This window comes from Acinetobacter sp. YH1901141 (assembly GCF_013416935.1).
Lineage (GTDB): Bacteria > Pseudomonadota > Gammaproteobacteria > Pseudomonadales > Moraxellaceae > Acinetobacter > Acinetobacter towneri.
In genome coordinates this window covers 1-52180 of the sequence record NZ_VPEY01000018.1, presented here as the reverse complement: position 1 = coordinate 52180, position 52180 = coordinate 1, and the positions used below count along the sequence as shown (strand labels likewise).

Annotated in this window: 55 protein-coding genes, 1 rRNA gene and 1 pseudogene; 25 read left to right on the top strand and 32 right to left on the bottom strand. The window is 39.3% G+C overall.

The features are described 5' to 3' along the window. Positions 1–111: ribosomal RNA gene (rrf, locus tag FTV52_RS10555) — 5S ribosomal RNA — on the top strand; the annotation flags it as partial. 180 nt (positions 112–291) lie between these two features. On the opposite strand, the gene FTV52_RS10550 is transcribed toward rrf, so the two are convergent. After that, positions 292–843 carry a lytic transglycosylase domain-containing protein gene (locus tag FTV52_RS10550; protein WP_096902336.1) on the bottom strand — a complete coding sequence of 184 codons (552 nt, stop codon included), beginning with the start codon at positions 841–843 and terminating at the stop codon, positions 292–294. Between the two features lie 324 nt (positions 844–1167). Between FTV52_RS10550 and FTV52_RS10545 the strand changes: the two genes are divergently transcribed. The 7 genes from FTV52_RS10545 to FTV52_RS10515 all read left to right on the top strand — a co-directional run bounded on the left by FTV52_RS10545 (position 1168) and on the right by FTV52_RS10515 (position 6633). Continuing rightward, complete coding sequence (locus FTV52_RS10545) at positions 1168–2760, top strand: Na/Pi cotransporter family protein (protein WP_167845994.1); 1593 nt, start codon at positions 1168–1170, stop codon at positions 2758–2760. 117 nt (positions 2761–2877) lie between these two features. After that, the gene (gene ybaK, locus FTV52_RS10540; protein ID WP_179988965.1) at positions 2878–3345 is read left to right on the top strand and encodes a Cys-tRNA(Pro) deacylase; all 468 of its coding nucleotides are present in this window, start codon (positions 2878–2880) and stop codon (positions 3343–3345) included. A gap of 239 nt (positions 3346–3584) precedes the next feature. Then, positions 3585–3758, top strand: a complete 174-nt coding sequence (locus FTV52_RS10535; protein ID WP_004973856.1) for a hypothetical protein — start codon at positions 3585–3587, stop codon at positions 3756–3758. Positions 3759–4006: 248 nt separating this feature from the next. Then, positions 4007–4423 (top strand): YeeE/YedE family protein, encoded by a 417-nt coding sequence (locus tag FTV52_RS10530; RefSeq protein WP_004973854.1) that lies wholly within the window; start codon positions 4007–4009, stop codon positions 4421–4423. Further along, entirely contained in the window at positions 4424–4840 is a 417-nt protein-coding gene (locus FTV52_RS10525; protein ID WP_004973852.1) for a DUF6691 family protein, read from the top strand. A gap of 1 nt (position 4841) precedes the next feature. After that, on the top strand, positions 4842–5708 hold the full coding sequence (locus FTV52_RS10520; RefSeq protein ID WP_179990785.1) for an MBL fold metallo-hydrolase: 867 nt from the start codon (positions 4842–4844) through the stop codon (positions 5706–5708). Positions 5709–5871: 163 nt separating this feature from the next. Then, positions 5872–6633 carry an alpha/beta fold hydrolase gene (locus FTV52_RS10515; protein WP_179990784.1) on the top strand — a complete coding sequence of 254 codons (762 nt, stop codon included), beginning with the start codon at positions 5872–5874 and terminating at the stop codon, positions 6631–6633. Positions 6634–6839: 206 nt separating this feature from the next. Here the strand turns inward: FTV52_RS10515 and accC are convergent, their stop codons facing one another. From accC to FTV52_RS10490, 5 genes are all read right to left on the bottom strand, one after another. Then, positions 6840–8207 carry an acetyl-CoA carboxylase biotin carboxylase subunit gene (accC, locus tag FTV52_RS10510; RefSeq protein WP_004973841.1) on the bottom strand — a complete coding sequence of 456 codons (1368 nt, stop codon included), beginning with the start codon at positions 8205–8207 and terminating at the stop codon, positions 6840–6842. A 17-nt stretch (positions 8208–8224) separates the two neighbouring features. Next, on the bottom strand, positions 8225–8647 hold the full coding sequence (gene accB / locus FTV52_RS10505) for an acetyl-CoA carboxylase biotin carboxyl carrier protein (protein WP_004973838.1): 423 nt from the start codon (positions 8645–8647) through the stop codon (positions 8225–8227). A gap of 16 nt (positions 8648–8663) precedes the next feature. Next, a complete protein-coding gene (aroQ, locus tag FTV52_RS10500) occupies positions 8664–9119 on the bottom strand; it encodes a type II 3-dehydroquinate dehydratase (protein ID WP_096902340.1) in 456 nt (151 codons plus the stop codon). Between the two features lie 967 nt (positions 9120–10086). After that, on the bottom strand, positions 10087–11493 hold the full coding sequence (locus FTV52_RS10495) for an ATP-binding protein (protein ID WP_178319304.1): 1407 nt from the start codon (positions 11491–11493) through the stop codon (positions 10087–10089). Beyond that, positions 11490–12158: a response regulator transcription factor gene (locus tag FTV52_RS10490; protein ID WP_104851944.1), complete on the bottom strand. Its 669-nt coding sequence runs from the start codon at positions 12156–12158 to the stop codon at positions 11490–11492. The genes FTV52_RS10495 and FTV52_RS10490 overlap by 4 nt, the downstream gene beginning before the upstream one ends. A gap of 170 nt (positions 12159–12328) precedes the next feature. Between FTV52_RS10490 and dsbD the strand changes: the two genes are divergently transcribed. The 3 genes from dsbD to dsbG are packed head-to-tail and all read left to right on the top strand — an operon-like array spanning position 12329 to position 16038. After that, positions 12329–14392: a protein-disulfide reductase DsbD gene (gene dsbD / locus FTV52_RS10485; RefSeq protein WP_179990783.1), complete on the top strand. Its 2064-nt coding sequence runs from the start codon at positions 12329–12331 to the stop codon at positions 14390–14392. After that, on the top strand, positions 14389–15219 hold the full coding sequence (locus FTV52_RS10480) for a TlpA disulfide reductase family protein (protein WP_104851946.1): 831 nt from the start codon (positions 14389–14391) through the stop codon (positions 15217–15219). The genes dsbD and FTV52_RS10480 overlap by 4 nt, the downstream gene beginning before the upstream one ends. A gap of 60 nt (positions 15220–15279) precedes the next feature. Beyond that, complete coding sequence (dsbG, locus tag FTV52_RS10475) at positions 15280–16038, top strand: thiol:disulfide interchange protein DsbG (protein WP_179990782.1); 759 nt, start codon at positions 15280–15282, stop codon at positions 16036–16038. A gap of 109 nt (positions 16039–16147) precedes the next feature. Here the strand turns inward: dsbG and FTV52_RS10470 are convergent, their stop codons facing one another. Then, entirely contained in the window at positions 16148–16777 is a 630-nt protein-coding gene (locus tag FTV52_RS10470; RefSeq protein ID WP_178319301.1) for a class I SAM-dependent methyltransferase, read from the bottom strand. A 30-nt stretch (positions 16778–16807) separates the two neighbouring features. Continuing rightward, entirely contained in the window at positions 16808–17155 is a 348-nt protein-coding gene (locus FTV52_RS10465) for a carboxymuconolactone decarboxylase family protein (RefSeq protein ID WP_004973824.1), read from the bottom strand. Positions 17156–17448: 293 nt separating this feature from the next. Between FTV52_RS10465 and FTV52_RS10460 the strand changes: the two genes are divergently transcribed. Beyond that, positions 17449–19656, top strand: coding sequence for an OsmC domain/YcaO domain-containing protein (locus FTV52_RS10460; protein ID WP_179990781.1), 2208 nt, complete (start codon positions 17449–17451; stop codon positions 19654–19656). A gap of 180 nt (positions 19657–19836) precedes the next feature. Here FTV52_RS10460 and FTV52_RS10455 read toward each other — a convergent pair whose 3' ends face one another. The 4 genes from FTV52_RS10455 to umuD all read right to left on the bottom strand — a co-directional run bounded on the left by FTV52_RS10455 (position 19837) and on the right by umuD (position 22518). Beyond that, positions 19837–20151 (bottom strand): DNA-binding transcriptional regulator, encoded by a 315-nt coding sequence (locus FTV52_RS10455; RefSeq protein ID WP_004973819.1) that lies wholly within the window; start codon positions 20149–20151, stop codon positions 19837–19839. Beyond that, positions 20148–20456 carry a transcriptional regulator gene (locus FTV52_RS10450; protein ID WP_096902348.1) on the bottom strand — a complete coding sequence of 103 codons (309 nt, stop codon included), beginning with the start codon at positions 20454–20456 and terminating at the stop codon, positions 20148–20150. The genes FTV52_RS10455 and FTV52_RS10450 overlap by 4 nt, the downstream gene beginning before the upstream one ends. A gap of 111 nt (positions 20457–20567) precedes the next feature. After that, positions 20568–21863, bottom strand: a complete 1296-nt coding sequence (locus FTV52_RS10445) for a Y-family DNA polymerase (RefSeq protein ID WP_179990780.1) — start codon at positions 21861–21863, stop codon at positions 20568–20570. Between the two features lie 40 nt (positions 21864–21903). Beyond that, a complete protein-coding gene (umuD, locus tag FTV52_RS10440) occupies positions 21904–22518 on the bottom strand; it encodes a translesion error-prone DNA polymerase V autoproteolytic subunit (protein WP_179990779.1) in 615 nt (204 codons plus the stop codon). A 197-nt stretch (positions 22519–22715) separates the two neighbouring features. Between umuD and FTV52_RS10435 the strand changes: the two genes are divergently transcribed. From FTV52_RS10435 to FTV52_RS10425, 3 genes are all read left to right on the top strand, one after another. Continuing rightward, positions 22716–23297 carry a hypothetical protein gene (locus FTV52_RS10435; RefSeq protein ID WP_004973810.1) on the top strand — a complete coding sequence of 194 codons (582 nt, stop codon included), beginning with the start codon at positions 22716–22718 and terminating at the stop codon, positions 23295–23297. A 92-nt stretch (positions 23298–23389) separates the two neighbouring features. After that, complete coding sequence (locus FTV52_RS10430; RefSeq protein ID WP_179990778.1) at positions 23390–24577, top strand: phosphotransferase enzyme family protein; 1188 nt, start codon at positions 23390–23392, stop codon at positions 24575–24577. A 168-nt stretch (positions 24578–24745) separates the two neighbouring features. Continuing rightward, positions 24746–26005 carry an ISNCY family transposase gene (locus FTV52_RS10425; protein WP_179990777.1) on the top strand — a complete coding sequence of 420 codons (1260 nt, stop codon included), beginning with the start codon at positions 24746–24748 and terminating at the stop codon, positions 26003–26005. Between the two features lie 190 nt (positions 26006–26195). Here FTV52_RS10425 and FTV52_RS10420 read toward each other — a convergent pair whose 3' ends face one another. Further along, the gene (locus FTV52_RS10420) at positions 26196–26654 is read right to left on the bottom strand and encodes a DUF2147 domain-containing protein (protein WP_136143933.1); all 459 of its coding nucleotides are present in this window, start codon (positions 26652–26654) and stop codon (positions 26196–26198) included. A gap of 421 nt (positions 26655–27075) precedes the next feature. Between FTV52_RS10420 and FTV52_RS10415 the strand changes: the two genes are divergently transcribed. From FTV52_RS10415 to FTV52_RS10400, 4 genes are all read left to right on the top strand, one after another. Beyond that, positions 27076–28935 carry an ABC transporter ATP-binding protein gene (locus tag FTV52_RS10415; protein WP_179990776.1) on the top strand — a complete coding sequence of 620 codons (1860 nt, stop codon included), beginning with the start codon at positions 27076–27078 and terminating at the stop codon, positions 28933–28935. 227 nt (positions 28936–29162) lie between these two features. After that, complete coding sequence (locus FTV52_RS10410) at positions 29163–30191, top strand: AraC family transcriptional regulator (protein WP_004973729.1); 1029 nt, start codon at positions 29163–29165, stop codon at positions 30189–30191. 71 nt (positions 30192–30262) lie between these two features. Further along, entirely contained in the window at positions 30263–30637 is a 375-nt protein-coding gene (gene gcvH / locus FTV52_RS10405; RefSeq protein ID WP_104851960.1) for a glycine cleavage system protein GcvH, read from the top strand. A gap of 293 nt (positions 30638–30930) precedes the next feature. After that, complete coding sequence (locus FTV52_RS10400; RefSeq protein WP_179990775.1) at positions 30931–32121, top strand: MFS transporter; 1191 nt, start codon at positions 30931–30933, stop codon at positions 32119–32121. A gap of 123 nt (positions 32122–32244) precedes the next feature. On the opposite strand, the gene FTV52_RS10395 is transcribed toward FTV52_RS10400, so the two are convergent. Both FTV52_RS10395 and FTV52_RS10390 read right to left on the bottom strand, forming a co-directional pair. Further along, the gene (locus tag FTV52_RS10395; protein ID WP_104851962.1) at positions 32245–33303 is read right to left on the bottom strand and encodes a 3-deoxy-7-phosphoheptulonate synthase; all 1059 of its coding nucleotides are present in this window, start codon (positions 33301–33303) and stop codon (positions 32245–32247) included. A gap of 517 nt (positions 33304–33820) precedes the next feature. Then, complete coding sequence (locus FTV52_RS10390) at positions 33821–34936, bottom strand: S-(hydroxymethyl)glutathione dehydrogenase/class III alcohol dehydrogenase (protein ID WP_004973720.1); 1116 nt, start codon at positions 34934–34936, stop codon at positions 33821–33823. Positions 34937–35173: 237 nt separating this feature from the next. Between FTV52_RS10390 and FTV52_RS10385 the strand changes: the two genes are divergently transcribed. Next, positions 35174–36697: a phospholipase D family protein gene (locus FTV52_RS10385; protein WP_179990786.1), complete on the top strand. Its 1524-nt coding sequence runs from the start codon at positions 35174–35176 to the stop codon at positions 36695–36697. Positions 36698–36774: 77 nt separating this feature from the next. Here FTV52_RS10385 and FTV52_RS10380 read toward each other — a convergent pair whose 3' ends face one another. From FTV52_RS10380 to FTV52_RS10340, 9 genes are all read right to left on the bottom strand, one after another. Next, entirely contained in the window at positions 36775–37365 is a 591-nt protein-coding gene (locus tag FTV52_RS10380; protein ID WP_179990774.1) for a uracil-DNA glycosylase family protein, read from the bottom strand. 32 nt (positions 37366–37397) lie between these two features. After that, positions 37398–37850: an XRE family transcriptional regulator gene (locus tag FTV52_RS10375; protein ID WP_154320746.1), complete on the bottom strand. Its 453-nt coding sequence runs from the start codon at positions 37848–37850 to the stop codon at positions 37398–37400. Further along, positions 37847–37990: a hypothetical protein gene (locus tag FTV52_RS10370; RefSeq protein ID WP_004973580.1), complete on the bottom strand. Its 144-nt coding sequence runs from the start codon at positions 37988–37990 to the stop codon at positions 37847–37849. The genes FTV52_RS10375 and FTV52_RS10370 overlap by 4 nt, the downstream gene beginning before the upstream one ends. A gap of 105 nt (positions 37991–38095) precedes the next feature. After that, complete coding sequence (locus tag FTV52_RS10365; RefSeq protein WP_179990773.1) at positions 38096–38758, bottom strand: IS1595 family transposase; 663 nt, start codon at positions 38756–38758, stop codon at positions 38096–38098. A gap of 51 nt (positions 38759–38809) precedes the next feature. Continuing rightward, entirely contained in the window at positions 38810–39520 is a 711-nt protein-coding gene (locus FTV52_RS10360; protein ID WP_167846459.1) for an SGNH/GDSL hydrolase family protein, read from the bottom strand. Between the two features lie 162 nt (positions 39521–39682). Continuing rightward, complete coding sequence (locus FTV52_RS10355) at positions 39683–40426, bottom strand: SDR family oxidoreductase (RefSeq protein ID WP_179990772.1); 744 nt, start codon at positions 40424–40426, stop codon at positions 39683–39685. Between the two features lie 10 nt (positions 40427–40436). After that, the gene (locus tag FTV52_RS10350) at positions 40437–41135 is read right to left on the bottom strand and encodes a histidine phosphatase family protein (RefSeq protein WP_004973573.1); all 699 of its coding nucleotides are present in this window, start codon (positions 41133–41135) and stop codon (positions 40437–40439) included. Then, positions 41132–42253 carry a phosphotransferase family protein gene (locus tag FTV52_RS10345; RefSeq protein WP_179990771.1) on the bottom strand — a complete coding sequence of 374 codons (1122 nt, stop codon included), beginning with the start codon at positions 42251–42253 and terminating at the stop codon, positions 41132–41134. Before FTV52_RS10345 ends, FTV52_RS10350 begins: the two co-directional genes overlap by 4 nt. A gap of 130 nt (positions 42254–42383) precedes the next feature. Beyond that, entirely contained in the window at positions 42384–43625 is a 1242-nt protein-coding gene (locus tag FTV52_RS10340; RefSeq protein WP_179990770.1) for an acyl-CoA dehydrogenase family protein, read from the bottom strand. 93 nt (positions 43626–43718) lie between these two features. Between FTV52_RS10340 and FTV52_RS10335 the strand changes: the two genes are divergently transcribed. After that, positions 43719–44636: a LysR family transcriptional regulator gene (locus FTV52_RS10335; protein WP_179990769.1), complete on the top strand. Its 918-nt coding sequence runs from the start codon at positions 43719–43721 to the stop codon at positions 44634–44636. Positions 44637–44739: 103 nt separating this feature from the next. On the opposite strand, the gene FTV52_RS10330 is transcribed toward FTV52_RS10335, so the two are convergent. The 5 genes from FTV52_RS10330 to FTV52_RS10310 form a co-directional block, all read right to left on the bottom strand. Continuing rightward, entirely contained in the window at positions 44740–45231 is a 492-nt protein-coding gene (locus tag FTV52_RS10330; RefSeq protein ID WP_004973565.1) for a hypothetical protein, read from the bottom strand. Positions 45232–45606: 375 nt separating this feature from the next. Further along, complete coding sequence (locus FTV52_RS10325) at positions 45607–45990, bottom strand: type II toxin-antitoxin system HicB family antitoxin (protein WP_179990768.1); 384 nt, start codon at positions 45988–45990, stop codon at positions 45607–45609. Between the two features lie 2 nt (positions 45991–45992). Then, a complete protein-coding gene (locus tag FTV52_RS10320; RefSeq protein WP_004973562.1) occupies positions 45993–46181 on the bottom strand; it encodes a type II toxin-antitoxin system HicA family toxin in 189 nt (62 codons plus the stop codon). A gap of 132 nt (positions 46182–46313) precedes the next feature. Beyond that, entirely contained in the window at positions 46314–47708 is a 1395-nt protein-coding gene (gene fumC, locus FTV52_RS10315; RefSeq protein WP_104851973.1) for a class II fumarate hydratase, read from the bottom strand. 173 nt (positions 47709–47881) lie between these two features. Then, positions 47882–48886, bottom strand: a complete 1005-nt coding sequence (locus FTV52_RS10310) for an SDR family NAD(P)-dependent oxidoreductase (protein WP_179990619.1) — start codon at positions 48884–48886, stop codon at positions 47882–47884. A gap of 61 nt (positions 48887–48947) precedes the next feature. On the opposite strand from FTV52_RS10310, the gene tusD reads away from it, so the two are divergent. The 4 genes from tusD (at position 48948) to FTV52_RS10290 (ending at position 50430) form a co-directional block, all read left to right on the top strand. After that, positions 48948–49316: a sulfurtransferase complex subunit TusD gene (tusD, locus tag FTV52_RS10305; protein WP_096902816.1), complete on the top strand. Its 369-nt coding sequence runs from the start codon at positions 48948–48950 to the stop codon at positions 49314–49316. Positions 49317–49359: 43 nt separating this feature from the next. Further along, the gene (locus tag FTV52_RS10300; protein ID WP_004973555.1) at positions 49360–49710 is read left to right on the top strand and encodes a hypothetical protein; all 351 of its coding nucleotides are present in this window, start codon (positions 49360–49362) and stop codon (positions 49708–49710) included. A 65-nt stretch (positions 49711–49775) separates the two neighbouring features. Further along, a complete protein-coding gene (locus FTV52_RS10295; RefSeq protein WP_004973553.1) occupies positions 49776–50060 on the top strand; it encodes a DsrH/TusB family sulfur metabolism protein in 285 nt (94 codons plus the stop codon). A 58-nt stretch (positions 50061–50118) separates the two neighbouring features. Further along, positions 50119–50430, top strand: a complete 312-nt coding sequence (locus FTV52_RS10290; RefSeq protein ID WP_026438386.1) for a TusE/DsrC/DsvC family sulfur relay protein — start codon at positions 50119–50121, stop codon at positions 50428–50430. 31 nt (positions 50431–50461) lie between these two features. On the opposite strand, the pseudogene FTV52_RS10285 reads toward FTV52_RS10290, so the two are convergent. The 3 genes and pseudogenes from FTV52_RS10285 to FTV52_RS10275 all read right to left on the bottom strand — a co-directional run bounded on the left by FTV52_RS10285 (position 50462) and on the right by FTV52_RS10275 (position 51973). Continuing rightward, positions 50462–50950: pseudogene (locus FTV52_RS10285) on the bottom strand (winged helix-turn-helix transcriptional regulator). A 197-nt stretch (positions 50951–51147) separates the two neighbouring features. Further along, the gene (locus FTV52_RS10280; protein ID WP_225530225.1) at positions 51148–51606 is read right to left on the bottom strand and encodes a hypothetical protein; all 459 of its coding nucleotides are present in this window, start codon (positions 51604–51606) and stop codon (positions 51148–51150) included. Then, positions 51596–51973 carry a hypothetical protein gene (locus tag FTV52_RS10275; RefSeq protein WP_004973545.1) on the bottom strand — a complete coding sequence of 126 codons (378 nt, stop codon included), beginning with the start codon at positions 51971–51973 and terminating at the stop codon, positions 51596–51598. The genes FTV52_RS10280 and FTV52_RS10275 overlap by 11 nt, the downstream gene beginning before the upstream one ends. Positions 51974–52180: the final 207 nt, after the last annotated feature.

Below are 52180 nucleotides of genomic sequence, written 5' to 3'. Positions count from 1 at the left end.
GCGACCATAGCAAGAGTGAACCACCTGATCCCTTCCCGAACTCAGAAGTGAAACCTCTTCGCGCTGATGGTAGTGTGGGGTTACCCATGTGAGAGTAAGTCATCGCCAGCTCATTATTCTAAACACCATCAACTCACGTTGGGGGTGTTTTTTTATGCAAAAAGAAAATAAAGTTAGAAAAATAAAATTATAAAAAGAAAGGAAACATAAAAGTGAAGGCAAAATAAAACCATCTGAGGATGGCTTTAATTCAACGGGTATTGGCTACTTTATTAAGCTAGTAAGTCAAAATTAAAGTGCATCTTTTAAGTTTTTTTGGTGCTGTTTGACTTGTTTCGCGTAGCGTTTACCTTGCTTTTTCATTTTTCGATTACTATTGTAGCCAGTAGGTCCCACATTGTAATAGGCTAAAGCTTTAGGCCATTTACCCGACTGATTTTTATAATGATTTAAAATAAATGTACCACAGTTGATATTGGTATGTTCATGGAATAAATCGCCAGGACAAGTCTGCTGCCAATAACGTGGAATAATTTGTGTGAACCCAACTGCACCTGAAGGTGAAACAGCATAGGCACGATAATTCGATTCTTGTCTAATAACTGCAGCGACAAGCAGAGGATCAACATTATGTTGTTCTGCACTTTGTACAATGATTGGTGCTACACGATTTGCTGTATCAGGATGCACAGCATAAGCCTTTTGGATCCCTGTAGAAAGTTTAGCTGAGCGTTTTGCAAGAGAACCACCTCCTAGTGGAGAGCAAGCTGCTAGCGTTAAAACAGTACAACCAATACTGAATATTTTTATAGATGGATATTTTCTAAAAGTATTAAAAATCATATTAAAACTATATCTGTCATTTTGGCGTATGTGAGTATATATACTGATTTTGAGGTGAGCGATTGACCTAGTCAAGCCATTCACAGATTTGAATTGTATCGTGTCAGCATAATACAGAGGTTTCGTTTTGTTTTATCGAATGATTGGATAAACCAATGGAGTCCGATCTATCCTTAGGTTTAATAATATGTCAAATTGATGACAAGTTTTTTATTTAATATAAACTATTGGAATAGAACAAATAAACTGCAATTTTAAGATAAAAGTACGTACAATATCGGCTTTTTAGCACTTTGAAAATTGCTTATTGCACAGGGAGTAAGTGTGTTAGAAGTCTTTGTACAATTATGTGGTGGTATTGGTCTATTTTTGATTGGTATGACCATGATGACAGACAGCTTAAAAAATATGGCAGGGGAAACTTTGCGTATTTGGTTGTCTAAATTTACAGGCTCACCCATTAAAGCTGTGCTTTCAGGCATCGGTTTAACCTTAATTGTACAATCTTCTACAGCAACGACTTTAGCCACAATTGGTTTTGTCAGTGCGGGTATTCTTACTTTTGCTCAGGCAATTGGTGTCATTATTGGCGCGAATATTGGCACAACCAGTACGGGTTGGATGGTGGCATTTTTAGGTGTTAAATTTTCCATCACCAGTTTTGCATTACCTTTGCTGGGTTTGGGTGCAATGCTTAAATTATTTAGTCAGGGGCGAGTTGCATTATTTGGAATGACATTGGCAGGTTTTAGTCTGATTTTCCTTGGCATTGATATGTTGCAAGTTGCCATGTCAGGTTTTGCTGAACGTGTCGATTTATCAGTATTTTCAAGTAGATCTTTGATTGCGCAACTCAGTTTGGTTTTGGTCGGTATTATCATGACCATTCTGTTGCAATCTTCAAGTGCTGCAATTACCGCGACCTTAGCAGCATTGGCCAGTGGTGCGATTGATTTGCAACAGGCTTTAGGTTTGGTGATTGGACAGAATATTGGTACGGTGGCGACAGCCATTATTGCTGTAATTGGTTCAACTGCAAATGCCAAACGTACTGCAGCGGTTCATGTGATTTTTAACATCATTTCAGCCATTTTTGCTTTTATTATTTTAAAACCGTTATTTCTTGAGCTAACACAAAATCAACGTCTTATGGCAACATGGGACAATGTGGTGATTGTTGCTGCATTTCATACAGCATTCAGTATTTCTGGTACTTTGATTATTTTGCCTTTTATCCGTCAGTTCGAAAAACTGATTATGAAAATTATCCCAGATCAAACTCAATCGGTTTTATGTTATCTCGATCAAGCGAGTTTATCTGTGCCCGCCTTGGCTATTCATGCTGCATCAAAGGTGATTTACCATAGTTTGTATGACGTTTTGGTGATGCTAAAACTGGCTATCCAAGAGGGAAGATTACCTTCAAAAGTACGTTTATTACAGCTAGATGAAGTACTCATTCAAGTCCAACGCTATTTGGAAGAAATGTCGATTTCAGAAAATGAAGCCGATCAACAGCGTTTAATGGCGATGCTTCGTTTGATGGTGTATTTACGTGTTTTACGAAGTGATTTGGAAAATATTACTTTAGCAAAAGAAATACGCACCCAACCTGCAATTTATCAAGTTGGCTTAGATTTTGTACAAATTCTTGATGAACATCTAAAAGAAATGGATGATTTTGATGTGCATAAACATGTACTAAGTCTAAATACCGAATTATCTAATTTGAAAAAATGGACAGAAGATCAACGTGCCGAAAACCGTGAAAAAGTGCTGCAATATATTGCCGTGAATCAGCTCAATGCTGCGACAGGTCTAGAGTTGTTGGCGGCACAACGTTGGTTGGATCGCGTGATTGCGCATGCACAGCGCTTAGCTAACGTGTTGGTTGAAAATTCACGTAAACCAAGTTAATGATTTTAGGCTATTTTTTCGATAGTTACTTTTATATTTAAAAATGGCCTAAGCGAATTCACTTTTAATCTCAATCAAGCGTATAATTTGAGCATCGTTTTTTACAGTATTTTTTCAATGACTCCAGCAGCTAAACTTTTAAAAGCCAAGAAAATTCAATTTTCTATGCATGAATATGAACATGATCATAATACTAAAAGTTTTGGTTTAGAAGCTGCGGAGAAGTTAGGCTTAGATGTCACAGAAGTATTTAAAACTTTATTGGTCAGTGATGATAAGCATTATTTTGTGGCGATTTTACCTGTCCATTACCAATTAAATCTTAAAAAAGTTGCGGCTGCTTTTCAGTGTAAAAAAGTACACATGGCTGATCCTAAAGATGCTGAGCGTTTGACAGGTTATTTGGTTGGGGGCATTAGTCCAATTGGGCAGAAGAAACAACTGAAAACAGTGATTGATGCATCCGCTCAACAGCTTGCAACTATGTATGTGAGTGGAGGGAAGCGGGGATTAGATATTGGTTTAACACCAAGCGATTTGGCAAAAGTTTTAAATGCTAATTTTGTAGAGATTGTAGATGCATGATATGTTGAACTTTATATTGTTTTGAGTCCAAAGCACACAGATGCTTGTTCTTGTATGAATGTAGCAACTATTCCTATTCGTTTCATCTCAGTGATTCTTGTTCCAAGCGACCATTTAATAACAAAAAAAGTTATCTTTAAGCAATAAATAGGGTAATTAAAAACTCGTATTGATGATTTTTTAACAAACTAAATTTTATGTTATATTAGTGAAAGTTAAGAAATTCTGAGAGGTGCAGTATGGGTAAGCGTCTTAAAGACTACACAATCGAAGATCGAAAAGCTCGTCCAATGTGTCCAGCTAAACCTATTGACTTTGGTGATGATGAGACTACCAATCGCATTATGTTAGATGCTGCTAAACGTGTAATTCGTCGGCATAAAAAAGAACTTATTGCGCTTGCTCACAAATGAGTCTAATGCCCTCAACTTTTGTCGTTGCTGTCTATTTTGATATATCTTTATTACGTTATGAGGCAGTCATTTAGAATGACTAAATTTTCTGCCTTATGACTTAATATCAGCCAAAAACTTGCGAAATCTCTCTCACATCGCAAACATAGACGAATAGTCAGATGAAGTTTACAAAACTTACAAGAGAATAGTTGAATAATAATTACAATAATATATTATAAAAACATATATTGTTTTGGGTGTTCAAAATGCATGATTATCTGCTGGCATTAATCGGTGGTGGATTGCTTGGTCTTGCAGTCGTGGGCTATTTATATGTTCATGGTCGTATTGCAGGCATTAGTGGTTTACTGGCTCAAGTATTAAATCCGCAAACGCTGTTCAAAACGCCTGCATTGTGGTTTGTGTTAGGTATTTTCATTGTGCCTTTTTTCTATGGCATCGTGGCTCAACCTAAAGTTGAATTGAATGCAAGCCCATTGATGATGATTGTGGCGGGATTGTTGGTTGGTTTCGGTACTCGTTTGGGTTCGGGTTGTACCAGTGGACATGGTATTTGTGGCATGAGTCGTTTATCTAAGCGCTCCATTGCAGCAACAGCTACCTTTATGTTAGCTGGCTTTATTACCGTTTATGTTATCCGCCATATCACAGGAGCATTCTAAATGAAAAATTTCTTAGCCTTTGTTTTCGGTGGTATTTTTTCAGCTGGATTGATTCTTTCTGGTATGTCGAATCCTGAAAAAGTTTTAAACTTCCTCGATCTTTTCGGTACATGGGATGCAAGTCTGGCATTTGTTATGATGGGTGCAATTGCGGTTGCCTTTATTCCATTCCAAAGAATTATGCGCCAAGCTGAACCAAAAACCATTTTAAATGAACCAATTGATTTGCCTAAACAAACTCAAATTGACTCTAAACTGATCACAGGTAGTTTTATTTTTGGTATCGGTTGGGGCGTTGCAGGAATTTGTCCAGCGCCAAGTCTAACCTTGATTGGTTTAGGTTATTATCAAGCAATCTATTTCATTGTTGCAATGTTGGTGGGGATTCTCATTCATCGTAAGGTTGCAGGAGCATAAGATGCACGCAGATATTCAGCATTTTTTTGATGAAAATACTAATACATTCAGTTATGTGGTAAGTGATCCTGTAACGCGTCAATGTGCCATTATTGACAGCGTGTTGGATTATGACCCTGCATCTGCGACTACTTCAACAATTCATGCCGATGAAATCATTGCTTACATCCAAAAAAATGAATTAACGGTTGAATGGATTTTAGAAACGCATGTGCATGCCGATCACCTGACAGCTTCTCAATATTTAAAAGAGCAGTTGGGTGGTAAAATTGCCATGAGCCATAAAATTTCGATTGTGCAAGAAACATTTAGTGCTATCTATAACTTGGATATCAAGTATTTCAATTCACATCAATCATTTGATTATCTGTATGACGATCATGAAACTTTTACGATTGGTGAATTACAAGCCTATAACATCCCTACACCGGGGCATACGCCTGCTTGTTTAAGCTATGTGATCGGTGATGCTGTATTTGTAGGTGATACTTTGTTTATGCCTGATTATGGTACGGCACGTTGTGATTTCCCGAAAGGCAGTGCAGGGCAGTTGTACGATTCTGTGCAAACGCTATACGCATTGCCTGAAGAAACACGAGTGTTCTTATGCCATGATTATCTACCAGAATCACGTGAACAATATGAACATGAAACACTGCTCAAAACTCAAAAAGAGCAGAATATTCATATTCATACAGGGGTAAGCAAAGCTGAATTTATTGAGATGAGAACTCAGCGTGATGCTACTTTAACGATGCCTAAATTGATTCTGCCATCCATTCAAATCAATATGGACGCAGGTAAGTTCCCACAACCTGAGGCCAACGGCATTCGTTATTTGAAGTTGCCTTTGAATTATTTTAAATAAAATTTTAAGAAAAGTTCATCTTGTATGTTATTGCTTAGGCTCACACAAATAGCCTAAGTGATATTATAAGTTTCACCGTAAAAAGCACATATAAAATTTGATTTATAAACTCAAAACTCATTAAATAGATCAATCATTTGAATTCAAGTTTAGAGTCTATTTTATGTTGTTAAATTATCAAATCACGCAAAATCAGCCTGAATCTACATTGCCACCTTTGGTTTTTATTCATGGTTTATTTGGTAGTTTGAGTAATTTAGGCATGCTCGCACGTGCATTTCAAGAACAGCGCACCGTAATTCAATTAGATGTGCGCAATCATGGTAAGTCTGCGCATTGTGATGACATGAATTATGCAGCAATGGCACAAGATGTTTTAGAAACGTTGAACAGCTTGAATATCGAACAGTTTTCTGTGGTTGGGCATTCAATGGGCGGTAAAGTTGCAATGACTTTAGCTCCTCTGGCTGCTGGGCGTTTACAGCAATTGGTTTTATTGGATATTTGTCCTTTTGCTTATCCTGAAAATCGTCACGATCAAATTTTTACAGCCTTGTTTGCTGTGCAAGATGCACAAGTTGAAAGTCGCCAAGCGGCAATGGAAATTATGCGTGAGCATCTTCAAGAAGAAATGGTTGTGCAATTTTTGATGAAGTCATTTAGCAAAGGGCAATGGTTATTTAACTTAAATGCGCTACATGAACATTATGCCGAAATTTTGTCATGGCAGACGGTGCATAGTGATGTCAATACTTTGTTTATTCGTGGTGGTAATTCGCCTTACATTGAAGCGCCTGAGCATTATGCCGCTATTCAAGCACAGTTTCCTCACGCAAAAGTTGAAACAGTTGCTCATGCAGGGCATTGGTTGCATGCTGAAAAAACCGCAGAGGTATTGGCATTCATGACTGAGTTTTTAGATTAATCTTGTCTAGTATTTTGCATCATTCGATGATCTAAAATGATCTCAGTTTTTAAATCAATTTTTAAACCAATACTCCATTTGGAGTATTGGTTTTTTATTCATACTGATCTGCATAGATTAACGGTTTAGCTTTTATTCTCAACAATAAAAAAGAGCTGACGTTGAATCATCAGCTCTTTATTTTAAACTTAAGCAACCTTAATTACTTATGCTTTTTCTTCTTCATTGCCAGCAAGTTGCTTTAGCAAATGCTTTTCAAGATAGTGAATATCCATTGCTTGTTTGCAGAAGTTTTTATCTTGCAGAATCAAGTCTTTGTGCAAAGGAATGTTGGTTTTAATTCCTGTTAAGATAGTTTCATCCAAGGCTTGACGCATACGCGCAATACTGGTTTCACGATCTTTACCATGCACAATCAGTTTAGCAATCATTGAGTCGTAATACGGCGGAATGCTATAACCTTCGTAGATGTGTGAATCTACACGAACACCTGCACCACCTGGGGCATAGAAGTGTTCAATTTTACCCGGTGAAGGTACGAAGGTGGTTGGGTCTTCTGCGTTAATACGACATTCGATTGCGTGACCACGAATTTCAACCTGATCTTGCTCAATGTCTAAACCTAGACCTGCAGCAATACGCAATTGTTGTTCAATGATGTCAATGCCTGTCACCATTTCAGTTACAGGATGCTCAACCTGAACACGTGTATTCATTTCAATGAAGAAGTATTCATCATCTTCAAATAAGAATTCGAAAGTACCTGCACCACGGTATTGCATTAACTTACATGCATTAACACACGCTTCTAAAATATCGGCACGTGCTTGTTCTGGTAAGTTAGGTGCTGGCGCTTCTTCAAGAACTTTTTGGTGACGACGTTGTAAAGAACAGTCGCGGTCATAAAGGTGAATCGCGTGACCATTACCATCAGCCAATACTTGTACTTCTACGTGACGTGGCTTTTGTAAGAAACGTTCCATATAGACCGTGTCATCACCAAACCACATTTCTGCATCACGTTGAGCCGCTTGAACTGATTCAAGCAGGGTGTCTACGCGCTCTACAATACGCATACCACGACCACCACCACCAGCAGCCGCTTTTACAATGAGCGGGAAACCAATTTCTTTGGCTTCAGCTAAAGCATTGTGTGGTGTAACGGCGTGTGCTGAACCCGGTACAGTTGGTACGCCAGCTTTACGCATTGCAGTAATTGCAGAAACTTTGTTACCCATTAAGCGAATATGCTCAGGGCGTGGACCAATGAAAATGAAACCTGAACTTTCTACAATTTCAGCAAATTCGGCATTTTCGGCAAGGAAACCATAACCAGGGTGAATGGCATCTGCACCTGTAATTTCTGCTGCAGTAATAATTGCAGGAATATTCAGGTAACTTTCACTGCTCGCACCTGGACCAATACACACGGCTTCATCACAAAAGCGTAAGTGCATCAGGTCTTTATCGGCATCTGAATAGATACCCACGGTTTTGATCCCTAAAGTTTTGCAAGCTCGGGTGATGCGCAGGGCAATCTCACCACGGTTTGCAATTAAAACTTTTTGCAACATTGTGAATCCCCGAGGTCTTAAGCGCGGTAGCGGAAGAGTGGTTGACCAAATTGAATCACTTCGCCATTTTTAACTAGAATTTCTTCAATCACGCCACTTTGAGTTGCTTCAATTGGGTTCATGATTTTCATTGCTTCGATAATGCCAAGCGTTTCACCAGCAGAAACAGTTTGACCCACTTTAATAAATGGTGCTTCACCTGGGCTTGGTGCTGCATAGAACACGCCAACCATTGGAGAAGTTTCAACAGCACCACGTGGTGAAGATTTAGGTGCAGATGGTACTTCTGCAGAAGGTGCAGGCATTGCAGGAACTGCTGCCGCTACTACTGGACTGCGACGAGTTAATGCAATCGACTGATCGCCTTCTTTAACTTCAATCGCTTGTAAGTCAGATTCAATCATCAAGTCGATGAGTTTCTTGATTTTACGAATATCCATGGACAGTATTCCTAGTTTAAGATTGTGTAGTAGGTTGAATTTTTTCAAGAACAAAGTCGAGTGCTGCGGCATAGCCTTTTGCGCCTAAACCGCAAATCACACCAATGGCTTTGTCTGATAAATATGAATGATGTCTAAACGCCTCACGTGCATGCACATTCGACAAATGGACTTCAAGAAATGGAATAGCGACCCCTAACAAGGCATCACGTACCGCAACAGAGGTATGCGTTAATGCAGCAGGGTTAATAATGATATATTGTGTGCCATCTAACGCGGCTTGATGAATTCGGTCTACAATTGCGCCTTCCCAATTACTTTGGAAAGTATCTATAGAAATTGATGCTTTTTGCGCTTGTGAAATGAGCTGTTGATTTATATCCTCAAGAGTGAGGTAACCATAAACTTCGGGTTCACGCTTTCCTAGCAAATTTAGATTCGGTCCATGAATAACCAAAATGGTCGAACTCATTCCGCTTGCTCCAATAAATAATTGCAATAATACTTTGCAAGATGTCTGCAAAGTTTGCTAATTATGGCATAAAATTCCACATTTTTTTTGTAATTTGTTTAATTTGACGTAGAAAGCGTGTGCCAAAATGAGGCTCTATAATGAAAACTTTGCAGGGAATTCGCAATGTTAAAAAATTACATTTTTAGTTTTTTTTGCTGATTTTTATATTCTAAAACAACTGACCAAATCTATTCATTTGTTTTCTGTAACGACTGATCAAGCGAGTGACTTGAACTGGTTTGATTCGGAATGTCAAAGCCAGAAAACAACCAACATCAATATAGCCTTTCTTTATAGCATGATATTTCGTTGCTGTTTATAAAAAATGGCGATTCCATTTTTTCAGTTCATTCAAAGTAGATGACCACACAAACTGCAGTGGATCATCTAATACGTTTTGTGATCATCGTTCAAGTGGTTATGGATTCGATAGAAAGATCATTTCGATAATAAGATATTTTAAAAATTCAACTTTATTTAAATAAAACATGAGCTTAAATGGAATGCTTTGATTGATATATTTATCTATAGTTTAGTCTGGAATAGATGCTCCTACGCTGCGTATTATATTTTGAGTGGGGTGCTGTTGGTTTTATGTACACTTTAATTAAGTTGTAGATTGATCACAAGACCAAGCACATGCACGATCTGCACGGATATCTACCTCATTTAAAAATATGACGTGGTATCGAACAAAAAAACGGTGATGAAAGTTTCAGCAATTTTTTTCTAGCCAATGTTCTTCTACTCAATAGCCCGCAGCATCTACATCATAGATAAAATTTTAGAACGCATTGACCTTTTATTTCAAAAATCACCTTAAAAATGGCGTTATCGTAAAGTAGAGCAATATGTTCGGTATTGGCAAAAGTTAAGTGATCTTGTTCTGAATCTTGCTTTATTTGCTGTTAAAGCTCAGAAAAGCTTAATCCGTCTGTTGTTTCTCTGTTGCAGAAGGTGCTGCATCAAAACTGACAATCACTTTTAAACCTTGCGGTTGGTTAGCCTGAAATTGAAGTAGGTAGCCATATTGCTCTAATAATACTTTGACTAGAGTTAGACCTAAGCCATAGCCTTGTTTATGCGCAGATTTACGCCAAAAACGCTGAGTCAGAATGGTAAAATCATCTTCATTCAGGCTTTTGCCTTGGTCTGCAATGATCAATTGCAGGTCTTGCATATAAATTTGAATGTTTGGCGCATCCTCTGCATGCAAATAAGCATTTTGAATCAAGTTTTTCAGTACCATGTGCAACGCAGGCGCTGGAATATTAATGTGTTGTGCTACCAAACTCGCCCAATCAATCTGTAATTTCGCTGATAAATTGGGATATTCCACAGTCAGTTCCGACAAGACTGTTTCTAATACGCTACGCATATCTGCATGGCTATGTGCCGCTTGAATACCTGCTTCAGTTTGACTGAGCAATAACAGTTGTTCCAAAAGTTGTTGATAACGTTGGATGCTGCGTTCTGCGTGTTTTAAATTGTCGATGACTTTGGCTGTATCTTGGGCAGATGCGGTTTGATTCAACATCAATTGGCTCAGTTGCACATGCGTTTTAATAGCCGTTAACGGCGTGCGGAGTTCATGCGCAGCAAATGCACTAAAGTTTTTTTCGTGTTCCAGACTTTTATGTAGGCGTTCAATCAGCATCAATAAGTTATCGACAAAAGGCTGAATTTCTTTAGGAATTTTTTGTGATCTCAGTTCAATTAAATAACGAGAAGCTTCATCTAAAGATTGTTTTTTCTGAATTAAGTGGCGGGTGATGTGATCGAGCGGTAAAAACTCCAGACGGATAATCCACAAAATTAGCAAAATACAAATAATCAAAGTAAGCAGTAAAGGAATCAGTACCGACTGTAAAATTTGTTTAAGTAGGTTTTGCCGTAACTGAATTTTTTCAGCCACCACCACCTGAACTTCACCTTCACGCAGTACATAACTACGCCATTGCAGTCCATTTTCTGTCCATGTGCTGAAACCGACTTGTTGGTTTTTTAAATTTTTCGGTGCACCTTGAGTGCGTGCAATCACATGCTGTGGTAATGAAACATTGGCACGGAAAATAGAGACTTCACAAGCAATTAAACTATGTAGCAAGGCATTTTCTGATTCGGCATGCAAACTTTCTGTGAGTTGTTCTAGGGGCAGTTGCTGAATCAGGCGGGCGACCATACGGGCTGAGGTAGAAAGTCGTTCATCCAGCGTATTTTGTAAGCGTTGTTCCAAGTCATGGTAGAGCCATGCAAAGACAATCACCCACAGCAAAATAAATGCACAGCTGATGGTCGATACCAAACGCCATTTCAGACTGTAGTTTTTCATGTCAGCAGCTCAGGTTTAAAGATGTAGCCGACACCACGCACCGTTTGAATAAAATCGGGGTGGATTTTATGCCGTAAATGGTAGATATGCACATTTAAGGCATTGCTTTCGATACTGTCTTGAAAGCCATACACTTTATCTATCAGTTCTTCATTTTTTAAGATTTGGTTCGGATGCCGTAAAAAGGTTTCCAATAGGCTATATTCACGGCGTGAAAGCTGAATGTTTTGTGAATGCCAACTGACTTCTTGTGTATCGAGGTTCATGTGTAACTGACCACTTTGCAGTTGGTTCGATGAATAACCACGATGACGGCGGCTTAATGCATATACACGGGCAATCAGTTCATTTAATTCAAAAGGTTTAGTTAGGTAGTCATCTGCTCCTAAGTTGAGCGCCTGTACGCAGTCTTGAGTATGATTCCGCGCGGTTAATACCAATACTGGAATATGAATGGCATCTTTACGCCAGTTTTCGAGTAACTGTAAACCATCTTGGTCAGGCAGACCTAAATCGAGCAGGCACAGATCTACCGCACTATGACGTATGAAGTAATCGGCATCGCGCGCGTTATTCACGTGTTCGACTGAAATACTTAAAAATTCGAGTGCTGCCACAATACTTTGGGCAATATAAGGATCATCTTCCACCAAAACGACGAACATATTTGCTCCTATACCACAGTCAGCCCAATATATGACACATCTCGATCACGCCACAAATTTAGATTAGGCACCTACAATGCTCAAGTTTACAAAGAAAAATCTTTATTAATGTTCTCTTAATCTACACTTACCGATAATACAGTCAGTTTTTTAATTTTTAGTATAAATACATGATTTTTATTCGCGTCATTGCTTATTTTGTGTTGAGTCTGTGTGCGGTGTGGGTCAATGCTGCCAATGAATTTTTAGCGTCCGATCAAGCTTTTAAGTTTCAGGCGACGTCATTGTCTGAACAAACGGTTGAACTGAAATGGGATGTCGCACCGCATTACTATTTATATCACGATCAATTCAAAGTCAGTCAGGCTCAAAAGCCGCTTGCTTTTAAATTGCCTGCAGGGCATGAAAAAGATGATCCGACTTTCGGGCTGACACGTGTGCATTATGGGCAAGTGACAACACAGATTCAGGTGAAGCCTAATCAGCAATATCAAATTACTTGGCAAGGCTGCGCTGAAGATGGTTTGTGTTATCCCGTACAGCGTAAAACGATTCAAACCGATGCCGATGGTTTATTGCCACAGCATAATTTAAGTGCGGGCAAAGGTAATTTACTTCAGCAACTCAATCAGAATAATCAGGCTGCTTTAAACACTAACTTAAATGATGCAGATAAGCATCAAGCCAATGGTTCTAGTACACAAAAACAAGTTACGACAACTGCAAATACTGTAACGACAAAAGAACTCAAACTTGAACAGCAAACGCTAGAAAACAAAGCACAGCTTGCTGAAAATGCGGTTGCTGTAACACAAGCTGATCCTAAACTTACCCCTGAACCAGTAGAAAACGTTGATTTAGCAAATTCCTTAGAGATTGAAAATACAGATACGGCATTGACAGACAATACATTCGCTGCATCAGCCAATTCAAGCAATACGGAAACAGCCAGTAGTACGAGTCTGAATCAGCAATGGAACAATGATCAATTTTTCCTGAATTTATTGTCTGGGCAAGGGTTGTTACTGAATGCGTTTATCTTTTTAGGTTTTGGGGTATTACTGGCTTTTTTACCGTGTTCATTGCCGCTGATTCCAATTCTTTCTGGCATTTTGGTGCAGCGCAATACAGGCTATAAAGCGGCAGCAATTGCGATCACCTTTATCGTCAGTATGGCGCTAGTCTATGGCTTGATGGGCGTTGTTGCGTCACACATTGGTTATAGCGTACAGCGTTGGTTCCAAAATCCCGTAGTGATTGCAGTTTTTGCTATGTTGTTTGTGCTCTTTGCTTTAAACCTGTTTGGACTGTATCAGTTGTCATTACCACAAGCAGTGTTACAGCGTTTAGATCGTATTCAGCAATATCAAAAAGGCGGTACTTTATTGGGTGCGGGCGTTATGGGGGTGATTTCTGCACTGATTGTCGGGCCATGTATGAGTGCGCCTTTAGCGGGAGCATTGCTGTACGTCTCACATTTGGATCAAGCAGCATTGGGTGGTTTATATTTGTTCCTGCTCGGTTTAGGTATGGGAATTCCTTTACTTATTGCCAGCGTGTTTGGCGCGAAATATTTGCCAAAGCCAGGTTTGTGGATGGAACGGCTAAAATTTAGCTTTGGTTTTATCATGTTGGCAATGGCTTTGTATTTTGCTCGTCCGCTATTTTCTGTGACTTGGTACTATGTTGCTTTTGCTGTGGTGTTATTTGCCTTCGCTGCATATTTAATTGCAATTTTGCGCCACGTGTTACATCGTCCACAGCGTTTTTCGTTATTGGCTTTGGCGGCAGTAATCGCCAGTAGTGGAATTTGGCATGTCAATCAGAGTATTGCCAGTGTCAATGCGCAGGTACAAGCAGACCAATTACAGCCATGGATCAAAGTACGCACAGAACAAGAGTTGAATGCAGCTTTGGCCGCACATGCTCATCAAAAGATTGTGATTGATGTCTATGCCGATTGGTGTGTGGCGTGTCAGCCGATTGAGCGTGATGTGATTCCTCGTACCGATGTGCAAGATGCTTTAAAGCATGTGGTGCGGATTAAACTCGACTTAACCGAACAGCATCCTTCACAAGATGCCTTATTGAAAAAATGGCAGATTTTAGGGCCGCCAACGTTGTTATTTTTGGCAGATCCACAACGGGAACAACGTGAATTGCGTCTAACAGGTGCTTATAACGCAGCGCAATTGATTCAAAATATTCATCAACTGCAAGAGGCTGCGCCATGATTCAATCCGCAGTCTTGCAGTTAGGCATGTTGATGATTCCATGGCCATTGGTGTTTTTATTGCTAGGACTGATTGTCGTCTTTGCAATGGGTAAATTTTTTCAGCGTCGTTATACATGGAATGCACAGACTTGGACAGGTTATCAGGATGCATTATGGAATGCGCTGTGGATTGGTGCTTTAGTTGGGCGGGCAGTTTTTGTGTTGCAGCATTATGAGCTGTACTTTGCCAACCCGATTGATATTTTAAAAATTCAGGACAAAGGCTTTCATCTGATTGCCGCAGTTATGGCAGGTGTGGCGTGGTTTGTCTGGAAAAATCGCGCTATTCAACGTGTTGTTCTGGCATGGGCAGTTGCGCTCTTTATTACAGTACAAGTTGTAGGTTGGAGTCTTATCCAACCTTTGCAGACGCAGCATGCCTATCCCAATCTAGTATTGCACAACCTAGCGCAACAACCTCAAGATTTAGCTCAATTTTCAGGGCAGCCCACGGTGATTAATCTCTGGGCGACTTGGTGTCCAGTTTGTCATCGTGAAATGCCTGTTATGCAACAAGCACAGCAAGATTTCCCTGAGGTCAATTTTGTATTTGCTAATCAAGGCGAATTTGCAGCAGAGATTCAAGCCTATTTACAGAAACATCGATTTCAGTTTGAACACGTGTTATTAGACCCTGCAGCTCGTTTAGGACAACACTTCAATATGTTCGGTTTGCCAAGTACTTTGTTTTTTAATGCACAAGGAGAATTGGTCGATCATCACATGGGTGAATTGACCAAGCCGATGCTGCAGCATTATCTGAAAAAAATACAAGCGAATCCATAAACGCGCTCTTAACGATTTGAAAGAAAACCCGCCGTGAAGCCAAAATTAAGGACAATCAATATGACATCAAACATCAAAAATAACATGCTGAAACTGGCGATAGGTATGAGTCTTGCCAGTAGTGTGAGTATGCTGCAAGCACAGGACAACCTCAAACAGCACATTGAAAAAGAAGGTTTTAAGTTTGTGCAACAAATTCAAGCACCTGCACAAATGACAGGTTGGGCAGGGCATATTGAACAAAGTCCTGCGACAGTGTTTATTTCCAATGATCAGAAATACTATATTGTAGGCACTTTGTTTGATGCACAAGGCAATAATTTAACCGTCGATGCTTTAGACCGTTATGTGAAAAAGTCGGTACTTGAAGATGTGTGGCAAAGTCTGGAACACGCTACTTGGATTCAGGATGGGCAAACCAGTGCTGAAAAAATTGTCTACGTGTTTTCAGACCCGAATTGTCCGTATTGCCATACCTTTTGGAAGCAGGCACGTCCGTGGGTAGAATCTGGCAAAGCTCAGTTAAGACATATTATTGTGGCGGTGATCCGACCTGAAAGCAAAGGGCAGGCCGCGACTTTATTAATGGCGAAAAACCCACAGCAGACCTTTAATGCGTTCCATCGTCAATACGGACAAAAAAAGCTGATCGAGCAAAAAACTGTGCCTGTACATGTAGAAAAAACCTTAGAACAGAATCAGGCACTGATGGATAAATACGAGTTCTTTGCCACACCTGTTGTGCTTTGGAAAAATAAACAGGGCGAATTACAGTCGGTACAAGGAATGCCAAAATCTATGAAAGATGTGTTTGAGTGATTTTAAAAATTTCCGAGCAAATATCTAACTGAATATTCAAATCTAAAGCGCAAAAAAGCTTGCTCTAATTGCATTGGAGCAAGCTTTTTGATGTAAAAGATTCAGTCTTTTATTTCTGAATACGAATCGCAAATTGAATGACGTGGGATTTGCCCTGATGCAGTTTGCCTTCTGAGCGTTCTACATCGCCCACAAAGAAATGAATCAGATGATCGTGTTTAAAATGGCTTAAAAACTCGATAGGATCGTACAGCATTTCTACTGCACGTGGGCCGCCCGTTTTATATTCTAGCTGACGAGTAGAATACAGCTCACCAACAAATAAACCACCGTTGACCAAAGTTTCGCGCACGCCATTTAACACTTTTTGCTGTGTTTCAGGGTTAAAGTGACCAAATACGCAAATCACGTTGTCATATTGATTCGCTGGCCAATTCACCTGACTTAAATCTTGCTTTCGTGTATTTAGACTTAAACCACGTTGCTGTGCATAGCCTTGGGCCTTATCTAAAGCAACTTGCGAGTAGTCCCACAAATCTGCTTCAAATGCTTGCCCATTGGCTTGTGCCAAAGCGGCCAAATATAACAAGTTACGACCTTCACCTTCGGCCAAGCCCAAAGTTTTGCCGTGAATAGACAGTTTTTGCGTAATGTCCTGAATGAACGCATTGGCTTGTTCACCATAAATATGGTCATGTTGGCTGTAGCGTTCATCCCATTCATTATGGATATTTAACATAGTTTCGACTCGGTAAATAATTTGATGCTGTTATTCGGCTGTAGATGGAGAAAACTCTTTAAATGCTGCCACGGCGTTTGCGGCATACATGAGTGATGGGCCACCGCCCATATAAACAGCAATACCTAAAATTTCATTCAATTCTTCAAAAGTCATACCCATTTTGACCAAAGTTCTGACGTGAAAACCGATACAACCATCACAGCGTTGTGCTACGCCAATTGCCAGTGCAATAAATTCTTTGGTTTTGGCATCAATTACGCCATCTTTCATCGCAACTTGTGACAGGGCATTAAAACTTTTAAGTAAATCGGGAGATTGTTCTTTAATGGATTTGATATTAGACGAAATTTCAGCAGTGAGTTCGGTATATTTCATGTTGTTTCACCATCAAGCAGATTAGAACCTAAAGACAATATACCATACATTTAAATATATTATGTTTATGTATATTAATTAGCAGCTTTGCTTAAATTCAGTAAATCTGTATTTATAGCATTATCAATTCACCTAAATCACTTTATAATGTTGTCGCATATTCTGGAGTCGCTATTATACCGTTGCGATGACTTCAAACCTCATTTTTAAGTCTTATTCTCCCTCTTGATTCGGCTTATAAATCAATATTTTATAATTTTGTGTCTGAGTAGGCACATACAATAGGTGCCTGCATGGAAATTAAAGTCAATTATTTAGACAACTTGCGTCTTGAAGCTAAATTTGACGATTTTACCGTCATTGCCGATCAGCCCATCCGTTATAAAGGCGATGGTTCTGCGCCAGGCCCATTTGATTATTTCCTTGCGTCATCTGCATTGTGTGCTGCGTATTTCGTGAAGGTTTATTGCCAATCACGTGATATTCCAACCGATAATATCCGCTTATCTCAAAACAATATTGTCGATCCTGAAAACCGTTATAAACAGATTTTTAAAATTCAGGTGGAATTGCCTGCAGATATTTCTGAAAAAGACCGTCAGGGGATTTTACGTTCTATTGACCGTTGTACCGTAAAGAAAGTCGTGCAAACAGGCCCTGAGTTTGTGATTGAGCAAGTCGAAAGCATTGATGCCGATGCACAAGCTTTGCTGATGCCGAACTTGACTTCATCTCAAGCGACTTTTATTGCTGGTAAAGATTTACCGCTTGAAGAAACTATTGCCAATATGTCGGGTATTTTGGCAGGTTTGGGCATGAAAATTGAGATTGCCTCATGGCGTAATATCGTGCCAAATGTCTGGTCATTACATATTCGTGATGCGCAATCGCCAATGTGTTTTACCAATGGTAAAGGCGCAACCAAAGAAAGTGCATTAGCATCTGCTTTGGGTGAATTCATTGAACGTTTGAACTGTAACTTCTTCTATAACGATCAGTTCTGGGGTGAAGAGATTGCCAATGCCGAATTTGTGCATTATCCAAATGAAAAATGGTTTAAGCCTGGCCCAAATGGTGAATTGCCTAAAGAAATTTTAGATGAATATTGCTTAGAAATTTATGATCCTGAAGATGAGTTGCTGGGCACACATTTATATGACACCAACTCAGGCAATACTGAACGTGGTATTTGTTCATTGCCATTTGTGCGTCAATCCGATGGTGAAACGGTATATTTCCCATCAAATTTAATTGAAAACTTATATTTAAGTAACGGGATGAGTGCAGGTAACACGCTTGCAGAAGCTCAAGTGCAGTGTTTATCTGAAATTTTTGAACGTGCAGTGAAGCGCGAAATTATTCAGGAAGAAATGTGCCTACCTGATGTGCCGCAAGAAGTTTTGGCGAAATATCCAAGTATTGTGGCAGGTATTCAGGCTTTAGAAGAGCAAGGCTTCCCCGTATTGGTGAAAGACGCGTCTTTAGGCGGTCAATTCCCTGTCATGTGTGTGACCTTAATGAACCCACGTACAGGCGGTGTTTTTGCTTCGTTTGGTGCGCATCCAAACTTTAAAGTTGCTTTAGAGCGCAGCTTAACCGAGTTATTGCAAGGGCGTAGTTTTGAAGGTTTAAATGATTTACCACAGCCAACCTTTAGTACAAATGCGGTAACAGAGCCGAATAACTATGTGGAACACTTTATTGATTCAAGTGGTGTAGTGTCTTGGCGTTTCTTTAGCGCACAGGCAGACCATGAGTTTGTAGAATGGGATTTCACCAACAATGGTCAATATAGCAATGTCGAAGAAGCCGAAGCTTTATTTGCGATTCTGGAAGAAATGGGCAAAGAATCCTATATGTCGATTTATGAACATTTAGGTGCGACTGCTTGCCGAATTTTAGTCCCTGATTATTCAGAAGTGTATTTGGTGGAAGACCTGATTTGGGATAATACCAATAAAGCTTTGCTGTACCGTGAAGACATTTTAAATCTGCATCGTTTGGATGATGCGCAACTTGAAGCTTTGGTTGAGCGCTTGGAAGAATGTGAGCTAGATGACTATACCGAAATTAAAACCTTAATTGGCATTGAATTTGATGACAATACCGTTTGGGGACAGCTCACTATCCTTGAATTAAAATTGTTGATTTATTTGGCATTAGAACAGTTTGAAGAAGCTAAAGATTTGGTCGAAGCATTCTTACAATACAACACCAATACCGTAGAACGTGGCTTGTTCTATCAATGTATGAATGTCGTGCTTGAAGTTATTTTAGATGATGAAATGGATATTGCCGATTATGCTGTCAATTTCCGCCGTATGTTTGGCAATGAACGTATGGATGCAGTCATGGGTTCTGTTGAAGGCACAGTACGTTTCTATGGTCTAACCGAAACCAATATGCAGCTTGAAGGTTTAGATCGTCATTTACGTTTAATCGACAGCTACAAAAAACTGCATAAAGCACGTGCCAAGTTTGTTGGGCTGAATAAAGACTAATCTTGCAGAAGTAGAACGCTGTTCTGATTTGAATCACCGTCCAAGAAAAAGACTCGGCTTTAAAAGTCCGAGTCAGGTATTATGGCAACAACATGGTGTTGCATTTCAAATGCTATCTAAGATTTGCTGTTGCTATAGGAAAGGCAAAATAATAACCCTCGTTGTTGAGGGCTATTTCATTTAAGCGAGATGGTCACGAACAAATTGAGGATCTAAAATAAACAATTTAATCAGTGATTGAGCTGCTCCTGAAGGTCTTCTAACACCTTGCTCCCAAGATTCCAATGTACGTTTAGAGATACCTAAAATTTTAGCAAATTGATCTTGAGTGAGTTCAGACTTTCTTCGTGCTAAAGCAACATCTGTTTCATTGATCACAGTTTTTCTTGCTGCGTTATTAGCAAGCATTTGTTTAACGCCTTCTAATAATTCAACATTTAAGTCTCGTTTTGCTTCTCGAGCTTCCAATTCTTTGTCACTTAATAAACGACTCATTTCAGTAACTCCGCTAATTGTCTAAGTGTCTTTTTCTCAAGTTGGGTAATTGTGTCTTTACTATATAAGGTCAATAACCAAATTTCGCCATTTGCTAAACGGTTGTAATAAATTACACGAACACCACCTTGTTTACCTTTACTCTTTCCACCCCATCGAATTTTACGAACGCCGCCAGTACCAGGTTCTACATCTCCTGCTGTAGGGTTCTCGGCAATGAAAATTTTAAAGTCATTGTATTGTTCTTCAGTCCAATAGTAGGGATATTCATTGGTAAAAAAAGTAGTCTCACAGATGGTATACATCAAACACCTTTATACTACTTTGTAGTGTTTAATTGTATACTACTTTGTAGTACTTTTAAGCATTAAATTAGGTCTCATATTGTGAGCTTTTTTAGCCCAATCAAATAACTGCTAATCACCAAGCGCCAATAAACCTTCCCAGCTAAAATAATTCGGGCTTAAATGGCTGCGCTGCATCGCCCAAGTTCGATCTTGCAATTTACATGCACCAATGGCGAGTTTTTGCATACCAAATTTACTTTTCACCGTATCTAATACTTGCTGTAATTGTTCCTGTTTTTCAATGGAGTGCGTATCTGCAAGTAGGTCGGGAATATAGCCTTGCTTTGGCTCAAGTCCTGTTAAAATCACCCCACATTTTTTAAAGACAATACCTTCTTGAAATAGGGTAGAGATATGCTTCATGATGGCTTTGTTCATGATTAAGGCAGAATCTGTTGGCTCATTAAAGGCAATAGTCACCGATTGATTGTAAAAAGCTTGGCGCTGATCAAAACGACTGGATTGCGCAAAAATAATCATACAGGAACATAAACTTTTTTCTTTTCTAAGGCGTTGCACCGCAGATTGTAAATAATCGCTCAGTGCTTCCGAAAGTGCATGAATGTCGGTGACTCGTTGTCCAAAAGAACGTGAGCTGATGATTTGATGTTTACTGGCTGTGGTTTGTTCTAGTTCAATACACGGCGTACCTGTTAGCTCCAATATGGTTTTTTTCATTAAAATTGAAAATTTACGTTGCATTTGCTCAGGATCACTAATTGCTAAATCAAATACAGAATGAATCTTTAAAGCATGCAGTTTTTTGGCAAGTTTTCGACCCACACCCCAGACTTCAGCAACATCAATGTGTTGAAATAAGGCTTCTTTGCTACATAAGTCCATATGGAGTAAATTACACACGCCGTTGAAATAGCTATTTTTCTTGGCGATATGATTGGCCAGTTTGGCTTCAGTTTTACTGTGACCAATACCGACACAGACAGGAAGAGCCAGCCATTGCCATAAAGTTGCTTTAATTTCTTGCGCTAATTCATTTAAGTCGGTCTGAGAATATGAATTCAGTTCAATAAATGTTTCATCAATTGAATAAATTTCAATATCTTTGGCACTAACAAATTGTTGAATCGTATTATTAAAACGTCTGGACATTTCCGCATAAAGTGCATAGTTACTTGAAAAGACAGCAACATCGTGTTGTTGAATCAATTCTTGAACTTGGTAAAAGGGCACAGCCATTTTAATGCCAAGTTGTTTGGCTTCCTCGGAACGTGATACCACGCAACCATCGTTATTGGAGAGCACTACTACAGGACGATGATTCAAATGTGGTTGAAACAGCCGCTCACAGCTCACATAACAATTATTGATGTCAATCAGCGCAAAAATTTGCTTTAAAGGTTTCATGTATATTCTGCTTATTTGACTTTTATTATGGTGTGCTGGTTTAAGCCATCAAGTTTTTTAAGTTCCACGTCACCACCGCAAAGACTTCAAACGTTTGCCCATCTTTCAGGTAAATGCTGTCGTAGTCGGGACTTTCTGCTTTAAGCCAAGCTTCAGGCAAAGTGGCAGGGTCATAGTCTTCACCAAAATGTTCGGCCAATTCACTTTTGGACATTTTGGCTGTAATCATCAAGCGTTTAATAGTCAGGTCTTTTTGGTCAATTAATGCGACCACAATACTGCGGTGTTTGGCTTCTTTGCTGCGATCTACCAATACAATATCGCCGTATTCAAGCCCGGCATTAATCATAGATGTGGTGCGTACCACATTTAAAAAGGTCGCATTTTCATTGGAAATGAGATACTCATTCAGATCAATATTTTTATCAATATAGTCTTGGGCAGGAGAGGGAAAGCCTGCAGGAATGGATTCGACGGCAACTGGAAGCGGTAAAACGGTACGTTTGCAAACAGGCTGAAAGTCTTGTTTATTCAGCAGTTCCATCTGCTCTAGAATGGAGTTTAAGGTTGGGCTAGGCTTGCCTTCAGTACCCATAATTTTTTGTAATGACGACCAAGCAGCATCAGAGAAGTAAATAGGTAACTTCTTGGACATGAGATGACTCCTACGCAACAAGGCGTGTTTGAAGTGAAATTTGATGTGTTGATAGCATAACTGAAATTGTGATCAAGATTCAATCTGATTAGGTGATTCGCCACTGAATAGAAATGAACTCTACTTTTGCATAGCTATACAAACATAGGGCTTTCCGTTAGGATTTTTCTATCGCAGCAGTAAATTTAGAGATGAGTATGCATATTGTTGAAGACATTTATTTAACGAAAGAAGAAGTTGAATCTTTACTGTTGGGATTAATCAATTCACAACTTGAACCTGAGTTTTTAATGCAGGATTTCATTAAACATCAGGTCTGGTCTTTGGCTGAATATTTTAAGCAAAATACTGAACATGAAATTGATTTTGCGCAAATCAGTTGCCCGATTAAAGTCAAAGCGGAATATCAAAATCATCGTTTAAAACGTCATTTTCTGGTTGAGTTTCATCTGACCACCACACCTTTTTTTAATTATGAGCCAGAAGAAAATAGCGTGGCTTACTCCTACATGATGAAAGATTTTTATCTGACCGATATTATTTTTTATGATGCCTATACGGGTGAAAATTTGCAGGCTTGGATGCAAAAAAGATTCGTGATTTTGCAGGGTGAACGTGAAATAGAAGTGAATTCATTGTCATGGTATGCAGATTACAATTTGCCGCAAGTTACACAAAATATGGTGTCTTTTGTGAGTGAAGCTGCTTATGACACAGGTTTAGATCAGATTGTAGATGAAGTGAATTTGCGTTTACGACAAGCCAAGACCGTTAATTAAATAGCTATCATCTATCTAAAAAATGATTATTTGAGATGGATGGCAGGGAATATACGATTACACAATGCTGATCAGGTTAAGGAATATCGAAAATGACCACAATCACACATGATTTAGGTCATGGCATGGGGAATGACTGGGAATATAAAGATTGGGCACATCTGACTGTCTCAGAATTACACAACCTGCAACCGTATTACCCATGCTTGCAAGGGGGTATTCAAATTCTGTGGTGCAGTCCGCGCCCATTTTCATCTGCCGCAGTGATTGAAGTCACGCAGGATGCAGTCAGTACAGATAAAATAGGAAGTCGCTCGTATTTCATTAAACGCAGTCATCGTTCATTTCGTAATGCGCAAGATATTTTGCAAGAGCATGCTTTTTTGCGACATTTAGCCAGTAAAAACATTCCTGTTGCGACATTAATTGCCTCGAATTGCGGACTGACCTCTTTAGAAATGGGCGACTGGACTTATGAAGTCTACGAAAAAGCAGCAGGTTTTGACTTATATGTCGATCAGCAATCTTGGACGCCGTTTTTCTATACAGAACATGCTGCAAAAGTGGGAAGTTTGCTTGCCAAATTGCATGTCGCCATGCAGGATTTTCCTGAGTTACATGGCAGATCGGCGCGTTATTTAGTATCAAATCAGCAGCTTTTAGAAAGTGAAAGTATTGTAACGGCTATTCAGCAACGTATTGATAATAGCCCTGAATTGAGTCGTTATTTTGCCGATAAAAACTTAGATGCTGTTTTTTTAGAGCGCATATTCCAGACGCATCGTAAAATTAAGCATGTATTGCAGCAGACCACTAAAATTTGGACGCATAATGATTTGCATGCTTCCAATCTGTTTTGGTCTGCGCAAAGTGCCGATGCCAATATTACAGCGGTAATTGATTTTGGTTTATCAGATCGAAATTCAGCGCTTTATGACCTTGCGGTCACGATTGAGCGTAACTTTATAGATTGGCTGGCTTTAGAACATACGTCACAAATTAATGTTGATGAAGCGGGTTTAAGCGCGTTTTTACAAGCGTATTGTGCAGAAATACACCCACAACAAGACTTTAGTATTTTGCCAGAACTGCTAAAAATTGTGCATTTGGATTTCGCATTTTCAGAACTTGAATATTTTGTCGGGATTACCCAAAACCTGAAACATGCCGATGCTGCTTATTATGATTGGATTGTTGGACATGTAAATTGGTTTTTTACAGAGCAAGGACAGCAATTTACCCAGACTTTTACTCGATTCCTTCAACGCGAATTGTCATAATCTGCACAGCTAAATGCAGGGTGCTGTCTTCAGATATCTTATTTAACATAATATACATTATACGCAATTGAATTGTAACTCCAAAATAGAAATGTCCGGTTTCTCCAAAGTAAAAATGTCCGCTTTTAGAATACGCACTTTTGCGATTTTCTTAGCGGACGGTTTGTTATGTTGGTATCTATGTCGGATAAAGAACTTAAAAGATTGTCGGTCTTGCAGGAAATCTGTGATCAACGCATAACCCAGTCCCAGGCTGCTCAGTTATTACATATCTCAGAACGTCAGATCAGACGCTTATTGCAAAAATATAAAGCTCAAGGTCCTGCTGCATTAGCACATGCTGCTCGTGGTTTCGGTCCCACCTTGGCGCATGAGAAGCTCAACAGCATGTTTGACCTGAATATCCCTGTAGAAACGCTTCGGCGCTGGATGACTGCAAATGGTCTCTGGATTCCGCGATCCAAGCGCCAGAAACGTCCATATCAACCTCGATATAACCGCGATTGCTTTGGTGAGCTAATCCAGATTGATGGCTCATATCACGATTGGTTTGAAGGACGTGACGCTAAATGCTGCTTGTTGGTTTATATTGATGATGCCACTGGAAAGCTGTTGCATCTGCGCTTTTGTGAGGCCGAAACGACCTTTGATTATATGCTTTCAACCCGAGCCTACATTGAGCAATACGGCAAGCCTTTGGCCTTTTATAGCGATAAACACTCAGTATTTCGAGTCAATCAGAAATCCAAGCAAGACAGCCAGATCACGCAATTTGGCAGGATTCTCAACGAATTAAACATCGATATTATCTTTGCCAACTCACCACAGGTCAAAGGACGTGTGGAACGCGCCAACAGAACTCTGCAGGATCGCCTGATCAAGGAAATGCGTTTGGAAGGCATCTGCTCAATTACCGAGGCCAATGCTTGGCTGCCCTGCTTCATTGAGCAGTTCAATCAGAAGTTTGCCAAGTGTGCGAGAAACTCGAAGAACTTGCATCGGCCATTAAGCGAATCTGATCTTGAACTGGATGATATTTTTACCTGGCAGGAACCGCGTAAGATCACCAAGAATCTGACCCTGAGCTATGACAAGTGTATTTATATGCTTGAGCCAACACCACTGAACCACAAACTTGTTGGGCAATACATAACATTTTTAGAGTATCCAGATGGTACTGTGGCCATCATGCACGAAGGACGGAAGATCAACTACAGTATTTTCAATAAACTGGCTAGACTGCAGCAGAATGAAGTAGTTGAGAATAAAAGATTAGGTGCGGTTCTGGCCCATATCCAGCAACAACATGAAGAGTTGGAAAAACAAAATAAAAGTTCCCGTGCCAAGAAAAGTATGCCGAGTCGTAAAGCTCAGAAAGTTGTTATTGAACAAAGAAATTTAAATCCTGTTCTTGACTCTTGCAGTTAAAAACAGGACATTTTAAATGGTTTATCGCATAGACATTTTAATTGGTGAATAACATGAATATATTAAGCAATTGATATATATGGGTTTATTTTAAGTGTTCGGTGTCTCAATTTATCTTATCATTCACAAAAAGATAAAAAGCTACTCAATCTTTCAATCAAGTAGCTTCAAAAATACGCCGTACAATCTGTTAAAGTTTTTTCCAAGTCATCGTGCTAATCGCATTCGCGCTCTTGGCTTTGCCATATACTTTCATTTGATTATTCGCCGCATTTAATTGAGCATCAATTTTATAGACATAACCATCTTTCGGATTAATCCATTGTCCTTGCGAAAATTGTTTCGGATTTGAATTTGCCACTAAGCCTTCTAATGCCTGCATGCCTTTTATGGGCTGATTCTTTAAGTTGCCTTGGCATTTACTGCATACCTCTAATTGAATTGTGCCTACCGATAACAAATTTCGAGTAATTACAGCACTATATTCCGAAGTTTTAGAGTTCTTACGAATCACAATTTCTGCAACATAATGCCCTTTATGATCATCAATGACTTTCCATGTACCAATCAATGGATCAAATGGCATGGCTTGAGCAGGAAAAATAAATCCCAAATATAGTGCAATTGCACCTAAAAAATTACGCATCATAAAAATATCAACTTAAAACCAATTTACAGCACGGTTGTGCTAAAAATGGGCGTGATTATAGCAATCAATGTTGAATTTAAATTAATTTTTTCATTAAAATTAAATGTTTATATGCTATTGGTTCGATGAAATATCATTAAAAATGTGAACCAATACGCTTTTTGTGGATGGATAATTTTTGATGTGTTGCAGCTTTATGTATAAAAGTGAATCTATAACGTGATTTTGTATGCAAATTAATCATCTATATTTCTATTTTCAACATTTGCTGTGTTATGGCGTAAACTAGACCTACAAGCTGTATCACTATAAGTTAAGAAATATTCACAGGAATGCTCTTAACTTTATCCTAAGTTTTTGTTTTTACTGTCTTAAATTTATCTATCTTTAAATTTAGGTTTAGTCATCAAGGTAACATCGTATGCTCAAGTGGTTCGAGAAACTTATAGATCCTTATCCAAATAAAGGTTTGACCGAACCCTTGCCAACCACGTTTTTTGCCTTTGTTTGGCAAGCAGCTTCAGGTGTACGTCCATATTTATTGTTATTGGTTTTATGTACTGCAGGCGCTGCCAGCTTTGAAGCTTTGCTATATGCAAAAATTGGCGATTTAGTCACATGGCTTAGTCAAAGTCAGCCAGATACTTTCCTTGCGCAACATCAGCAGAACCTTACTTTGCTGTTTTGTATTTTATTGGCCAATATCTTTTTTGCCAGTGCGCAGTCAATTGTGAAGCATCAAATGTTATACAGTGGTTTTCCAATGCGTTTGCGTTGGCGTTTCCACAATTTAATGTTGCAACAAAGTCTGGATTTTTTCCATAATGATTTTGCAGGAAGACTCTCTGCCAAAGTCATGCAAACCGCCTTAGCAGTACGTGAGTTTTGGGTCATTTTGGGCGATATGCTTGCCTATGTATTCATTTACTTTATTACGATTAGTCTGGTATTGGGCGCAATTTCTCCAATGCTCATTTTGCCGTTATTGCTATGGTTGGCTTTATTTATTCTTGCAGCAGCTTATTTTATTCCGCGTTTGAGCAAAGTATCTAATGAACAAGCCGATGCACGTGCGGTGATGACAGGACGCGTGACCGATGCTTATACCAATATTCAAACCGTAAAATTATTTGCGCATGCAGGTCGCGAAAGCCAATATGCCAAAGCGTCGATGCAAGAATTTATGTTGACGGTTTATAAACAAATGCGTTTGGGCGCTCAATATGAAATCAGCATCAATTTATTAAGCGTGGTGTTGTATGTGGGCGTTTTAGGTACAGCAATTTGGCTCTGGTTAAATGGCCGTGCAGAATTGGGGATTATTGCTGCCACTACAGCCATGATTCTTAAACTCAACAGTATTGCCGAGTTTATGATGTGGCAGACCTCTGCCCTGTTTGAAAATGTCGGCACCATTCAAGATGGTATGAAAACTCTCGGACGTCCAATTGCGATTCAAGACAAAGCCGATGCAAAACCATTACAAGTTGCTCAGGGCGAAATTCAGTTTAAAGATGTCAGTTTTGCTTATAACAGTAAAAACGTGATTGATCAGTTTAATCTGCATATTCGTGCAGGCGAAAAAATTGGTATCGTGGGACGTTCAGGCGCAGGTAAATCGACCTTAATTCAATTGCTTTTACATTTTTATGAGCTTAAACACGGCTCAATTATGATTGATGGGCAAAATATTGAAGATGTGACCCAAGACAGTTTGCGTAAAAATATTGCACTTGTGACTCAAGATACTTCGCTATTACACCGTACTGTGGCTGAAAATATTAAATATGGTCGTCCTGACGCGACTGATGCAGAAATGTTTGAAGCTGTACGCAAAGCCAAAGCCGAAGAATTTATTCCACAATTGACCGATTTACTTGGCAAAAAAGGCTATGAAGCCTACGTGGGCGAACGGGGTGTTAAACTTTCAGGTGGACAACGTCAACGTATTGCCATTGCCCGTGTTTTCTTAAAAGATGCGCCTATTTTAATTTTAGATGAAGCCACCAGTGCGCTCGACTCTGAGGTTGAAGCGGCAATTCAATCGAGCCTCGATGAACTCATGCAAGGTAAAACTGTAATCGCGATTGCACACAGACTATCTACCATTGCACAAATGGATCGTTTAATTGTGCTCGATCAAGGACGTATTGCAGAACAAGGTACGCATGATGAACTGGTGGCTATGAACGGAATTTATGCACAACTTTGGCAGCGTCAAACAGGTGGTTTTTTAATTGAACAAGATAAAATCGTAAAACCATCGACTGATAAAAATTAGCATCTCCAGCAACTTTGCTGTAACTCAGGCTTTGATGAAATGCAGATTTATCGCATATAGTCAAAGCCTGTTTTGTCTAACAATTTCCATAGAATTTCTTTAATTTTCATGCCAAGATGCAATATGTCATCTACGTTCTTATGTCGCCGTTTGGCAAACTAAGATATGCATAGATGACAGTCGCTAAGGCAAATTAAAATAAAATTAGCAAATGCAATGGAACATGCATGAAAACAATATCAGCACGTCAGGAACAAGGTGTTCCAGGGGTTTATGGCTTATTGGTTTTGGATGTTGTATCCCGTTGGGGTTATAACGCAGATACCTTATTTGCACCATTTCAACTCAATAGCGAAATGTTGGCAGACCCAGAATGTCGTATTCCTACACCTATTGCCAATGAGTTGGTTAAACATGCTTTAAAACTTACAGGCGAATCGACGCTCGGTTATCATCTTGGTACGCAAATGCGCATTTCTATTCATGGCTTTATTGGCTATGCGATTATGACTGCGCATGAAATTAGTGATGCGCTGATTTTAGCCAATCGTTTTATTCAACTGCGTATGCCCTTTTTACAATTGTTTTTCTCGACTTTTGGCGAAAAAGCCAGTCTGCAATTGCAGTGTGATATTCACATGGAACCTTTACGCACAGAAATTGCTATCGCTTTAATTATTGGCATGATTACCATGAGTAAAGCCATGACAGGTACCGAACACTTTACAGGTGAAGTCGATTTTGACTTTCCTAAACCTGCAGGTTTTGATCAGTATTTTTCGAAATTTCCTTATCATCAATTCCGTTTTGATCAGCCGTATTTAGGTTTAAGTTTTGACAAGCAATATCTAGGCTTAAAAATGATTAATGCCGATCCTATTGCCAGTCAAATTGCGATTAATCAATGTGAAGCTGAGCTTTCAGCTTTAGGTGAACGTCGCCGAATTTCTATGCGGGTGCGTGATATTTTAACTCATGCAGAACAGCATTATTTAAGCATTGAAAATGTTGCCGACTATCTACACATGTCCGACCGCACACTCAAACGTCAACTGGCTGCAGAAGGTACTTCATTTTCAAACTTGGTCGATGAAGTCCGTTATCGACATGCGACTTCCCTGCTTTCCCGTACCGACTACACGCTAGAACAAATTGCCGATGAATTGGGTTATAGCGATGTGGCTAATTTTAGTCGTGCTTTTAAACGCTGGAGTGGACGCAGTCCGAGCAATTGGCGTAAAGATCCGTATTTATAAACTTTTGTTTTTGGCAAAAAGCATGTATAAAACATGGCAAAAAGATTCGATACAATTTAAGGAGTTATCAAATGAATCACCCTGCTGAATTAAAATATGCAAGAACACATGAATGGGTGCGTATTGAAGGTGATTTGATCGTCACAGGTATTTCAGACCATGCACAAGATGCTTTAGGCGATTTGGTCTATGTAGAAGCACCTGAAGTTGGTCAAAAAGTAATTGCGGGTGAACAAGCAGGTGTGGTTGAGTCTGTTAAAACAGCTTCAGATATTCACGCCCCTGTTTCAGGCGAAGTAGTTGAAGTGAATAGCAATTTAGAAGATGACCCTGATTTTGTGAATGATGAACCGTATGGCAAAGGCTGGATTTATAAAATCAAACCAGACAATATGGCAGATGTAGAACAGCTTTTATCAAGTGCAGACTATGAATCTGGCTTATAAGCCTTAAATTTGCAGCGTTTAATCGCTCAAATTCAAAGAAATCAGCTTCGGCTGATTTTTTTTGTATTGCAACTTTAGAAAATAAACCTAATTATCTTTATTTGATAAAATAATTAAAATAATTGCATTAAAATCTAATTTTAAGTTTAATTTTATTGAATAGCTGTACTTTTCACATAAATGGGTTTATTATTTTTTGCATGATCTCGCGGTGTGATGATTTCCAATAACAAAGCATCTGTATAACAAAGTACACATTACACGCTGCTCCACTCACCATATAGGTTTAAATTATGTCTGCTATAAATGCTGAACATTTATGGAATAAGTCGTTTATTCTCTGCTTATTCAATAACTTGTTCTTATTCATATTTTATTTTGCGCAAACGACAGTTTTGCCTATTTATATTGTGAATGAGTTGGGTGGTAGCTTGTCACAGGCAGGTTTAGCCATGACTTTGTTTATGTTATCTGCAATCGCGATTCGCCCATTTAGCGGTTTGATTATTGAAAAATTTGGTGTAAAGAAAACCTTATATGTTTCTGAAATCATGTTTTGTCTGTGTAGCGTGGCATACATTTTTGTAGATAGTTTACTGTTTCTACTCGTACTGCGTTTTTTACATGGGATTTGGTTCAGCATTGTCACCACAGTTACCGTCCCTATTGCCAATAACTTTATTCCAGACAGTCGCAAAGGTGAAGGTATGGGCTATTTTTTGGTGTCAGTAAATTTAGGGATTGTATTGGGACCTTTAATTGGTTTAAGTCTGATTCAAAGTGTTTCTTATGCCAGTATTTCTACCTTACTATCCGTCAGTGTTTGGGTAGGTTTCGCCTTCTGTTTAATGATTCCAATTGCGACCCAAAAAGTAAAAACTGAAACAACACCTAAACGTAAATTAGGGCTTCAAGATTTTGTAGAGAAAAAAGCAATTCCTGTATCACTCATGGCGATGATGGTTTCTTTCGCGTATGCCAGTATTATGTCATTTATTTCCACCTTTGCAGAATCACGCAATATGCTGTCTTATGCGAGTTTATTCTTCGTGGTTTTTGCAATTTCGATGATGAGTTTACGCCCGATTACAGGCAAAATTTATGATCGTCATGGCCCAAGCGTGGTGATTTATCCTGCAATTGCCCTATTTGCTTTAGGATTAATAGTCTTGAGCCAAGTACAAAGTGTGATTGGTTTTATGTTCGCAGCAGTATTGATTGGTGTCGGTTTTGGCTCAGCACAACCATGTTTACAAACCATTTCAATTCAGCGCTCACCAAAAGATCGCATTGGACATGCCACCTCAACCTATTTCTGTTGTTATGATATTGGGATTGCCATTGGTGCTTTAGTTTTAGGTTATGTGATTGCAGGTTATGACTATACGGTGGCGTATTTGTTGTGTGCTGTTTTGACGTTTATCAGTTTAATTTTCTATAAATTTGTTGTAGCTAAACAACCTAATGCAGACATTCAGGCTTAGTTTTTAATGGCAGCAAAAGTATTGTTATTTTAAAAACTAATCTAAGAAGAGTTGATTTTTAAATACTCTCCCACCCAAAAAACCTGAAATTTCAGGTTTTTTGGGTTTCTGGAGTTTTATTTTTTATGCAGTTTTAGCCAAAACCTGACGATTTAAGCTTTCAGCGACCTCAATAAGCAGTTGTTCAGTCTTATCCCAACCCAAGCAGCCATCGGTAACAGATTGACCATAGGTCATCTCGCAAGAAATCTTTTGATTCCCATCCACTAAATGACTTTCTAACATAATGCCACGGACTTGCGTCTGTTCACGTTCTGCCACAATGGTACGCAAGACTTGCGGTTGTTGTTGTGGGTCTTTATGGCTGTTACCGTGACTACAGTCAATAATCAATGCAGGCAACTGCCCTTTGGCTTTGTGCTGAATTTTCTCAATTTCTGCCAATTGATAATTTGGCCCTGAATTTGCGCCACGTAAAATTAAATGCGCGTGTGGATTACCTTGTGATGACAAAATAGCAGGTAAACCCGACTGGCTCATTCCCATGAATTGATGTGGATGACTTGCCGATTGAATTGCATCTAATGCAATTTGAATTGAGCCATCAGTTCCGTTTTTGAAACCAATGCTATACGGCATGGCGCTAGAAATTTCACGGTGAATTTGTGATTCACTGGTACGTGCGCCAATTGCACCCCAAGCCAGTACATCATCAAAATATCCCGTTGCCATTGGGCTTAAAATTTCAGAAGCAATTGGTAAACCCATTTCTATAATTTGTAGATACAGTTCACGTGATTTTTCTAAGCCTAATTGCATGTTTGCAGAGCCATCTAAGTCTGGGTCATACAAAAAGCCTTTCCAGCCTACCGTAGTACGTGGCTTTTCGATATAGGCGCGCATCACCAAGAAAATTTGATCTGAAACTTGGCTTTGTAATTGTTTTAATTTTTCTGCGTATTCGAGTGCTGCTTGCGGATCATGAATTGAACAAGGTCCTGTAATGACCAATAAGCGAGGGTCTGTGCCCGCTAAAATGTTCTGAATAATCTGTCGATGTTGTGCGATTTGTTGTTTTAGCGCAGATGAAAGTGGGAGTTGCGCTTTGAGTTGATGCGGTAAACTTAAACTAATTTCAGTATTGTTGGTCTGTTGTTGTAAAGCAGTATTTAAAGCATTCATTGGTCTGTTCCTTTGGACTGTTTCTCTTTTTTACAGTCCGATCATTTATTTCAGCGTTATGGGTCTAATGGATTGCAAGGTTTGAGTCATAGATTGACTAAAGTAAAACCAATAAAAGTTGCTAAAGTATGAATAATTAACGTTGTACATGATTAAATCTCCGAAAAACCTATAAAATTCAAAACACCAGACATAAAAAAACCTGATCAGGGTTGCCGATCAGGTATCAACTGGTGGGCAACCTTTTGCCCGAACGCGACTCAGGCAATCATTGAAACTGCCAAAAGTAATAGTAAGCGTTTGCGATTAAAGGTTGCTTTAACATCTTGTTTTCATCAAAAAATGAGCTGTTAAAATTAAAATACGCTGTATTGTTCCGTTTGGCAATCCTTTTTGTAAAATAATTTTTATTGGATGTATTTATTAAAATTAAGCTACTGTTTTAGCGAATCCAGGGGTTAAAAAAACCAAGCCGAAGCTTGGTTTTTGTTGGGTCTTTATTTAAGCGCGTTACTCATCATTGATCAAAATGAATCACACTACGAATAGATTTACCCTCATGCATTAAATCAAAGGCTTCATTAATTTGGTCTAGCCCCATGGTGTGCGTTACAAATGGTTCGAGTTGAATATCACCCTTCATGGCTTCTTCAACCATGCCTGGCAATTGCGAACGACCTTTTACACCACCAAACGCAGTTCCTTTCCAAGTACGACCTGTCACCAATTGGAATGGACGAGTTGAAATTTCCTGACCTGCACCTGCAACACCAATAATAATGGATTGTCCCCAACCACGATGCGCACATTCCAAAGCGGAACGCATCACATTGGTATTTCCAATACATTCAAAAGAATGATCTACGCCCCAACCTGTTTTTTCCACAATGACTTCCTGAATTGGGCGGTCATAATCTTTTGGATTTAAGAATTCGGTTGCACCAAATTGTTCTGCCAATTTGAATTTCTCTGGGTTGGTATCAATGGCGATAATACGGCTGGCTTTGGCTTTATGCGCACCTTGCACAACTGCTAAACCAATACCACCTAAGCCAAATACCGCAACGGTATCGCCTTCTTGGACTTTTGCAGTATTTTTAACTGCACCTAAACCAGTTGTAACACCGCAACCTAATAAGCAAACTTGCTCATGATTGGCTTCAGGATTAATTTTTGCTAAAGATACTTCAGCAACTACCGTATATTCACTAAAGGTTGAACAGCCCATGTAGTGATAAATCGGTTGTCCATTATAAGAAAAACGTGTCGTGCCATCAGGCATTAAACCTTTACCTTGTGTCGCACGTACGGAAACGCATAGGTTTGTTTTACCAGATTTACAGAATAAACATTCGCCACATTCTGCTGTGTAAAGCGGAATCACATGATCGCCTGGTTGAACACTGGTCACACCCTCACCAACTTCAACCACAATACCTGCACCTTCATGGCCAAGAACTGCAGGGAAAACACCTTCAGGATCTTCACCCGATAAGGTAAATGCATCGGTATGGCATACCCCTGTGTGGGTAATTTTGACCAAGACTTCTCCAGCCTGCGGCGGTGCAACATCAATTTCAACAATTTCAAGCGGCTGACCTGGGCCGAATGCGACGGCTGCACGTGATTTCATGAGCAAATTATCCCTAAAAAATACATTAACAGATGATAAGGGGCTGCTGACAATTCGTCTATGTTTGCGATGTGAGAGAGATATCTCGCAAGCTATTTATAAAATATCAACAGACTCTCACAATACCCTCTTTCTATTCAGAGTTTCAAGCATTAACATGAGGATAATCTCCATGTATAAATACAGAATGACTTAAGAATAATCATGAAGATCCAAAGACCTTGTTACTGGCTTGGAATGTTGGCTTTTTTCGCTATTTTACTGACAGGATGCAGTTTACCGATGAATCAAGCGAGCAAAGATAGCCCTGTTGAGCATTATGTAGATCATTGGCTGAATGGTCAGGAAATTGATGCACATTTATCCCAAAATTTAACAGCGTATCTTTCTCTAAATGATGCCTTTAGTAGCATCGCCTCGCGTTTATATTTGATTCAAAAAGCACAGCACCATTTAGATTTACAATATTACATTTGGGAAGATGATTTAATTGGTCAGTTGATGTTGGCTGAACTGCTCAAAGCAGCAGATCGTGGTGTAAAAGTTCGTTTATTAATTGATGATCAAAATGGTACGCAACTTGATCCAACCTTAAAACGGCTTGCTCAGCATCCTAATTTTGAAATAAAAATTTTCAATCCGTACAAATATCGGCATTTTCGTGTGATGGATTATTTGTTTCGTTTTAAACAAATCAATCGCCGTATGCACAATAAACTAATTATTGCCGATGGGGCGATTGCCGTGACAGGTGGGCGTAATATTAGCCGTGAATATTTTGATGTCAGTGAAAATTTTCAATTTACTGATATGGATATTCTATTCTATGGCAGTGCTGTCCCCCAAGCCAATGCTGTGTTTTTAGAGTTTTGGAATGACGAACTAAGCTATTCAGTAAAGCAATTATTAGGCACAGGCAACGCGTTGCAATTGAGAGAATTGCGTAATCGCTATGAATTAAATGCCAAATATAAAGATAAAATTCGTGAACGTGTGGCTAACGCGCAAGAAGAAGTCAGCATCAAATTAGAACAACATCCTGTACAGTGGGTATGTGCGCATTTTGTGGCAGATTCTCCGAATAAAATTCGGGGTACAGCTCAAGGCGAGCAACTGATTTACAAACAAATGTTAAAGTTAATGGGTGAGCCCAAACAACATTTAGAACTGGTTTCTGCCTATTTTGTCCCAACAGAAGATGGTCTTAAAACACTCACTCAACTGGCTGAAAAAGGAATACAGATACGTGTATTGACCAATTCATTTTTAGCCAATGATGTGCCTTTGGTACATGCATTTTATCAGCAGTATCGCGTAGATTTACTTAAATCAGGTATTCGTTTATATGAATTTAAGCCTTATATTGAACGAAAAAAGCGTACTTGGTATGAAGTTGCAACGGGTAACGTAATTCCTGCCAAAGGCAAAAACGCCTCGAGTTTACATGCCAAATTCTTTGATATAGATGGCATGGTCTTTGTAGGTTCTTTTAACCTTGATCCTCGTTCTGCAAAATTAAATACCGAAGTTGGCTTGGTGTTAGAGTCTGAACAATTGCAAAACGATGTTTCTCAATCTTTAGACCGCTATTTGCCACAAATTGCGTATGAACTGCAATTAGACGAAAACGGTCAAATTATTTGGTTAGATCATCAGGCAGATGGCAGTATTCAAAAGTATCATCATGATCCTGAAACCACACAGTTTCAGCGTTTTATGATGAAAACAGTTTCATTATTCCCTATTGAATGGATGATGTAATGACAATAGATAGACATTAATTATGGAAGCGTATTTTTCTTTCTCTGCCATCACTGTCTACAATTATTTAAAGTTACTTATAGTAAGCCTATTTCTTTAAATAAGTTAAAATACGCTTCTGCCTTTTTCTCTAAAGCTAAAGGATAGGCTCGTGAAGATGAAGGCATCCGATATAAATGCAGCTCACGCTTGGCAAAATAGCAATGTGTCGCCTGCCCAATTTGAGGTTTTTCGGCAGATTCAGGCATAGATAACATGAGTGTATCAGTCGCTTTATCGCCTGTGGTCGTAATGCTTTGACACAAAGGTATCTTGCTTAAAAGTGCTGCAATATCCATTGGTTTTTCAATCTGTAAAAATTTGTCTGATGCATTGCCTTTTAAGCGAATCACCTGCTGTGCCGTATCTGAAATAGCAATGCCAGTGGTGTTTAAAAAATCAATAATTTTATGAAGATGAAAATTTTTAGCTTCTAAATCTAAAAAGTAGTTTTTATCTTGAAAAAAGCATAAGCCCAAAATTCGCCACATATCATTTTGATAATTCGGATAATAAAAATCCATTTTCCAACGGCTTTTAGGTGGTGGAAAACTCCCAAGCATTAACAGCTTGGCATTGGCTGGTAAAAAGGGTTCGAGTGGATGGGTTTCTATTTTAGAATCAGACATTTATAGATTGAACCTTTGGTCTTTAAATTAAGCTAAGACATTGCAGTACGAGCAACTTCATAATGATTTTTATGTAACTTCCCTTGATTGAATAACCATGTCGCAACTTCTGGCCAAAAATACATTGCAGATCTAGATGCAAGTCCATACATCGGACGTGGAAAGTTTCCGTCACCACGTTTATTTTGCGCATATAAAGATAATGCTTGACGAGTCATTCCAGCACGTTCAGCCATTACTGCCAAAGTTGAATAACCTTGCTCTTCTACTATCAGATCATGAAATCCTAATGAGCGAATATTGTCTAATGCTGAGTGAATCGCTTGTTCTGCATTTTCAGCTTCACGGTCAAACTCAAGATAAATTGTATCGTTATAACTGCAAACTAATGCATCATCACAACCCGCTTCAAAGAACTTATCTTCTAGCACAGACAGATCAGAACGTGCGTCACGTACCACAACAGTAAAGTGATAGTTATTCATAGTTCATCTCCATGACATTGCTTTACTTTACGCAAGATTTGTTTTGCATGTGCTGATTTACCTGAATCGACAACATCCCAGCCGTTTTCAATCGCATATTCAATTGCTTCGCGAATATGTTTATTGGGATGTTTCTTCATATTTTCATTCTGCTTGATGATTTAATTATAATTTAGTGTTGACGATTGTTAACACTATACCATTATTTAAGTTAAGGCTCTAGACTAGCAGATTTGCACTTAGTTTTACCTAATGAGGTCCCACAACTCTGTTGCTAGCTCATTAGGCTCCCTCATCCAACGCCATTCTGTTTCTTTAAGATGATAATCAAAATACTCTTTTGATATACCGTTGAACTTTGCTAGCCTTCTTTTACAAAAGCTCCAGAATGATTCTATTCCATTTATATGACATTGTCCTCTGGCAAATTCATTCGCTCCATGATTTACTCTAAAATGCTTTGAGTAACCAACATCTACCAAACCATTGTATCCACGCCAACCATCACTATAAATTACAGTTTCAAGTGCAACTTTACCTAAGATAACTTGTTGTAATGTAGTCTTTTTACAATCAGGGACTATTTCTGTATAAACTCGACCATTCCTTTCAAATATTCCAAATACAGGTTGTTTTAAAGTACCTCGACCTCGCTTCAATTTCCCATGAAAACCACGTTGTCTTTTTGCTCCAAAATAGCTCTCATCAACTTCAATAGAACCTACAAACTTTGCTCTTAAATCTGTTTGATGATCGTAGATTGCTTCTCTAAAAAGCATGTACCAATAGTTGATGGTATTACGGTTCAAGTTAAGCAATAAGGCTATTTTAGAAGCAGGAATATCAATGCAAAAGCACTGAATAATTTTTTTAATCTTATAGTGACTTAATTTACTGTTTTCTATCATGATTCTAGACTAACATATCTATTCTGCTAGTCTAGAGCCAAGTTAATTTACCTAAAACCACCCCAAAATCCTATCCGCAACTTCTTTTCCCCAAATTTGGTAAATTTCTTTACTTGGATGAAAACCATCTTTTGCCATTTCTAAATTCATGGATTGATATTTTTGAATATCATATTCAATCCATTGCATATCTTCTTGTTGTGCAATCATTTTTTCTAATTGTAAGTTCATTTGTTTGGCGTATTGTCCAAATAGCCAAGACAATGGATTGGGCAATGCAGGAAATAAATGCATTGGTGGAACGCTCGTAGCAATGATTAATTCAGGTTGGAATTTTGCTTGAATAAGTTGATAAAAATGTTGCTGTTGTTTAATCCAAGTCTGTGCCGACATTAAGCGTGTTACATCGTTGACACCAACAGAAGTAACCACAACATCATATTTTTGATTTACCAGTTTTTTCGTTTTTTGAATGACTTGTGAGGTAGTATCTCCAGACTGCGCCTCTAAACGCCAATGTACTTGGTACTGATGCTGCAAAGCAGAAATCACCGCACCTAAAAGCGCATCATTTTGATGTGCTACCCCAACGCCTGCAGCGGCAGAATCGCCTAAAATCAATAATGACAGCGTTTGCCCTTGCCCTGTAATACCTTCTCGTGCGCCTTCGGCTTCAGGCAATCGGATCGTGTTCTTTTTAACACGACTTCCCTGAATCACCAAAGCGGGAATTAAGGCAAGGGTTGCTGTTCTAAGCCACATCACATTTCACTCTTAAATACGAAAACCGAAAATACAAATTTTAAACCCAAACAAAAGTAGAGACTCAAATATAAAAATAGCATCGTGTCATTTAAAGTGATTGCATTCATCATCAGCTTTAAATTTCAGGATGCTATTCAAATACTATGATATCGCTGCTATTTAGCCGAGTTTATTGACCAATTTTAATGGTAAAACTTTCATAGCTAAGCCCAATGGCAACCATGGCCATTTAGGTACATAGGCTTTAATTGGCGCTTTTTCAATTTCTGCAGCAAGTAAGCGTGAACCTGTTTTTTCATCAACTTCAAAAGGCAGTTTTTTTGCACCTTCGTTGATTTCGGTACGAATATAACCAGGGAAAATAGTCGTAACTTGAATAGGTGTATCAATTAATTCTGCACGAATTCCTTCTGCTAAATGTGCTACTGCAGCTTTACTTGCACCGTAAGCAGTAAGATGTTTTGGCATACCACGAATGGCACTCATAGATGAAATCATCACCAAATGCCCTGAGTTTTGCTCACGGAAAATTTCAACCGCGGCTTCACACTGCGCCAAAGCTGAAATAAAGTTGGTTTCTACTGTGGCTTTGTTGATGGCAAAATTACCTTTACCAATGCGACGTCCTTCGCCCACGCCTGCATTGACAATAATGCGGTCAATTTGTCCAAAATCTTGTTTAAATTCACGAAACACCTGAAACACCTGATCATAATTGGTGACATCCAGCGTTATTGCAATAACACGAATACCAAACTGGCTTTCCAGTTCTTGTTTCAGCGTTTCCAAACGCTCTAAACGTCGGGCGCAAATTGCAAGGTTATAACCCATTTGAGCAAATTCACGTGCCATACCCGCACCAATACCTGAACTTGCACCTGTAATTAGAATTGTTTTTGTCATGGTTTGATCCTTAAATCCAAGTCAATAAATTTGAGTTTTCAGCTTTAATAAAATGATGTTCATTCAAGCTTAACAGTTGTGGTTCACTGCCGACCAAACGTAAAGTGGTGATACTTGAGTTAGTAATTGCCCAGTTCAATGCAAAGGTTTTATTGGGCGTTAAGCCTAAAATTTTACCTGCAGCCACAGAAATCACACCACCAGAAGTAAATACCACAGCATATCGTGGTTGTTTTTGGGCTAAGTCATCACATAAATGCTGCAATGCATCTTCGACACGCTGTTTAAAATGCGGCCAAGATTCTTCATATTCATGGTGATATTCACCGCCCGTCCAGCGTTCTATCGCACCTTCAAAAATTTTTGCCAAATATGCACGAGGATTGACCTCTTTGGCGACATCTTCTTTCATCAATTCAGGTTGATTAAAACGCGGTTCATACTGCGCGAAAACCTGTTGATGATTAAACTCGTTCCATGCACTGTCGGTATGAATTTCGACCTCAGGAAAACATTCTGCCAAAGCCAGTTGTGCAGTTTGCTGATGGCGCTGCATTGAACCAGCCACCACATAGGGTGCTTCTTTTAAAATGCGATCAAAATAACGTCCGAGCAATTTGGCTTGTAACTCACCATTAGGCGAAAGTTGATCATAACTTTCTGCCCCAAAAGATGCTTGCCCATGACGAATTAAATAAATGGTGGTCATTTCGGCATCAATTCCTTAAATTTGGCGATATATTTTTGTGCTAGTTCATTTGCTTCCAGTCTTTGTAAACCAATTAACTTTAAGGCACGAATATGCAAAGCATGAATGACAATCCAGAAATCCTTAAATGCAGGATTATTGGTTTGCTTGTGGAAATAACGATAATAAATTTGCTGGGCGATCACCGCTAAACGGAAAATTCCAAACACTTCATAGAATGTCCAGTTATCGGTGCTCAAGCCTGTTTTTTGCAAATAATAGTCCACCACTTGCTGACGTGTGAACATGCCTTTTAAGTGCGTTGGTTGACGACGGGTGGCTTTAAAAATTTGATTATCGGTATCTTCAACCCAATATGCCAAAGCCGAGCCTAAATCCATGAGTGGATCGCCCAGTGTTGCCATTTCCCAGTCCAAAACGCCAATCACTTGGGTCGGATGTTTCGGGTCTAAAATCACATTATCAAAACGCCAGTCGTTATGAATAATGCAGGTTTTTGAATCTACAGGAATATGGTCTAACAACCATTTACGCACATATTTAAAAGATGGCACGTTGATGGTATGTGCTTTGGCATAGCGTGCATCCCAACCTTCTACCTGACGTCGGCAATAACCATCACCTTTCCCTAATTTTTCTAGCTCAGTTCCTGCATAAGGTACTTGATGCAGCTCAATCAGTTTATCAATGACATTTACACAAAGTTCATGTACTTGAGTTTCGCTAAAATCAAGCTCTGGTGGCAATTTTGCACGTGGGATAATGCCTTCAATACGTTGCATCACGTAAAAATCGCAGCCAATTACAGCTTCATCCTGACACAACGCCACCATTTCAGGTAACACAGGATAAAACGGGGCTAAATTCTTTTGCACATGATATTCACGCGCCATGTCATGTGCAGATTTAGCTTTAGTACCTTTGGGCGGACGACGCAAAATTAAATCAGCATTGCTGTACTTAAGGCGATATGTCCAGTTCGATGCACCGCCTGAATATTGTGTGACTTCTACAGGTTCTACGACATCGACATTTTGTTGTTTTAACCATGCTGTCACTGCCTGAATATCGAGTTCTTCGCCTTCGCGTACTGTGCCGCCTACATCAATAACTGACATTATTTTTCCCTAATTTTCCAATTTTTTTAATCTAACATAGATTTTCCGTGTTCTCTTGAGATGTATCGGCAATATCAGAAATATTGCCGAATACACTACCAAGCGACACAATAAAAAATTCGCAACTGACTTATTTTTTGCGGCTGCTACGATAACCACGTTTAGCCAACTCAAGTTTGGCAATCATGCCTTTGTGTACTTCGTCTGGTCCATCGGCAAGACGTAAACTACGCGCTTGGGCAAAGAAACCTGTCAACGGTGTATCTCTAGATACGCCTGCACCACCATGAATCTGCATCGCCATATCAACTACTTTTTCCAAGACACTTGGTGCAACCACTTTAATGGCAGAAATTTCGGTAAGTGCTGCCATATTGCCTAAAGTATCCATTTTATAGGCTGCATAGAGAGTTAATAAACGTGCTTGGTCAATCGCCACACGTGCTTCCGCTACACGCTCCAAATTGCCACCGAGTTTCAGAATTTCCTTGCCAAATGCGGTACGACTCATGCCACGGTCAATCATCAACTCCAAAGATTTTTCGGCTGCACCAATACAACGCATACAATGGTGAATACGCCCCGGACCTAAACGACCTTGTGCAATTTCAAAACCTTGTCCTGCACCGCCAATAAAGTTGGCAACAGGCACACGCACGTTATCAAAACTGACTTCGCCATGACCGTGTGGCGCGTCGTAATCACCAAATACAGGTAACATGCGTTGAATTTTAACGCCCGCAGTATCCACAGGGACTAAAACCATAGAGTGTTGATGATGACGGTCTTTGGTTTCATCGGGTGTATGCGCCATAAAAATAATAATTTTGGCATTTGGATCGCCCAAACCTGAAGACCACCATTTACGACCATTCAAGACAATTTCATCGCCGTCTACGACTGCTGTTGCCTGCATATTGGTCGCATCACTTGAAGCCACTGCAGGTTCAGTCATACAAAACACAGAACGAATTTTACCTTCAAGCAGCGGTGTCAGCCATTCTGCCTTTTGTGCTTCAGAACCATAGCGCCATAAAACTTCCATGTTGCCGCTGTCGGGTGCATTACAGTTAAATACGGTTGGCGCAATCACACTGCGTCCACTCAACTCTGCAATGTGTGCATATTCTTGTACCGACAAACCTTGTCCTAATTCTGGACAAGGTAAAAACATATTCCATAAACCTGCAGCTTTGGCTTTGGCTTTTAATTGTTCTAATTGTGCTGGCCATTGCCATTTAGTCCAGTCACCACCCTGATTTAATTCGTGAACTTCTGCCCAGAATTCAGCTTCAATCGGCTCAATTTCTTTGGCAATAAAGGCTTTGGTACGTTCTATATAGTCTTTGGCGCGTGCAGATAGCTCAAACATGGTTCAAATCCCTTAAAATATTGTATTCATTGCTTTACAACACCTTAACTTGAAAACTAATATGAACAAAATGATTTAATTCAATAAAACACTATGAATCATGTTCATAATAATGCAAAAGTTGATCTTGCCGTTTTTCATCGTTTAGACATCAATTTATACCCGATGTTTGTTGCAATTTATGAGCAGCGCAGTATTTCCAAAGCTGCACAAATTTTGTGTATTAGCCAATCTGCCGCCAGTCATGCTTTGCAGCGTTTAAGACAACATTTACAAGATGATTTACTGGTGCGAAGTGGCAATAAAATGCTGCCTACGCCTTTTGCCGAGCAAATTTATCCGACTATTAAAAATGCCTTGTTGGCGATTCAAAGTATTGCAATACAGAAACAGCAATTTGAGCCGAATATGTTGCAATCGCTCAAAATTGCTATCCATGATGAAATTGAACCGATTATTTTTCCTAAATTGGTGGCGCATTTTCAAAAGTTGAACTTGGATATTCAATTTCTGAGCCACAAATTAGACCGTAAAACGGTATTGGCAGATTTGGCAGCACAACAAATTGATTTTGTAATTGATTTAGAACAAAATTTCGGCGATAAAATTCAGTTTCAATCCTTAGTTCAAGACCAATTTGTAGTCTGTAGTTCACAACAGGAAATGAATACCGCTCTGTATTTATCTTCTGCGCATATTGGGGTTTCATCACGGCGTACAGGTATGTTGTTAGAAGATATTTATTTGCATCAAAAGCAATTATCACGGCAGGTTTTTTTACGTTGTCAGCATTATTCTACGGCGTTACAGATTTTACAGCAGCATCCTCAAGCGATACTGACTATTCCAAAAATGATTTTAAAGCATTTAAATATGAGCCAAAAATTGAATATTTTTGATGTGCCTGTAGACTTGCCCTTAATTAATATGGGGATGTATTGGCATAAAGATTTACTGGAAAATTCAAGACATTATTTTTTAAGAGAGGAAATTTCTAAAATTTTTACTTAGGCTATTTGGGGTTGATCTGGATTCGCAAGTGGTTGCTAATCGTCTTGTATGATTCTATAAAAAATAAAAGCCGCCGAGGCAGCTTTTTAATATGGGTTTGTTCTTAAAACTTCGCTTCCAAAACTTTTGTAGATACTTTGCCTTTCCATAAATCACGCAAAATTGGCAAATAGAACTTTTCACCTACTTCTACCAATTCTGCATCAATTAAGGCATGTGTTTCATGCATAAATAAATAATCTAGCTCTACAGTTTGTAATTGTTGTTGGGCTTTGGCGAAGTCTTTACGTTTTTGTTGGGCTTGTTTCACCAATTGATCTGCAAATGTCTTGCCTTTGAACTGACTGAGCGCATTTAAACGTAATTCAATTACGCCCCACCCACTGAGCAACAACTTAAATAATTCTAAATCTGCAGTGGTCGATTCCCACGTCATTTCTTCCAGATTTTCATTTTCAGGCAATACAGGTAGTAAAAGCTCCATTACACTTGGAAAAATCTTTTTAAAATTCAAGATAAATTTAACAGGCTGCTCACCCGGGTAATCTTTAAATTGCACGTGTTGCTGAACATCTGTTAAATAAATTGAGAGCATTGAAAATTTCCGTAGTTAAGATATTGAGTTGCTTATAAAAAAATTAAATTTTGCAAAATAAATGCAAAACTTTAGCAAAACAGTATTTTGAAGTATTGCGTATTCTAGCAATTATGGCAGCTTAATCAATGTAAGTTGAATAAGGAACGGACATAAAAGAAAGCATCTAAAAGTGGTTAATGCGACTAAATGACGGGTTTTGAACTATTACATTTAGATAGCACCTTGTAGCAGCCTATTCTGCCGTTATGCAAATTATGTCTTTACACCAACACATAAATTTAAAATCGTATTAGGATGAATTACCCCTCTACATTCAAATTAGGTGCAATAGAAAACCCAGCATTTAGGCTGGGTTTAGTATATTTTACTTGATTAATGCAACGCCATTTCCGCGCTTTTAGCTAAGAATGCCGAACGGCTTAAATGTTGTTTTTTTGCAACAGCATCAATACGTTTCACTAAAGCTTCTGGCATGCTGATATTAATACGAATAGACTTTGTATTTACTTTTGTTGTATCAATATCAACTAACAACCAAACCCCCCCCTCAAATCGCTCATCACCTAACCATTGCTCTGGGCTTGATGGTTCTGGTAACGGAATATCTTCACCATCAAAGTGAACTTCAACCGCTTCCTGTGCCATGCGCTGAATTTCTTGCATCTCATCTGCTGCGCTAAAGCATCCATCAAAGTCAGGAAAGGTTAAACCGTATGCGCTATCTTCATCTTTGTGAACATATACTGGATATAACATTTTTACCTCCACTCCCAACCAGCCTGTTTATATATATTGCGTAGAGTTCCTATTGGCATATCTTTACGTGGATGTGGTACCACAACATGTCCAGGCTTTTCAGGATGCTTATACTTTTCATGGTCGCCTTTACCACCCACTTTGTACCAGCCTTCCTGCTCAAGACGCTTAATAATGTCTTTGCTGTTCATTGTGTAATTATACACAACATAATTTTAATAAGGAAGGATGCCCAAAATTTTCCCTGATTTTCATAAACAAAGTCTGTGTCTACCTCGCATCATGTGCAGACAAACACAGACCTTGAATTTGTTTAAAACTGATTACTTGGTATTCGGTGCAATCATTTGTTCAGGACGTACCACTTCATCAAACTGCTCTGCTGTGACCAAATTCAGCTCTACTGCAACTTGCTTTAAGGTTTTATTTTCCTTATAAGCTGTTTTAGCCACCTTCGCTGCATTCTCATAACCAATTACAGGATTCAAAGCGGTCACTAACATGAGTGAATCATGCAAAAAGTGATCTATTTTTTCACGGTTTGCTTGAATGCCAACGGCACAATGCTCATTAAAGCTATTACATGCATCGCCCAAGAGTTGAATAGATTGCAATAAGTTATATGCAATTACTGGCATAAATACATTCAGCTCAAAATTGCCCGATGCACCAGCCACGTTAATTGTGGTGTCATTGCCCAATACCTGTGCAACTACCATGGTCATTGCTTCGCTTTGTGTTGGATTAACCTTGCCCGGCATAATACTTGAACCAGGTTCATTTTCTGGAATACGCAGCTCACCAAAACCACAACGCGGGCCACTGGCTAACCAGCGAATATCATTCGCAATTTTATTTAAACTCACCGCCAAAGTTTTTAATGCACCTGAAGCAAATACCGCAGCATCACGCCCCGCCAAAGCCTCAAACTTATTTGGTGCAGTCACAAATGCTAAGCCTGTTAGCTGTGCCAATTGCTCCGCTGCCTGTACCGCATAATCAGGATGTGCATTTAAGCCTGTACCGACTGCTGTACCGCCCAATGGCAACTCATACAAGCCTGTTAAAGCCTGTTCTAGACGTTTTAAACCATGATCTAGCTGCGATACATAGCCACTAAATTCCTGCCCTAAAGTTAATGGTGTCGCATCTTGTAAATGTGTACGTCCAATTTTGACAATTTCAGAAAATTCTTCACTTTTCGCATGCAACGTATCGCGCAAACTCTTTACTGCAGGAATGAGCAGTTCATTAATTTGCAAACTCGCTGCCACATGAATTGCAGTTGGAAAAGAATCATTGGTCGATTGGGCGCGGTTGACATGATCATTCGGATGTACAGGCTTTTGTGCACCTAAAGGATTCCCCAGTTTTTGATTGGCGATATTGGCAATCACTTCATTACAGTTCATGTTACTTTGCGTACCCGAACCTGTTTGCCACACCACCAAAGGAAATTGACTGTCCCACTGCCCTGCAATGACTTCATCTGCTGCACCGACAATGTACTGCGCCAACTCTTGAGGGATTTGCCCTAAGTTTGCATTGGTTATTGCCGCAGCTTTTTTAACCAAACCCATAGCGCGAATCATGGCGCGTGGTAAACGCTCATTGCCGATTTTAAAATTTTGTAAGCTGCGCTGAGTTTGTGCGCCCCAAAGCGCGTCATTCGGAACTTCAACCTCACCCATGGTGTCATGTTCAATACGTGTTTGCATGTTCAGCCTCATTCCTTCGTGATTTCAATGATGTCATGTGCTCTTATCTCGATCTTATAAAAAACAGACAGCCTAGTAAATGATAATTATTATCAATAATTCCGTTGCATTGTATCTGTTTCAGCTATGAGGCTTCGTGAATCGCATCTCAACGAATTTTATAGCGCTTACTTTTAATGCTTAAGCGTATTTTGATAAAAACGCCATTCATCCTCTAGCATTTTTTCCAGACTACGTTTTGGCTGCCAGTGTAAATATTGTTGTGCCTTATCTACGACTGCACCTAACTGATCTAACTCAGGATATTCATAATGAATTGCAGGAACTGTAGCAATTTCAGTGTCAGTGACTTCACTAATACGTGCAAGTAATTGTTGAATTGAAACCACTTCTCCCGCAATATTAAAAGCTTCACAGCTATGCGTTTGCTCAAATAACCAATGCAGGCTTGCAATCACAGCATCACAGGCATCGAGTACGTGCACAAAGCTACGTTCTACAGTTTGATCTGCAGTATTAGCTTGCTGACGTAATTCAATCGCTTCACGCTGCTGTACTGCGACTTGCATCGCCAAAGGAATAATATTTTTAGGTAACGGAGCAACGACTTCACCTAAAATGCCGTGTTCAAATGCACCTGCTATATTACTCAAGCGCAAAATAGCAATATTCCATTCATTATCCGTTCTAAAAGTATCGCGGATGATTTCTTCAACCATCTGCTGAGATTTCACATACGGATTGGCATAGGTGTAATTAAAACTCTGGCTTTCTTCCAGATTCAATCCTGACTTGCCATAGACCGCTATACTTGAAAGATGCACTAAACGACGCACACCTGTACGTTGCATGGAACGCAATAAACTCATAATACAACTGACGTTATCGTTATAATATTCCAGTGGTTTAAGCACCGATTCTTCTAAAGATTTAAACCCTGCACAATGCACCACCGCAGTAATCGAATATTGTTCAAAGACTTTGTTCAGCGCAGGCGTGTTTCTTACATCTAATTTGGCAAAAGGCACATAACGCCCTGCAATATATTCAAGTCGCTCTAAGGTCTGCATACTTGCATTGGATAAATTATCTACAATAATGACCTCTTGCCCTTGAGCCATTAGGCTTAATGCAATGTGTGAGCCTATAAAGCCTAAACCACCAGTCACTAAAATCATTTATACTACCTTTTTTTATAAAGTCTGAATGCGCCTTGGCACATTGCATTAGTGAATTTTGATGAGCACCTTATTACTAATAACCTCCGCACCAACCTCTATTCATGCATGGCATGCACTCGGTCTTGCTCAAACCTTACAACAGAAAAATGAGGCTTTTCGTGTGTTTTTTTATCAAGATGGCGTTGCTGTAGCGAATGAGTTGCAATGGGTACCCGATGATCAACGCAACCTCAAAACAGAATGGCAAAAATTGTCTATTCGTTTACCCGTATGTGTAAGTGCCGCACTGGCACGTGGTATTAGCGATGCAGACAATGCCAAACGCCATCAACTGAGCCAACACAATTTAGCCGCAGGCTTTGAATTGGTTGGCTTGGGCGAACTGGCCGATGCAGTGCAAAGCACAGAACGCCTGATTCAATTTTAAGCGATTCATTTTGTAAATCTGTTGCATTTAAAAGGTAAATTGTGTGAAAACTGTACTCGTGGTTTTACGTCAGGCCAATTTAAACAGCTTACAAGTGCATGAAAGCTTGTCTGCAACAATGGTACTGGCAACTTTTGGTTGTGAAGTCAAAGTATTATTACAAGATGCGGCATTAAGCCTATTACAGTCAGAACTGGCTTTTGATTCACTAAAACATGCCTTTAAAGTGGCATCCAACTTGGTTGATAGCTTTGAGTTTTATGACCTCAGCCCAATTTTGATTGAAAATAAACATGCTAACTCGCCGTTTATCAAAAATACGGTACATGAAATTGAATGGGTGGAACTGAATCGGGAGCTGATTCAAACCTTTGATCGAGTTTTATATTGGTAGGTTGATCGGTGGTTTAACAATCTGATTGATCATTTGACCATATCTAAACATCTAAAGAGAAAAGCATGTCTGACGCAAATTTATATTTAATCCAAGCGAGCTTTGATAGCACCGCAACAATTTTAGCAGAGCTAAATGCCTTGTATGCTCCGCAAGACAGCGTTGTACTTATGGGTGATGCGGTATTGCATCAGCAACATCCACTCTGTGCCCAGCTAGACAAAATATATGTACTGGAAAATGATGCAGAAATATTGAATGGTCATTTGGCGGAAAATGTACAGCCGATTAATTATGCAGCTTTTGCAACGCTGTGTTTAGCACATCAGCGCTGTATCAGCTTAAAATAGCAAGCCGTAATGATATGAAACCAATGCAAAGCATTTTTAAGGGTGAATGAAACAAGAGATGACACTAGAATTAGATCAAGATGGACATTTGCTGGATTACACTGTCTGGAATGAACAAGTGGCGCAAGAATTGGCGCAAAGTTTAGAGCTTGAACTCACAGCTTGGCATTTTGAAGTTTTGCACGCTGTACGCCAATTTTATCAGCAATTTGGACACTCACCTGCAACCCGTCCTTTAATCAAATTTTTAATGAAAACTGTAAGCCCAGAGATTAACAACGCTGTTTTGCAGGAAAAATTTAATACAGGTTTGGTGGCACGGCATTTAAGTCGTTTAGCGGGTATTCCTAAACCAGCCAACTGCTTATAGACAAACTGTTGCTGATTAATACGGCACTGATTTAGGTTTGTTTTAAATTTTGCTGTGCTTGGATGTACTGATAATACACTGGGGTAAAATGTGGTTTTACTTGCTTGGCATGCAGTTCTTCACCACATTCCGAACATACCACCACAGGCTAAAACGTCTTAGCACAATTTTTATGGATGTATTCCACAGGCTTACCTAAACCTTGATCCATCCATTTATCTGCCCAATTTGCCATAGACAGCATTAAGGGATAAAGCTCCAAGCCTTTCTCAGTCAATTTATATTCAAAACGTTCTTGGCGCTCTACATAAGGCACTTTGACTAAAATTTCATGTTCCACCAAACGCTTTAAACGATCTGACAATACATGCCGCGTTACGCCTAAATGTTGTTGAAAATCATCAAAGCGACGCATACCCATAAAGGCATTACGAATAATCAGCATCGTCCAACGGTCACCAATCACCGACAAGGTTCGTGCAATCGAACAAGGCTGCTCGCCAATTTCATCCCATTTCATCTATGTCGCCTATCCCTCAGTTCACTACCTGCAAGTTAAAAGATTCTACAGTCTTTGCAAAGTCAGTTTTGCATGAAAATTGATAAAAAATGAAGTATGACTTCACAATCTGCTTAAAAGGGATCCCCAGTTTTGGGGTTTTATATGTCTGCATCTTCAATCTTCAGATTTGCTATTCACTTATAAGGCAGATCACACTATTTAGATGTAGCTCCTGCACAAAAAACTTGTTCAGTCATACCTGAAGCCGTGAAACTGTTGTGCTGCTGCTCTAAATAACGCCTTGCCACCATTAACATCACAGGTGCAGGATACAAGTTTGGATTGTGCTCGGAAATTTCAGCAATATTTTTATAGGCGTGATAGCGTGCACAAAATGCCTGTTTTTGTTGTTCTGCCGTTGCTTGGCTAGCTGGGTCATCCAGTATTTTTTTGCTGTCATTCACAATTTGCGTGTATTGATTTAACAAATATTGATATTGCGTTTGGGTCAATCCATCGACTGCGTGTTGGATTGTAATAGGCATCGATGATGCTTCAAGTGCCAACTGCTGCGCTTGAATACCTTGTGCCATTACGCTCAGACTTTGCAGTCCAAGCATAATGCTCACCGATATTTTTGCCATGTTCGACATGCGCATAGGCTTAAGACTCATCGCCTTCTTTCCAGACATCTTCATAGTCATCAGCATCAATCATAAAGCGGTAGCCTTGTTCTAAAGCCAAGTATGGAAGCACATCGGGCAAAATATCTTGTAGCTCGCGTACAGGCATGGTTTCAAAGTTCACGTCATCTTCACCCAATTCACCGCCATAAATGTACCACGCGACTTTTTCTTCACCTTCTGGCGCTTTACGCAAGCCCACAAGTGGATCTTTATTTAAGGTCTGGACTGCAACTGCGACAACATCATCGCCACTCACAGCAATATAGGCTGAACCAAATTCTTCACAGAGCAGTTTTTGTTCTTCTATCAACTCTGCCAAGGCTGAGTTTTTTTGCTTTTGCTGTGGTTTAGACATGACAATTCTCTAAGATAAGCTGTGAGTATTCTAACGAGATTGTACAGATAGAAAATCTTTATTTTTATCCACTGGAGCGAAAAACCTCGTGGTTCAGCACGAGGATATAAGCGACTGGAGTAAACCATATGAACGACACGAAATGTCGTTTTAAATACTTGTACTATAGTCACTATTAAGAAAAATACTGTTAAAATAATTGGATGA

Coding starts and splice junctions, on each gene's coding strand:
- FTV52_RS10550 (WP_096902336.1), bottom strand. CDS start 843: ATGATTTTTAATACTTTTAGAAAATATCCATCTATAAAAATATTCAGT.
- ybaK (WP_179988965.1), top strand. CDS start 2,878: ATGACTCCAGCAGCTAAACTTTTAAAAGCCAAGAAAATTCAATTTTCT.
- FTV52_RS10535 (WP_004973856.1), top strand. CDS start 3,585: ATGGGTAAGCGTCTTAAAGACTACACAATCGAAGATCGAAAAGCTCGT.
- FTV52_RS10530 (WP_004973854.1), top strand. CDS start 4,007: ATGCATGATTATCTGCTGGCATTAATCGGTGGTGGATTGCTTGGTCTT.
- FTV52_RS10525 (WP_004973852.1), top strand. CDS start 4,424: ATGAAAAATTTCTTAGCCTTTGTTTTCGGTGGTATTTTTTCAGCTGGA.
- FTV52_RS10520 (WP_179990785.1), top strand. CDS start 4,842: ATGCACGCAGATATTCAGCATTTTTTTGATGAAAATACTAATACATTC.
- FTV52_RS10515 (WP_179990784.1), top strand. CDS start 5,872: ATGTTGTTAAATTATCAAATCACGCAAAATCAGCCTGAATCTACATTG.
- accC (WP_004973841.1), bottom strand. CDS start 8,207: ATGTTGCAAAAAGTTTTAATTGCAAACCGTGGTGAGATTGCCCTGCGC.
- accB (WP_004973838.1), bottom strand. CDS start 8,647: ATGGATATTCGTAAAATCAAGAAACTCATCGACTTGATGATTGAATCT.
- aroQ (WP_096902340.1), bottom strand. CDS start 9,119: ATGAGTTCGACCATTTTGGTTATTCATGGACCGAATCTAAATTTGCTA.
- FTV52_RS10495 (WP_178319304.1), bottom strand. CDS start 11,493: ATGAAAAACTACAGTCTGAAATGGCGTTTGGTATCGACCATCAGCTGT.
- FTV52_RS10490 (WP_104851944.1), bottom strand. CDS start 12,158: ATGTTCGTCGTTTTGGTGGAAGATGATCCTTATATTGCCCAAAGTATT.
- dsbD (WP_179990783.1), top strand. CDS start 12,329: ATGATTTTTATTCGCGTCATTGCTTATTTTGTGTTGAGTCTGTGTGCG.
- FTV52_RS10480 (WP_104851946.1), top strand. CDS start 14,389: ATGATTCAATCCGCAGTCTTGCAGTTAGGCATGTTGATGATTCCATGG.
- dsbG (WP_179990782.1), top strand. CDS start 15,280: ATGACATCAAACATCAAAAATAACATGCTGAAACTGGCGATAGGTATG.
- FTV52_RS10470 (WP_178319301.1), bottom strand. CDS start 16,777: ATGTTAAATATCCATAATGAATGGGATGAACGCTACAGCCAACATGAC.
- FTV52_RS10465 (WP_004973824.1), bottom strand. CDS start 17,155: ATGAAATATACCGAACTCACTGCTGAAATTTCGTCTAATATCAAATCC.
- FTV52_RS10460 (WP_179990781.1), top strand. CDS start 17,449: ATGGAAATTAAAGTCAATTATTTAGACAACTTGCGTCTTGAAGCTAAA.
- FTV52_RS10455 (WP_004973819.1), bottom strand. CDS start 20,151: ATGAGTCGTTTATTAAGTGACAAAGAATTGGAAGCTCGAGAAGCAAAA.
- FTV52_RS10450 (WP_096902348.1), bottom strand. CDS start 20,456: ATGTATACCATCTGTGAGACTACTTTTTTTACCAATGAATATCCCTAC.
- FTV52_RS10445 (WP_179990780.1), bottom strand. CDS start 21,863: ATGAAACCTTTAAAGCAAATTTTTGCGCTGATTGACATCAATAATTGT.
- umuD (WP_179990779.1), bottom strand. CDS start 22,518: ATGTCCAAGAAGTTACCTATTTACTTCTCTGATGCTGCTTGGTCGTCA.
- FTV52_RS10435 (WP_004973810.1), top strand. CDS start 22,716: ATGCATATTGTTGAAGACATTTATTTAACGAAAGAAGAAGTTGAATCT.
- FTV52_RS10430 (WP_179990778.1), top strand. CDS start 23,390: ATGACCACAATCACACATGATTTAGGTCATGGCATGGGGAATGACTGG.
- FTV52_RS10425 (WP_179990777.1), top strand. CDS start 24,746: ATGTTGGTATCTATGTCGGATAAAGAACTTAAAAGATTGTCGGTCTTG.
- FTV52_RS10420 (WP_136143933.1), bottom strand. CDS start 26,654: ATGATGCGTAATTTTTTAGGTGCAATTGCACTATATTTGGGATTTATT.
- FTV52_RS10415 (WP_179990776.1), top strand. CDS start 27,076: ATGCTCAAGTGGTTCGAGAAACTTATAGATCCTTATCCAAATAAAGGT.
- FTV52_RS10410 (WP_004973729.1), top strand. CDS start 29,163: ATGAAAACAATATCAGCACGTCAGGAACAAGGTGTTCCAGGGGTTTAT.
- gcvH (WP_104851960.1), top strand. CDS start 30,263: ATGAATCACCCTGCTGAATTAAAATATGCAAGAACACATGAATGGGTG.
- FTV52_RS10400 (WP_179990775.1), top strand. CDS start 30,931: ATGTCTGCTATAAATGCTGAACATTTATGGAATAAGTCGTTTATTCTC.
- FTV52_RS10395 (WP_104851962.1), bottom strand. CDS start 33,303: ATGAATGCTTTAAATACTGCTTTACAACAACAGACCAACAATACTGAA.
- FTV52_RS10390 (WP_004973720.1), bottom strand. CDS start 34,936: ATGAAATCACGTGCAGCCGTCGCATTCGGCCCAGGTCAGCCGCTTGAA.
- FTV52_RS10385 (WP_179990786.1), top strand. CDS start 35,174: ATGTTGGCTTTTTTCGCTATTTTACTGACAGGATGCAGTTTACCGATG.
- FTV52_RS10380 (WP_179990774.1), bottom strand. CDS start 37,365: ATGTCTGATTCTAAAATAGAAACCCATCCACTCGAACCCTTTTTACCA.
- FTV52_RS10375 (WP_154320746.1), bottom strand. CDS start 37,850: ATGAATAACTATCACTTTACTGTTGTGGTACGTGACGCACGTTCTGAT.
- FTV52_RS10370 (WP_004973580.1), bottom strand. CDS start 37,990: ATGAAGAAACATCCCAATAAACATATTCGCGAAGCAATTGAATATGCG.
- FTV52_RS10365 (WP_179990773.1), bottom strand. CDS start 38,758: ATGATAGAAAACAGTAAATTAAGTCACTATAAGATTAAAAAAATTATT.
- FTV52_RS10360 (WP_167846459.1), bottom strand. CDS start 39,520: ATGTGGCTTAGAACAGCAACCCTTGCCTTAATTCCCGCTTTGGTGATT.
- FTV52_RS10355 (WP_179990772.1), bottom strand. CDS start 40,426: ATGACAAAAACAATTCTAATTACAGGTGCAAGTTCAGGTATTGGTGCG.
- FTV52_RS10350 (WP_004973573.1), bottom strand. CDS start 41,135: ATGACCACCATTTATTTAATTCGTCATGGGCAAGCATCTTTTGGGGCA.
- FTV52_RS10345 (WP_179990771.1), bottom strand. CDS start 42,253: ATGTCAGTTATTGATGTAGGCGGCACAGTACGCGAAGGCGAAGAACTC.
- FTV52_RS10340 (WP_179990770.1), bottom strand. CDS start 43,625: ATGTTTGAGCTATCTGCACGCGCCAAAGACTATATAGAACGTACCAAA.
- FTV52_RS10335 (WP_179990769.1), top strand. CDS start 43,719: ATGAATCATGTTCATAATAATGCAAAAGTTGATCTTGCCGTTTTTCAT.
- FTV52_RS10330 (WP_004973565.1), bottom strand. CDS start 45,231: ATGCTCTCAATTTATTTAACAGATGTTCAGCAACACGTGCAATTTAAA.
- FTV52_RS10325 (WP_179990768.1), bottom strand. CDS start 45,990: ATGTTATATCCAGTATATGTTCACAAAGATGAAGATAGCGCATACGGT.
- FTV52_RS10320 (WP_004973562.1), bottom strand. CDS start 46,181: ATGAACAGCAAAGACATTATTAAGCGTCTTGAGCAGGAAGGCTGGTAC.
- fumC (WP_104851973.1), bottom strand. CDS start 47,708: ATGCAAACACGTATTGAACATGACACCATGGGTGAGGTTGAAGTTCCG.
- FTV52_RS10310 (WP_179990619.1), bottom strand. CDS start 48,886: ATGATTTTAGTGACTGGTGGTTTAGGCTTTATAGGCTCACACATTGCA.
- tusD (WP_096902816.1), top strand. CDS start 48,948: ATGAGCACCTTATTACTAATAACCTCCGCACCAACCTCTATTCATGCA.
- FTV52_RS10295 (WP_004973553.1), top strand. CDS start 49,776: ATGTCTGACGCAAATTTATATTTAATCCAAGCGAGCTTTGATAGCACC.
- FTV52_RS10290 (WP_026438386.1), top strand. CDS start 50,119: ATGACACTAGAATTAGATCAAGATGGACATTTGCTGGATTACACTGTC.
- FTV52_RS10280 (WP_225530225.1), bottom strand. CDS start 51,606: ATGAGTCTTAAGCCTATGCGCATGTCGAACATGGCAAAAATATCGGTG.
- FTV52_RS10275 (WP_004973545.1), bottom strand. CDS start 51,973: ATGTCTAAACCACAGCAAAAGCAAAAAAACTCAGCCTTGGCAGAGTTG.